This window comes from Arthrobacter psychrolactophilus (assembly GCF_003219795.1).
GTDB classification, from domain to species: domain Bacteria; phylum Actinomycetota; class Actinomycetes; order Actinomycetales; family Micrococcaceae; genus Specibacter; species Specibacter psychrolactophilus.
In genome coordinates this window covers 173,015-230,685 of the sequence record NZ_QJVC01000002.1, presented here as the reverse complement: position 1 = coordinate 230,685, position 57,671 = coordinate 173,015, and the positions used below count along the sequence as shown (strand labels likewise).

Genomic DNA, 57,671 nt, shown 5'->3' with positions numbered 1-57,671 from the left:
TTGGCTGAAGACGGCTTCAATGCCGCCATCACGCGGGGTGTTGTTCATGCTCCTAGCCTAGTTGCAGAAGGCAACACTCAATGTTGCATAATGCAACATTAGGCGTAGGGTGGAAGAATAATGACGAATCACAGCACGCACCTAGCCACCATCGATCCCGAGCCCATCATGGATTTCCCGCAGCCTGCACCCGCCCCGAGCCGTCCGGAGCGAGTGCCGGCTGTGGCGTGGCGCAAGCTTGGACTGACCATGCTCATTCCGTTCTTCCTGGTCGCCGTCATGGGTCTGGCGTATTTGGGGGCCTTCCATCAGCCGCAGCCGCACAATGTGCAAGTTGCCATCGTCGGCGATACAGCCGCCACCAAGGTATTTGCCCAGACGCTCAAGGACACCGCGGGGGAGTCTTTGGATGTTCGGACGGTTCCGGATGCGGCGAGTGCCCGCGCGCTGATCGGCCAGCGCGAGCTTGCTGCCGCTTACGCGCCCGGAGCCGAGAATGCCACCTTGTTCCTCTCGAGCGCAGCCTCGGAAACCACGGCCAGCATCACGCAGAAGATCTTTCTGCCCGTGGCGTTTGAACAGCATCTGCCGTTCCAAGTGGCGGACGTAGTTCCCGTGGGTACCCACGACAGCACGGGTCAGGGCTTGTTCTTCATGCTCGTGGCCTTGAGTATTGGCGGATACGCCAGCTCCGTGCCGCTATCGGGCTTCATGGCACGGGTGCGGTTGCGGAGCCGCTTTGCTCTGGCAGTTCTGGCCGGCGCTATTGTCTCCACGATCGCCGTTGTCATCGCCGGGCCCCTCTACGGTGTGCTGCAGGGGAATCTGTGGGGGATCTGGTCGCTGTCGTGGCTGTACGTTTCGGCCATTGTGATGATGGGCATGGGCCTGCATCCGATGCTGCGGCACTGGACCACACCTACCTTGACGCTGTTGTTCGTCGCCCTGAACTTCACGAGTTCCGGCGGTATTTTTGCTCCGTCCATGCAGCCGGGACTCTTCGGTGGGCTGAACGCCTTCTGGAACGGGGCCGCCTGGCATCACGCGGCGCAGACCCTGCTGTATTTCCCCGGACAGAGTATGGGCCTGGATGTCCTGAAGCTGGCGTTGTGGCTGATCCCGGGCGCCGTGCTCATGGTGCTCACGCACCTGTGGAGTCTCTGGAAGACTCGTCTGGCCAATGAGAACGCCCGTATTCGCGCCGTTGAGGAAGCGATCGCGGCCTAGGGAACTAGGCGGCCGAGCACTCCGGGCACAGGCCGTAGATTTCCACCGTGTGCTGGACCTGGGTGAAGCCATTGTCCGCGGCAATGCGGGCCGCCCAGCTTTCTACGGCGGGGGCCTCGATCTCGACGGTCTTGCCACAGTTGCGGCACAGTAGGTGGTGATGGTGGCTCGTGGCGTTGCAACGACGGTACACGGCCTCACCCTCACCGTTGCGCAGGCTGTCGAGCAGCCCCTCCTCGGCCATCGAGGCCAAGATGCGGTAGGTTGTGGCGAGCGAGACGGGCGTGCCTTGTTCGTGCAGCAGCCGGTGGAGCTCCTGCGTGCTGACGAAGTCGTCGAGCGTGTCCATGGCAGCACTGATCGCCACACGCTGCTTCGTGACGCGCTGCTCCTTCATGGGGAGATCAGACATGGTGCCGGCTCACTTTCTCATTGCTGGATCAGTCATCCAGCCTATCGCACCAAGCCGCTAAGAGCCGTTGCGTCCATGATGGCCAAGGTGCCGGAGCAGGCATAAGCTGGCACCATGTTGCTGACAAAATTCACCCACGCCTGCGTCCGACTCGAGCAGGACGGCCGCGTGCTCGTCATTGACCCGGGTATCTTTTCCGAATCCCAGACGGCGCTGGATGGTGCCGACGCCGTGCTGATCACTCACGAGCACGCCGACCATTACGACGCAGAGGCCCTCACCGAGGCGCTCGCCCACTCGTCCGGGTTGCGCATCCATGCCCCCGCAGGTGTGGCGCACGACCTCCGTGACAAGGCCCCCGCGCAGGCTGCCCGGATTTTCGACGCCGCCGCAGGAGAAAGTTTCACGGCCGCCGGTTTCGCGGTCCAAGGCTTTGGTGGCCAGCACGCGCTGATCCACCCCACCATGCCCATTGTGGCCAATGTTGGCTACTTGATTGACGACGACGTCTATCACCCAGGTGACTCCCTGATCGTTCCCGACGGGGTGAGCGTGGGCACGCTCCTGATCCCCGTGCATGCGCCGTGGTCGAAGGTCTCGGAGGTGGTGGACTTCGTGGTCTCGGTCCGCGCGCCACAGGCCTTCCAGATCCACGACGGCCTGCTCAACGAGCAAGGCCTGGCCTTTACGGAATCCCATATAGCCCGCATCGGCGCGGCACACGGGGTGAAGTTCCGGCACCTGAATTCGGGACAGTCGGTGGAACTCTAGCCAGGCCAGACGCCGGTGGCGAAGAACTCATCCAGGGTGGCCAAAGGCGGGGCCGGGTCCAGCCCCTTCTCAGCCAGCCACGCTGGGTTGTTGTAGCTGCCCGCATACCGTTCGCCGCCGTCGCACATTAATGTCACGATGCTGCCCTTTTCACCGGCGGCAACCATCTGCCCAACCAGCTGCCACACGCCCCACAGATTGGTGCCCGTGGACGGCCCCGCGTGCAGCCCCGAGAGCTGGGCGAAGTGCATCATGGCGGCCACGGAGGCGGCATCGGGGACCTCGATCATGGCATCGATGACACCCGGCACAAAGCTCGGCTCAACGCGGGGCCGGCCGATGCCCTCGATTCGGGAGGAATTGCCTGTGATGAGCGCCGGATCCCCGCTCTGCCACGCGGGGTAAAACGCCGAGCCCTCCGGGTCCACGACAAGCAGCCCGGTGTCGTGCCCGTGGTAGCGCAAATACCGACCCATCGTGGCCGAGGTGCCGCCGGTGCCCGCGCCCACCACGAGCCAGGTCGGTACAGGAAAGGGCTCGTGCGCCAGCTGCTGGAAAATGGACTCGGCAATATTGTTGTTGCCGCGCCAATCCGTGGCCCGCTCGGCATAGGTGAACTGGTCCATATAATGGCCGTTGCTTGCGGCGGCGATGTCCGCGGCCGCCTGATACACCTCATCGGCGTGATCGACGAAGTGGCAGCGGCCGCCAAATTGCTCGATGAGCGCGATCTTTTCCGGGCTCGTGCTGCGGGTCATAACGGCGACGAAATCCAATCCCAACAGCTGCGCAAAGTACGCCTCCGAGACGGCGGTGCTGCCCGAGCTGGCCTCGACAATCGTGGTGCCTTGCCGGATCCATCCGTTGACCAGGCCAAAGAGGAACAGCGAGCGGGCCAGCCGGTGCTTGAGGCTTCCCGTGCGGTGGCAGGACTCATCCTTGACATACAGATCCACGCCCCAGTGCTCGGGTAGCTCGATCTTGTACAGGTGGGTGTCGGCCGAACGGTTGTTCTCAGCCTGCAAGGTGGCAATGGCGCGATGGGTCCAAGCGCGGGCGGCGGTTGCGGAAGTCATAAGCTCCAGCGTAGCCGGGGTTGCCGCGCTCCTTGTCCCCGCTGGGAAGTACATTGGAAGCTTACGCACAGATCGTCCGTTAAGGAGCTGCCATGACCGTCTTGATGAGTGTTGCCCAATTGCACGAACGCCTAGCGTCCGCCCAGCGCACCGTGCTGCTGGACGTGCGCTGGAAGCTCGGCGATCCCCACGGCCACGAGCACTATGTGGCGGCGCATATCCCGGGTGCTGTCTACGCCGACATGAACACGCAACTCGCCTCCCACGGCCGCCCCGAGGACGGCCGCCATCCGCTGCCCGCCGAGGCTGATTTTGCCGCCACGGTGCGCACCTGGGGCATCAATGCCGGCGACACCGTGGTCATCTACGACGACGCCGGATCCGCCGCGGCTGCCAGGGCCTGGTGGCTTCTGGGGTATGCCGGCCTGGCGAATATTTACCTGCTCGACGGCGGACTAGCAGCCTGGCGCGCCGCCCACCTGCCGCTTGGCGAAGGTGAGGAAGAGAATGAGCCAGGTGACGCCGTCGTACATTTTGGGGCCAAGGCAACCATTGACAGTGACGGGGCTGCCTCGTGGGACGGGATTTTGCTGGACGCGCGGGCAGGGGAGCGGTTCCGGGGCGAGAGCGAGCCGATCGATCCGCGGGCCGGGCACATTCCCGGGGCTAGGAGTGCGCCGACGAGCGAGAACCTGGCCGCGGATGCGCACTTTTTGCCGGCGGAGGAGTTGCGGGCGCGATTTGCGGCGCTGGGCGTTGGACAGGGGGCCGAGGTGGCCGTGTATTGCGGCTCGGGCGTGACGGCGGCGCATCAAATTGCCGCGCTGGAGATTGCCGGGTTCACCGCAGCGCTGTACCCGGGGTCGTGGTCCGCGTGGTCGAATCAGGCGGGGCGGCCGGTCGCGACGGGGCCCGACGGGGATAGGGTTGAAGCATGACGAACGTTAAAGCATATGCAGCAGTATCGGCCACCTCCGGACTTGGTCCGAGCACCGTGGAACGCCGAGAACCCGGCGCCCACGATGTGGCCATCGACATTGAATTTTGCGGGCTGTGCCACTCCGACGTGCACACGATCCGCTCGGAATGGGGCCAGGCCAAATACCCGCTGGTCCCGGGGCACGAAATCGTGGGCGTCGTCAGCCGCGTGGGCGATTCCGTGGAGGGCTTCACCGTTGGCCAGCGCGTTGGCGTGGGCTGCATGGTGGATTCGTGCCGGGAGTGCGAGTCCTGCCTGGAGGGTCTGGAACAGTACTGCGAAGCCGGAAATGTTGGCACCTACGGCGCGGTAGACCGCCGCAACGGGGGCGTTATCACGCAGGGCGGCTACTCACAGTCCATCGTGGTGGATGAAAACTATGTGGTGCACATCCCCGAAGGCATGGACCCGGCCGCTGCCGCGCCATTGCTGTGCGCCGGCATCACCACGTACTCGCCGCTGCGCTACCTGGACGTTCAGGAAGGCGACAAGGTGGGCGTGATTGGCCTGGGCGGATTGGGCCACATGGCCGTCAAGATCGCCAAGGCACTCGGCGCGACCGTCACGGTGTTCACCACCTCGCCGAGCAAGTCCGCCGACGCCGTGGCACTTGGCGCCGATCACGTGGTGATCTCTTCTGATCCCGAGGCGATGGCCGCCGCCAAGGGTAGCTTGAATGCCATCATCGACACGGTCGCCGCCGTGCACGATATTAACGCGTACCTACGCACCCTCGAGCGCGATGGCGCCCTCATCCAGCTGGGTCTGCCCTCCGAGAAGATGCCTCCCGTGGAGCCGGGCCTGCTGATCCGCAAGCGTTTGGCCTACGGCGGATCCGTCATTGGCGGCATCGCCGAGACGCAGGAAATGCTTGATTTCTGCTCCGAGCACGGCTTGCTGTCCGATATTGAAATTGTCTCGGCCACCGAGCTGGATGCCGCCTATGAGCGCATGATCGCGGGCGATGTGAAGTACCGCTTCGTGCTCGACGTGTCCACCCTCTGAGTTTTCTTTTCCCTGTAAGGAGTAATTTCTTGAGCACCCTCTTTAGCAAGATCATCGCCGGCGAGATCCCGGGTCGCTTTGTCTGGAAGGACGAGGACTGCGTTTCTTTCCTGACCATCGGGCCCATCACCGACGGCCACGTCTTGGTGGTTCCGCGCCAGGAAGTAGACAAGTGGACCGACGCAACACCGGAACTCATGGCCAAGCTGACCGCCGTATCCCAGACCATCGGACAGGCTCAGCTGGCCGCCTTTGGTGCGCCCCGCGCTGGCGTGATCGTGGCGGGCTTCGAGGTAGAGCACCTGCACATCCACGTTTTCCCTGCCTACGGCCTGGAAAACTTCAGCTTTGCCGCCGTGGATAACAACCCCGATCCGGCGATTATGGATGCCAACGCCGAGAAACTGCGGGTTGCCCTGCGCGACGCCGGCCATGGAGAATTTGTCCCCGGGAGCTAGCCGTTCGATTTCCGCGCCCGTTGGGCATTCTCGCTATAGTCCGAACTATGGCGAGAATGCCCAACGGGCGCAGTTTTAGTTGGTGGGTGCAAAAGCGGCCCGGAAGATGGCCCGCGCCCTCGCCGCCGCACCCGCACGTTCGGCCTCCGGCGCCTTGGAGAGCATGAGCGCCATCATGGAAATCGAGAGCATGACGTCGGCCGTTTCCACGTGATGGCCAAAGCGTCCGCTGGCTTGATCACGCGCCAGCAGCTCCGCGGCGACCGCCCGCATTCGGGTATCTAAGTGTTCGGCCCGCTCATCGCGCTCGGAAATGATCAGGTCGATGAGTGCCGTGGAGTCGATGACCTGCTCGGCCACGCTGTCGAAAAGATTGGCCAGGGTGGTGTCGCTCCGCGCGGCTAACTCCTCCAGTGCCGTGATGTTCTCATCGAACACGGCAACGGCTAAGGCAATTCTGTCGGGGAAATGGCGGTAGAGGCTGCCCTGTCCCACACCTGCCCGGCGCGCCACCGAGCTCAGCGGCGCCCCTAATCCGGACCCGGCAAAGACCTCCCGGGCGGCCTTGATGAGGGCGGCGCGATTGGCGGGTCCGGCACTTGGTCCAAGGTTTACTTTTGCTTTCGTTGACACAGGGCTAGTCTATAACCGGACAGTGTTGTCCGGTATGGCTGGGGCCTGAGAATGATCCGGTCCCACCGCTGACACACAGGCCAGCTTCCCTACCTCGAAACGGAGACCGTTCTTCCATGAGTAACAACCCCAATAACATCAGCGGCGAATCAAGCATCAACGCATGGTTGGTAGATCCGGCCGCTGGCCCCGTACTGCGTGCCGTCTTGGCGCAGGGCGGCCAGACGGCAGCCGATTTGAACCCCGTCGCCAAGATGTCGCTCAACCGCTTGGTTGAGGTCAGCCAGGGTGCCTTCACCACGGACATGGTGGACGCCATGATCGCTCAGATTGAATCCGGTGACATTCCGGCCGAGGTGGCGCCCGCCGGCGTCGAGCCCGCCGAACCGTCCATAGAGCTGCCGGTGTGGGTTGAGAAGGTCACCACGGGCCGTTTCTCCGGCAAGACCATCATCATCACCGGAGCAGGTTCCGGAATTGGCCGCGCCACGGCGTCCCGTGTGGCTCGCGAGGGTGGTCACGTCATCGCCGTCGATATCTCTGAGGAACGCCTAGCCGACTTTGCCGCGTCGCTGCCTGAGGGCAACATCGTCACCGTTTCCGGCGATATCACCGACGACGCCGCCGTGGCAGCGATTGTTGAGGCCGCGGGGGAGCGTATTGACGGCCTGGCCAACATCGCCGGCATCATGGACAACATGACGCCCATCCACGAGGTTTCCGACGATGTGTGGAACCGCGTCTTCAACATCAACGTCAACGGCACCATGAAGCTCATGCGTGCCGTTGTTCCCACCATGCTCGCGCAGGCACAGGGGTCCATCGTCAACGTCGCCTCCGAGGCTGCCCTGCGTGGCTCGGCTGCCGGTGCGGCCTACACGGCGTCCAAGCACGCCGTCGCGGGTCTGACCAAGAGCAGCGCCTTCATGTACGGCCCCAGCGGTATCCGCGTGAACGCCGTGGCACCGGGTCCGGTCATCACCAACATCGAAGCCCGTTTTGATTCCGAGCTCGGTGCCGGCCGCGTGCGCCGCGCCATGGCAATCCTGCCGGATCCGGTTGAGGGTGACGCTCTTGCCGCTTCCATCACTTTCCTGCTCAGCGACGACGGCGTCAACGTCAACGGCGTCATCCTCCCCTCGGACGGTGGCTGGTCCGCAGCTTAAAGCTGTGCCCGCAATCTGAGTGGCAGTTGTTACCAAAAAATGGCCATTTTTAGCCGTTTTATGGCAACAACTGCCACACAGAATGAGGGGAGTGGGGGCGGCGTTGCGGGAGGGGCTAGGCCATGGCTTTTGCCAGGGCCACCCGGATGCGCTTCTCCGAGACCGAGTAGGCCGTCCCCAGTTCGACGGCGAACAAGCTCACCCGCAGCTCCTCGATCATCCACCGCACATGCTCGATCCCCGCCGTGGAGCGCTGTCCGGGCAGCAGCGCCGCCATGGAATCGTCGTATTCATCTTCCAGACGCTGTACGGCGGCCATCGAGAGCCCATCGCGGTTCACATTCGTCGGCAACTTCTCGAGCCGGCGTTCGATGGCCGTGAGGTAGCGCGGCAGCTGGCTGAGCTGGGCGAAACCGGTCTTGGCCACGAATCCCGGGTAGACGAGCAGCTCGAGCTGTTGCTTGATGTCGTTGAGCGCACTGATCAACGGCAGGCTCGTGGTGCCGCGCAGGGTCTTTTGGATGCGCATATTCGCCGCGAGAATCTTCTCCACCACGGCGGTCACCGAGAACACGGTGTCGATCAGCTCGGCCCGCACCATTTCATACAGCGCGTCGAAGTCCTTCTGGGACCACGGCAGCGCGGCGGGCGTGAGCTTGTCGATCGTGGCCAGGGTGCAATCGGCGATCAACTCGGTGACAGATCCGTGCGGGTTCTGGCTAAAGGTGAGTTTCTCGGTATTGCTCAGGTGATCGAGCACGTAGCGGTCCGGCGACGGCACGCGCAGCGCGAGCAGGCGAATGACGCCGCCGCGCATGGCGGTGTCGGCCGCGTCCTGGCGTTGGAACACGCGAATGCCAGCCGTGGCTCCCTCGTCCACGAGCGCCGGATAGCCGGTCACGGTGTGCCCGCCCACCAACCGCTTGACCTCGCGCGGCAGTGTGCCGAGGTCCCATTCGCGCAGTCCGGAGCGCTCCTGGATGCCACCGCCGGTATCAATGCTCGACGTCGGACCCTTCCCTTGGATGCCGGTGTTCGCCTTCCCGGCGGCGCCACCCTTGGAGTTCTTTCCAGCAGGGGCGGCTAGTGCTGGGCGTCCGGCCTGCGTGGTTTTGGGTGTTGCGCCCAATGACTCCGCGATGGCCCGACGCGTCGCCCCGGCCAGTTGCGCCTGCAGTGCGGCCAGATCCTGGCCTTCCTCGAGCACCTTGCCGTTTTTGTCGACAACGGAGAACGCCATCCGCAGATGCGAGGGCACTGCATCCCAATTCCAGGTACCGGGCGGGATGACGTGGCCCTTAATGCGGCGCAGCGCCAACTCGAGCGAGGCTTCCAAATCATCCACACCGGGATCGAAGTCGGTCGCCAGCGCGGCCGCGGCCTGCTTGGCCACGTCCGGAGCCGGGATGAAGTTCTTACGAATCGCCTTGGGCAGCGACTTGATCAGGGCCGTCACCAGCTCGGCACGCAAGCCCGGAATCTGCCAGCGGAACGGTGCCTGGGACAACTGGTTGAGGAACAACAGCGGAACCTGAGCCGTCACGCCGTCGGACGGGTTAGGCGCAGAACCTGGAGCCGTGGGATGGAACTCATAGGACAGGGGCAGCCGGAACTCGCCCTGGGCCCATTCCTTGGGGAACGCGGCCTCATCGAGCTCCGGCTCCTCGGCCATGACCACCTGGGTGTCAAAGTCGAGCAGGGCGGCGTCCTTGTGGCGGGCGTCCTTCCACCACTTGTCGAAGTGCCTTTCGGAGACCACCTCGGCGCCCACACGCTCGTCGTAAAACTCAAAGAGTGTCTCGTCGTCCACGCGCAGATCGCGCCGGCGCATACGGGTTTCCAGTTCCTCGACCTCGGCCAACAACGCCTGGTTGCGGTGGAAGAACTTATGGTTCGTGTGCCAATCACCCTCCACGAGGGCATGGCGGATGAACAGCTCACGGCTGAGATCTGGATCGATCCGGCCGTAATGGATGCGCCGGTCCGGCACGATCGGCACACCGTACAGCGTGACCTTCTCGTGCGCCATGACGGAGCCCATTTTCTTGGACCAGTGCGGCTCGCTGTACGTGCGCTTGACCAGCTCCGGCGCCACCTGCTCCACCCACAGCGGGTCAAACTTGGCGGCGACGCGGGCCCACAGTCGCGAGGTCTCCACGAGCTCCGCGGACATGACCCAATCGGGCGACTTCTTAAACAGCGCCGAGCCCGGGAACACCATGAACTTGGTGCCACGCGCGCCGGCGTACTCGCGTTTGCGCTGATCGTAGAGCCCAATGTGGCTCAGCAGACCCGTCAGCAGGCTCATGTGGATGGCGTCGTGATTGCCCACGGGGTCAATGTCATTCCCGGAGACCTTGATATCCAGTGACTTCGCCATTTGCTTGAGCTGCGTGAACAGATCCTGCCATTCCCGCACGCGCAGATAGTTGATGAATTCGGCCTTGCACAGGCGCCGGAACGCGCTCGAGGACAGCTCACTTTGCTTGTCCTTGATGTAGCGCCACAGATTCAGGAAGCCGGTGAAGTCCGAGTTCTCGTCCTGGAAACGCTTGTGCTTTTCCGTGGCGAGCTGCTGCTTGTCGGTAGGGCGTTCGCGCGGATCCTGGATGGTGAGCGCGGCGGCGAGCACCATGACCTCCGAGGCCACGCCGCGTTTGGCCGCCTCCACGATCATGCGGCCCAGTCGCGGGTCCACGGGCAGTTGGGAGAGTTGACGTCCGACGCCGGTAATCCCACCTTGGGCGGTCACGGCGCCCAACTCGCGCAGCAGGGTCACACCGTCGGTGATGGCACGCGAATCCGGGGCCTGGACGAACGGGAACTTCGCCACATCTTTGGGCCCCTTGGCCACACCCATGGCCGTCATCTGGAGGATCACGGCGGCCAGGTTGGTGCGCAGGATTTCCGGATCCGTGAATTCGCTGCGAGCGTTGAAGTCCTCCTCCGAGTAGAGGCGGATGCAGATACCGTCGGACACGCGGCCACAACGGCCCGAGCGCTGATTCGCCGAGGCCTGCGAGACCCGCTCAATGGGCAGACGCTGGACCTTGGTGCGGTGCGAATAGCGCGAGATACGCGCGGTGCCGGTGTCAATGACGTACTTGATGCCGGGCACCGTCAGTGAGGTCTCGGCGACGTTCGTGGCCAGCACAATACGCTTGTTGCTGCCCGGGGTGAACACGGCGTGCTGCTCCGCCAACGACAAGCGGGCAAAGAGCGGCAGGATCTGCACACCACGCAGGCGCGGGTTTGTTTTAACCCGGCCGGCCAGGGCATCGGCGGCGTCCCGGATCTCTCGCTCACCGGAGAAGAAGATCAAGATATCCCCGGGAGCCTCCTTGGAGAGTTCATCCACGGCGTCGCACACGGCGTCCAGGGGGTCGCGGTCCTCCTCACTGTTGCCCCCGTCAAGGTGACGGTCCGTGCGGGCGTCGAGTTCGTCGTCGTCCGCGTCCTCACCAGTGGCGGGACCGCTCAGGGGCCGGTACCGGATGTCCACGGGGAAGGTACGCCCGGAGACCTCGATGATGGGCGCCGGGTTCTCGGGGGTGCCGAAGTGCGTGGCAAAACGCTCGGGGTCGATCGTGGCCGAGGTGATGACGATCTTTAGATCCGGGCGCTTGGGCAGAATTTGGCGCAGGTAGCCGAGGATGAAGTCGATGTTGAGGGAGCGCTCGTGGGCCTCGTCGATGATGATGACAGAGTATTTGCGCAGGAGCCGGTCGCGCTGGATTTCCGCGAGCAAGATGCCGTCGGTCATGAGTTTGATCTTGGTTTGCGGGCCCACATGACCGGTGAAACGGACCTGGAAGCCCACCTCTTCGCCGATCTCAACGCCCATTTCGCTGGCGATGCGCTCGGCGACGGTGCGTGCGGCGAGGCGGCGTGGCTGCGTGTGGCCGATCAGGCCCTTCTCGGCGAGCCCCAATTCCACGCACATCTTCGGGATCTGGGTGGTCTTACCCGAGCCCGTTTCGCCGGCGATGATGGTGACCTGGTTGGCGGCGATGGCAGCCATGATGTCCTCGCGGCGCTCCGAGACGGGCAGCGCGGCGGGGTAGGAGATAGTGAAAGTCATGGTGCCATCCAGTTTATGCGGTTATTGGAGCGGACTTGCTTGCGGCGCGAATGGTCAGCGCACCCTTGGCCGCGAGAGCCAACAGTACGACGCCGGCCAGGCCCAGCAGGATACCCACCGTCAAGGCGGCGAGGCCCCAGGTGGGAGACGAACCCAGCAGGCTCTGGCCTGTGAAGGCCGCCGTCGCGCCAAGGTAGGTCAAGAGGGCGCCGCTCGTGAAGGTCACGAGGTGGGCGGCGGAGAGTTCCCGCCAGCGTCGGTCGATGCTTGTCATGCGCGGATCGGGCAGGGACGCCGTTGTGCTGAGGCGACGCAGGGCGAGCAAGGCGGTACCCGTGAGCATCACGACGGCGAGCGCTAGGGGAGCGACGCCCGCCCAGTCGCCGGTTGCCGTGCCGGTGGGCGCCAGCGTGCTGACCACAAGGAATGCCAGGTACGCCAGCAAGATCGCACCCGGCAGGAGGAACTGGCGTTTCTTCACAAGGGGCGGGTCGACGGGGAGCTTTGCCGCGGGCAGTGCCGAGAATAGGAGGAGGCCTCCGCTCCCCGCGAGACCGGCCATGAGTGCCAGGGGGAGCGCAGCCTGGCCCGCGAGCCCAATCGAGACCCGGAGCAGGGCTATAAAGATCACGAGGCTAAAGACCACCCCGGCAATCGTGTGGAGCTGCGCTCGCAGCATGGCCCTGTTGAGATCACTGTCGGTCAGCGGCGCCGGGCCTTTCGATGCCTGCGAGCGCCCCACGGGCAGGGCCAGTGTCGACTTCTTGTTCTCGATCCACGATGCCGTCGCCGTAACCGCCCACGCGAGGGCGGCAAGAATGGCAAGAACGGCAATCAATTTGGTCATAGAAGGAAGTCTGCCACGAATCTCCATGGGTCACGGAGCGTCGCAATGGGTAGGCTCGTGATGGTGGCTTTCACCTTGGCCGCATCGTTTTGAAGGAGAACCCATGACTTTGGCAACGTTCGCGCTCGCAGACCAGCGCTTCCACCTGCGCAAGGCGGGTGAGTCCGACGTCGAACCCATCATTGAGCTGATTGCTCGCGACCAGCTCCGGGCCGCCGTTGAGTCCTCCGCGCCCGAACGACGAGCGCCGTACCTGGCGGCTTTTCACGCTATCGACGCCGATCCAGCCCATCTGCTCAGTGTCGTGGAGAATTCCGAGGGTGCCGTCGTGGCCACGATGCAGCTGACGTTCCTGCCTGGCATGGCGCGAGGTGGGGCCACTCGGTTGCAGATTGAGGCTGTCCGGGTGGCGCAGGAGTTGCGCGGCTTGGGGCTTGGCGGTGCCATGATCACCTGGGCCGTTGATGAAGCTCGACGGCGCGGGGCAGCTTTGGTGCAGCTGACCAGTGACGCTTCTCGTCTGGACGCTCACAGATTCTACGAACGGCTGGGATTCACCCAGTCTCATGCGGGGTTCAAGCTGCAGCTTCCCTGAGTCGGGGTGGGTTCACCTCTGGTGACGCGGCCTGCCGTCCCTGCGCGTTGGTTGATTCCTCCACAGCTAGATCATTCCCCTGAACTGTCCACAGATTTGCCCAGGCGGCTACTTTCCTCTTCTCACGACACAGTTCGAGGTATAGAATTGATGTAGCAGGGAATTATAGAGCATTCGGATGAATATACTAATTATGACGAAGTGCTCCTGGTTCCGCAGGATAGCTTTAGCTCCAAGCGCTAAAGCTGGATATGCAGGCAGGTGATGGGCATGGCGGCACCCGAGTGGTACGGCAGCACTCCTGACACTGCGGCTGCGTCCCGTCTCGCACGGCACAACGACATCGCTGACTCCAGGTTCAGTGGGTTTAGCCATTCCGCCGTTCCGGAGGAGCTATTGCAGCTGAGCTCGGAGATTCTGAGCCTCTGTGGCTCGTACTTTAATCCGATCGTCTTGGCGCATCTTGATGCCGCTCTGGCTCACGAACTCGCGCAACAAGCCCAACAGCAGGTGCAGAAGGCCGACGTGCTTGCCACGGAGGCCATCCAAGAGGGACGTCCAACAGAAGCACTGGAGCATTTGGCTCATCGTCTCGCCACGGCGAAATCGTTTGCCGCGAAGGCAACGTCGCAGGCAGCTCAAGCCAGCGCCGTGATTGAAGCGCTCGGCGGGGCCATCGGCGGCGGTGGCGCGCCGAGCCATGGCTTCGACCCTGCAGTGTTGGACCAAGTGCATGGAGCCGAGTTGATCGACACCATCGCAGCTCTTGAAGAATCAAAGAACGCCATCTGCGCGGTTCAGGCCCAGGCGCAAGCCTTGTTCGTCGCGCAACAGCGGCTAGAGCAAGCACGGGCTGGCGTTGAGAAGGAGAAAATCGGGAAGGGCATTGCCCAACAACTTGCCCTCGCCAGACACGAGTCTCCCTACCGTGGTCGGCAGCTGTGCCAGCTCTCCGAGGTCATAGTGCGGGAAATGCCATGCACTATGAAGGCTTTTACCTTGGGGCAGATCAATGAGTATCGAGCCAGTCAGCTCGTCTCGGAAACTGCCTTCTTGTCATATGAAGATCGTGCAACGGTGGACCAACGCATCTGTGGTGACCCATCCGCCGCCGCACTTCTGGGAACACGCGAGATGTGCGCCAAAGCCAAGAAATTAGCTTATGAGCTGGATCCACAAGCCTTTGTGAAGCGCCACAGCAAAGCCCTGAGTGACCGCTATGTCTCCTTGCGACCAGCGGCCGATGGCATGACGTTCCTGACGGCACTGATTCCACTGAAACAAGGCGTTCGTATCCTTGCGACACTCACCAGAGTGGCCGAGAGTGCCAAGGCAGCCGGCGATGAGCGTGGCAAGGGTCAGATCATGGCCGATTCGCTCATGCATCGGCTCATCAAACACGCACCCTGTGACGAAGGTGCTGGCGAGGTGGGGGACCATCGCGGGCCAGGAACCACCCCAACGCCCGGCTCGGAGTCATCATGGGGCCAGCATCCGCCAGAAGGGAAGCTGTGCACCTCGGTTGATCAGCCGGAGGTTGCCGTGGAGTTGGTCATGACAGATCGAGCACTCTTTGGAGGCGCTCAAGATCCAGCCATCCTCGTAGGCTATGAACCCATCACGGCACCGACAGCACGCTCCATGATTCTCGGCGACCCAGACTCTGGTGATTTCTCGCCCAGGGTATGGCTCAAACGACTTTTCACTCATCCAGAGAACAAGTCTCTGCTATCGATGGACTCCCGGGCACGATTGTTCCCAGATGGCATAAAAGAGTTCCTTCGATTGCAAGACCAACGTTGCCAGACACCATATTGCGATGCACCCATTCGCGAGTATGACCACATCAAGGCCTACGCGGCCGGTGGCGAAACCACGATCGAGAACGGGCAGGGGCTGTGCTCCGATTGCAATAAGGCCAAGGAAGCCCAAGGCTGGATGTCCCAGCGGGTAGATCCAGATACGTTCGGTCCTCCCAGCGTCGTCGTTCGAACACCAACAGGACACAGATACATTTCTACGGCCCCTCCGCTACCCGGGTGAGTTATCGGCTCTTGGCTGATTGAATCAGTCGTTGATACCAGTAGAAGGATTCCTTGGGAGTTCGCTTCTGGCTTGCATAGTCGATGTGGACCAAGCCAAAGCGCTGAGAATATCCAGCAGCCCACTCAAAGTTGTCCATGAGGGACCAGTGGAAGTAGCCGCGGACATCGACACCCGCAGCCATCGCAGCAGCTAAGGCCCGCAGATGAGAATCGGTGTAGGTGACCCGATCAGTATCCGGAACGTGTCCGGCGTCGTTGGGGCCCGTGTTGTAAGCCGCACCGTTCTCAGTGATGACGATAGGCGGCAGCTGATCGCCATAACGGGACTTGATGTTCAGCAGCAACTCGGTCAAGGCCTCCGGAACCACCGGCCAATCAAAGTCGGTCCGAGGATAGCCCTCGATTTCCCGCAACGAGAAAGGCAACGACGCATCTAAGGCATGACCATCCACCAACGCAGCGCCTTCATTCAAGGGAGCGCCCACCAAAGTGGGGTTGTAAGAGTTGATGCCGTACCAGTCGATGGGGGAGGCGATGGTAGCCAGATCAGCGTCGGGCAGAGGCAGCAAGAAGGGAGCCAACGCCTCCGGGTACGCGCCGGTGAGGATGGGGTCGGCGAAGAGCCAGTTCGTCAGATTGTCATAGATCCCGGCAGCTTGCTCATCGTCGGGGGCATCGCTAACAGGCCAGATGACCGAGTGATTATTAGCGATCCCGATGTTGCCCGCACCCGAGGCCCGCAAAGCCTGCACCCCCAGCCCATGCCCGAGCAACAGATGATGTGCCGCCGGCAAAGCCTCAAAACCCAGGGCTAAACCGGGCGCATGAATGCCGGCTCCATAGCCCATGAGGGTGAGCGCGGACGGTTCATTGATCGTGATCCAGCGGGGGATGCGATCGGCAAAATGCTCGCCCAGAAGTGCCGCATAATCGGCAAAGCGTTCGGCCGTATCTCGATTGAGCCAGCCACCGGACTGCTCAAGCTCCAGCGGAGTGTCCCAGTGGAACAGTGTGGGGCTCGGTGCGATGCCAGCCTCGAGGAGCCCGTCCACAAGTTTGTCGTAAAAACCAAGCCCGACGGCGTTCACGGCACCTTGCCCACTGGGCTGCACCCGTGACCAGGAGAAGCTAAAACGATAGGCGTCGACGCCCAGCTCCTTCATGAGCGCGATGTCTTCGTGGTAGCGGTGGAAGTGGTCGCAGGCTACCTCGCCCGTATCCCCATTGCTGATCCGTCCGGGCTCCACCACAAAGGCGTCCCAGCTGGAGGGGCCTCTGCCACCCTCGTTCACGGCACCCTCAATTTGATACGAGGCAGTGGCGACTCCCCACACGAAATCGGCGGGAAAATGCGGGAAATCTGGCGTGTCCATGGCGCCCTTTCGGCCGGTGAGCTGCAGCGAGCTACTTGGCCCTGAGCCTCACGGATGCAGGAAAGGATGTCAAGGGTTCGAGAGCTCAAAGGTGGCCGGAAACAAAAATGGTGTCCGGCTCCGCGAAATAAATCGCAAAGCCGGACACCATCAAAATGTGCCCTCGGAGGGATTCGAACCCCCGACCTACGGTACCGGAAACCGACGCTCTATCCCCTGAGCTACGAAGGCGTGGCAACCGTGGCTGCCATAGTGAACGAGAAAGAGCTTAGCAGGAACTTGGCGCAGGATGTAAAACCGTGACCTTATCTAGGACAGGAACGGTCATTTTCCTTGGCATCCATGTCGCGGTGACGTTTTGCCCTCGGAACGGCAGGTAGCGTTGGGACAATGGTGAATTCATGGGGATAAAAATGCGGCACATGACATGGCTTTTCGCGGCGGCGATCATCCTAACAGCCCTGACGCTTCGTACTGCCGTGACGGTGGTCCCGCCCCTGATCTCCACCATCAACGACGACCTCCCGCTCAGCGCCACCACCATCGGTGTCTTGGGTATGCTCCCCACCGCCTCCTTTGCCCTTTTCGGCTTCCTGACCCCCTATGTCATCCGCTGGGCGTCACTGGAACGGCTCATCGTGCTCTCGATTGTGGTCGGCGTCGTGGGGCAAATCGCCCGCGTCATGGCACCCACTACGCCGCTGTTTCTCATCTTCTCCGTCGTGGCCTTCGGCGGTCTCGGCGCCGGAAATGTACTGCTGCCGCCGCTGGTCAAGAAGCATTTCCCCAGCAAAATCGGTCTCATGACGGCGCTTTACGTCACGGCGATTTCGGTTGGCACCGCCCTGCCCGCCCAGTTTGCGGTCCCCGTCGCCGACGCCACGAGTTGGCAATTCTCCCTCGCCTCTTGGGCCGGCATCAGCACCATCGCCCTGCTTCCCTGGCTTGTTGCGCTCTTTTCGCAACGCACGACGTCGGACCCCGCCTCAGCGCCAACCCCGCCCGACACTGTGGCTGGGAAGGTGGCTCCCGCTGCTCCCAAGATGAATCTCTGGCGGTCGCCCACTGCATGGGGTTTGACCTTCATGTTCGGATGCACCTCGCTCAACACCTATTCACTCTTTGCCTGGTTGCCAGAAATCCTCACTCAAGCCGGGCTTGATCGCGCCCACGCCGGTTCCATGCTGGCCCTCTTCGGTGCTCTTGGGCTGCCGCTGAGCCTGGGAATTCCGATCATCGCCTCCAAGATGCGCAACCCTTTCCCTGCCGTTGTGGTGATGCTGGGATGTTTTGTCGTGGGCTATCTGGGACTGCTTTTGTCGCCCGCTCAGGGAACGTGGATCTGGGTTGCCTTTGCGGGCCTCGGACCGGGCACCTTCCCCCTCGCGCTGTTGTTGATCAACCACCGCACCCGAACGCAACAGGGAGCCGGGGCGTTGTCGGGCTTTGGGCAGGGCATGGGCTACACAATTGCCTGCCTCGGGCCCCTGCTCTTTGGTCTTCTGCATCAGTGGACGGGCTCGTGGACGGCTCCGTTCATCTTCCTCTTCATCTCCTTGCTGCTTCTGGGCGCGGGGGCTTGGATCATTTGCCGGCCCAAGATGCTAGAAGACGACTTCGCCCCGGCCCCGTAATTCCCTTCTGCGCACGGATCAGCGTCCCGCACGGATCTGTGTGGCAGTTGTTACCGCCGATAACGCTTTCTCGGGTGGAATTCGCGCAATAACTGCCACACAGATTTTCAGGATGGGACATATTGAGCTTGCGGTGGCTCCGGATTGGGGGAGGGAACGGCTAGAACCGTACACTTAGAAGCGTGACTCCTGAAGAACTTTCTGCCGCCATTACCACCTGCCTAAAAGATGCCGTCGACGCCGGTGAACTTTCTGTTCCCGCCGAGGCCCTGCCCACGGAAGTCAAGGTGGACCGGCCAAAGAGCCGCGAGCACGGCGACTGGGCAACCAACATTGCCCTCCAGCTGGCCAAACCAGCTGGTGTTCCGCCGCGCAAGATCGCCGAGATCTTGCAGACTCGTTTGAGTGAAATTCCCGGTGTTTCCAAGGTCGACATTGCCGGCCCTGGCTTCCTGAACATCACCGTTGACGCTGCCGCCGCGGGTGAATTGGCCAAGGTGATCGTCGAATCAGGCGAGGCCTTCGGTACCAACACCGCCATGGCCGGCACCAAGATCAACCTGGAATTCGTCTCCGCCAACCCCACCGGCCCCATCCACCTCGGTGGCACGCGTTGGGCCGCCGTGGGTGACTCGCTGGCCCGTATTTTCCAGTCCCAGGGCGCCGACGTCACGCGTGAGTACTACTTCAACGACCACGGCAACCAGATCGATAAGTTTGCCCGCTCCCTTCTGGCCAGCGCCAAGGGCGAGCCCGCTCCGGAAGATGGCTACGGTGGAGCGTACATCGAGGACATCGCCAATGAAGTGATGGCGAACAACCCCGGCATCCTCGAATCAGAGGACCCGCAGGAAGAATTCCGCGCCCAGGGCGTGGAGCTCATGTTCGCCGCTATTCGCGCCTCCCTGCACGAGTTCGGCGTCGACTTCGATGTGTACTTCCACGAGAACTCGCTCTTCGAAGACGGTGCCGTCGAGAAGCTCCTTGACCAGCTCAAGGGCTCCGGCAATATGTATCTCAAGGACGGCGCCTGGTGGTTGAACTCCACCGATTACGGCGACGACAAGGACCGCGTAGTCATCAAGAGTGACGGTAACGCGGCCTACATCGCTGGCGATATCGCTTACTTCAAGAACAAGCGCGACCGCGGCTTCGACCTGTGCATTTACATGCTCGGTGCCGATCACCACGGCTACGTGGCTCGCCTCAAGGCAGCCGCGGCTGCCATGGGCGACGACGCGAATCGCGTTGAGGTGCTCATCGGCCAGATGGTGAATCTGGTCAAGGATGGGACGCCGGTTCGCATGTCGAAGCGTGCAGGCACGGTCGTCACCATGGAAGACCTCGTCGAGGTTGTGGGCACGGACGCCGCCCGCTACTCGCTGGCCCGGTTCTCCAGCGACTCCAACATCGACGTCGACCTAGACGTTCTGACGAAGAAGTCCAACGAGAACCCCGTGTTCTACGTTCAGTACGCTCACGCCCGCACCCGCGCAGTGGGCCGCAACGCCGAGGCAGCTGGTGTCGAGCGCACCACCTTCGACGCCGCAGCCCTGAGCCACGCCACCGAATCCGAGCTGCTGGCCGTTTTGGGCCAGTACCCGGGCGTGCTCAGCCAGGCCGCCGGCTTCCGTGAACCGCACCGCGTGGCCCGCCACCTGGAAGTTATCGCTGGCGCCTACCACCGCTGGTACGACGCCTGCCGCGTGACCCCCATGGGCGAGGAAGCCATCACCGATGTCAACCGCACGCGACTGTGGCTCAATGACGCTGTGGGCCAGGTCTTGGCAAACGGCTTGTCCCTGTTGGGTGTCTCCGCTCCGGATCGGATGTAATCAATGAACCACGTACACGTTGCCGGCGCCGAGCTGGCCCCCGAGTGGTTGCCTGCCGCGGGAGACGTCAATGAGGTGGTGCCCGCCATGTGGGCGCACGACGTCGAACGCGGACACAGCGGTGAACTCACCATCAGCGGGGTGAGCGTGAGCGAGCTGAAGGCTCAGTTTGGCACGCCGCTGTTCGTCATGAGTGAAGACGACTTCCGGCTCCGGGCCCGCACCTTTAAGGATGCATTTGATGCAGCCTTTGCGGATATTTGCGGCGGCGTGGACGTGTACTACGCAGGCAAGGCGTTTTTGTCGACCGAGGTGGCCCGTTGGGTTGACTCGGAAGGTTTGCGCCTCGATACCTGCTCCGGCGGCGAATTGGCCGTGGCTAAGCGGGCCGGATTGAAGGGTGAAAACCTGGGTCTGCACGGCAATAACAAGTCGGCCGCGGAGATCAACCAGGCCATTGACATGGGTCTGGGCCGCATTGTGGTGGACAGCCTGCACGAACTCCGACGCGTCGGAGACCTTGCGGCAGCACGAGGGGAGCAGGCCAATGTCATGTTGCGCCTGACCCCCGGCGTGCACGCCCACACGCATGAATCAATCGCCACGGCCCACGAGGACCAGAAGTTTGGCCTGTCCTTCATTGCCGAGGATCCTGAGGCGCCCGGCATGAGCGCGGCCGAAGCTGCCGCGAAGCTGGCTGTGGAAACGGCGAGCATTAACTTCCTGGGCTTCCACGCGCATATTGGCTCGCAGATCTTTGAAGCCGAGGGCTTTGAGATCGCGGCCCGCAAACTGTTGGCCTTCACCCACAAGATCCAGGAAAGCTACGGCATCACCTTGCCGGAACTGGACCTGGGTGGTGGCTACGGAATTGCCTACACGTCTGTCGACGCGCCGCGCCCAGCTGCCGAGGTCGCGGCGGCGATGGCCGCCGTCGTGCGCGAAACGTGCGCAGAATTAGGCATGAGCGCCCCGCGCATCTCGATCGAGCCGGGACGGGCGATCGTTGGCAGCACCACGTTCACGCTGTACGAGACCGGCACCTTGAAAACCGTGCAGGTTGAGGTCGACGGTCAGGAGGGTGTGACGGCTCCGCGTCGTTATGTGTCGGTCGATGGCGGCATGAGCGATAACGCCCGCCCTGTGCTATATGAGGCTGATTATTCGGCAATTGTGGCCAATCGCAGCTCCGCAGAGGCTCCCGCTTTGTCCCGAGTAGTGGGCAAACATTGCGAGAGTGGGGACATTGTTGTTAGAGATGTATATCTGCCCAATGACGTGGCGGCCGGGGATTTGCTTGCAGTTCCCGGAACAGGCGCGTACTGCTGGGCACTTGCCAGCAACTACAACTACGTGCCTCGTCCGCCCGTCGTCGCCGTATCAAACGGCACCGCACGCTTGATTGTGCGGGGCGAAACAGAAGACGATTTGCTGGCACGCGATTTAGGGGCCTAGAGACCTTTGACAGAGCGCAACACCGTGGACACTGATGTGTCCGCCAATATCAAGACCCTGAAAGTAGCGCTCCTTGGCGCCGGAAATGTGGGCTCGCAAGTTGCCCGGATTCTGCTTGAAGACAGCGATGTCCTGGCGGCCCGCACAGGTGCCCGCCTGGAGCTCGTGGGCATTGCGGTCCGCAACGTCGACGCGCCCCGCGAGTATGCAGCGCCGCAGGCCCTGTACACCACGGACGCCTCGGCGTTGGTGCGCGGAGCCGACATTGTCATCGAGCTCATGGGTGGTCTGGAGCCGGCGCGCACGCTGATTCTGGAAGCCATTGAGCACGGGGCAACCGTTGTCACCGGTAACAAGGCGCTGCTGGCCGTTGACGGTCCCGCCTTGTACGAGAAGGCTGATGCCGCGGGTGTGCAGCTCTCCTACGAGGCTGCTGTCGCCGGAGCCATCCCGATCCTGCGTCCCATCACCGACTCCCTGGCCGGGGACAAGATCACCCGCGTCATGGGCATCGTCAATGGCACCACGAACTTCATCCTCGACGCCATGGATTCCACGGGCGCCGAGTTCTCCGACGCCCTGGCCGAGGCCACGCGCCTGGGCTATGCCGAAGCGGATCCCACGGCCGACATCGAAGGTCATGACGCCGCTGCCAAGGGCGCCATCTTGGCCTCGCTCGCCTTTCACACCCGCTACGCGCTGGAGGATGTGCACTGCGAGGGCATCACGGGCGTCACGGCCACGGATATTGCCGCGGCCAAGGATGCCGGCTATGTCATCAAGCTTTTGGCTATTGCCGAGAAGCTCGACGGCGGCGTCAGCGTCCGCGTGCACCCCACCTTATTGCCTCGTGAGCACCCCTTGGGCGCCGTGCGCGGCGCCTTCAATGCTGTGTTTGTTGAGGCCGAGTCCGCCGGAGAGCTCATGTTCTACGGTCGTGGCGCGGGTGGCTCGCCCACAGCGTCGGCCGTCATGGGCGATGTGGTCTCCGCTGCTCGTCGTTTGGTTCTGGGCGGCCCCGGCCGCACGGATTCCACGATTGAGGTCCTGCCGGTGCTGCCCATCGATGCGGTGTCCACGCAGTACTACATCCACCTGGATGCGGCGGATCAGCCCGGCGTTCTTTCAAAGATTTCAGCCCTTTTCGCGGAGAACGGCGTCTCGATCGAATCGATGCGTCAGACCGTGCACCGTGAGCACACCGAAAATGAGGGGCCCGGTTCCGCCGAGCTGCGCATTGTCACCCACCGTGCCGGTGAGGCTGCCTTGGCAGCAACCGTCGAGGCCATCAAGGGCCTGGACGTCATAAATTCAGTAACGAGTGTCTTGAGGGTGGAGGGAGTCTAATGGCTCATCAGTGGCGCGGGGTAGTCCGCGAATATGCAGAACGTTTGCCCGTAACGGCAGAAACCAAGATCATCACCTTGGGTGAGGGTGGCACACCGTTGGTGTACGCCCAGCAGCTCTCCGCGTTGACCGGATCCAAGGTTTACTTGAAGGTCGAGGGCATGAACCCTACCGGCTCCTTCAAGGACCGTGGCATGACCATGGCTATGACGGCCGCTGTTGCCGCCGGTGCTAAGGCTGTTGTCTGCGCCTCGACCGGTAACACCTCGGCGTCGGCTGCTGCCTACGCTAAGGCTGCCGGCCTGACGTGTGCTGTTCTGGTGCCCGAGGGCAAAATCTCCATGGGCAAGCTCAGCCAGGCCGTGGCGCATGGCGCCACGATCTTGCAGGTTGACGGTAACTTCGACAACTGCTTGGACGTAGCCCGTAAGCTCGCCGATTCCTACCCGGTGTTCCTTGTGAACTCGGTCAACCCGGCCCGTATTGAGGGTCAGAAGACCGGCGCCTTCGAGGTTGTCGACGCTTTGGGCGATGCCCCTGATTACCACGTGCTGCCCGTTGGCAACGCAGGTAACATCAGCGCTTACTGGCGTGGCTACCGCGAATACGCGGCTCCGTACGAGTCGGCAACGGCTGGCACCTTGCCGGCAGTTTCCACCCACACCCCCATCATGTGGGGCTTCCAGGCTGCCGGCGCGGCTCCCTTCGTGGCCGGTCACCCCATCACCGAACCCGACACGATCGCTACGGCCATCCGCATCGGTAACCCGGCATCGTGGGATATGGCCATTGCGGCACGCGACGAGTCGGGTGGCCTCATCGAGGCCGTTACGGATGAAGAAATTCTTGCCGCACACCGCTGGCTCTCCGCCAAGGAAGGCGTCTTCGTCGAGCCCGGCTCGGCAGCAGGCGTTGCCGGTTTGATCAAGAAGCACGCAGCAGGTCAGGTGCCCTCGGGCAAGACCTTCGTCATCACCGTCACGGGCCACGGCCTGAAGGACCCGGATTGGGCCCTGAAGAACGCCGATGGCAGCGCCGCGGAACCCAAGTCGGTTCCTTACGACGTCGTTACCGTTGCCGACGCTCTTGGTCTGACGGACTAGCAGCACCTCATCATGACAGGGTCCACCATGACTTCCCCGCTTTTGAAAACTCCCGTCTCCGGGGCCACCGCCACGGTGCGTGTTCCCGGAACCAGCGCCAACTTGGGCCCCGGCTTTGATTCGCTGGGTCTGGCGGTTTCGCTGTACGACACCTTGAGCATCACGGTTTTAGATGCTCCCGGTTTGGAGTTTGAACTGAGCGGGGAAGGCGTGGCGGATCTACCCCGCGACGCCAGCCACCTCGTGGTTAAGACCATGGACACCGCCTGGGCCCGTCTGGGCTACACCCGCGTGGGCCTGCGCGTCACGGCGGAAAATGTCTTGCCGCACGGCCGCGGACTGGGTTCCTCGGCCTCGGCGATCGTGGCAGCCATCATGGCAGCCAACGCCCTGGTTGCCGTAGCGGACCGGCAGGACAAAGCCTGGGTCCTCCAGCTCGCCTCTGAGCTCGAGGGCCACCCCGATAACGTTGCCCCGGCCATCTTTGGTGCCGTGGCCGTCTCCTGGGATGAGAGCGAAACGGGCGACGGCGCGAGGTACGCAAGTGCCAAGGTCACGCCGTCGAGCCTGGTTGTTCCGGTAGTGGCCATTCCCGATGTGGAACTTAAAACCGAACGGGCCCGTGGCATGCTGCCCGCCACCGTGCCGCACGCCGATGCAGCGGCCAACTCCGGACGTTCGGCGTTGCTCATGCACGCTCTGATCAACGACCCCTCACTGTTGCTCGCGGGAACCCGCGACTACCTGCACCAGGATTACCGCGCCGAGGCCATGCCCGGCAGCGCAGGACTCGTCTCTGCGCTACGCGCGGAGGGCTTTGCCGCCTTCATTTCCGGTGCCGGCCCCACCGTCATGGTGCTCGCCAACGGTGACGCGCAAGCCGATGAGATCCTCTCGCGCATCCCGGAACTGGGAGAAACCGCCGAACACGGCGTGTCTTGGCGGGTTTTGCGGCTTCAGGTTGACCTTGAAGGTGCTAAAGTGGAAATGCAAACTGGTTCATAAACACTTTCCCGCGTTGCTGGCTGATCTTAACCGGCTAGGGATATGAACAATGTTTATTTGAGCCTCGACGCCGCTCTTAACGGCCCGCACTATCGTGTGCGGTGACCGCTGGATCAATGTCTGGCAGCCGCCAAATTGATCCTAGGATCACGCCCATTTGAGACCTGATTTCAAGAGCGAACCACACCATCTCCTGCACCCGCCAATTCTGTGGCAAGGGAAATGGAACCTCAGAATCCTCCATGCCCAGCCAGTGCGGCAGCACATGGAACTCTGACACTAATTCATCGCGGCCCCAAGAATTGGGCCCGCCATCGAGGGGGAAGGATCCTTCGTGACCGAAACCGTAACTTCAGCTGCCCCCCAGGCCGCTGATTTGAACACTGCCGCAACGAGCGCACCCGCAAAATCTGCAGGACTGGCCGGCTTGAAGTTGGCTCAGCTGCAGATTCTGGCTGGTCAGCTGGGAATCACCGGTGGCTCACGGATGCGCAAGGGTGATCTTGTTGATGCAATTTCCGCCCACCAGCGTGGTTCCTCAGTCGCCGATCGTCCCGCCCGCGGCGCCAAGGCGTCCGAGGACAAGGCGGTAGATACCAAGGCTGCAGAGACCAAGGCTCCCGCCAAGCGTGGCGCCGTGGCCAAGAAGGACGCCGAGCCGGCTGTTGCCGCTGACAGCGAAACTCCTGCCGCTACCGAACGCCCGGCACGTGGCCGTGGCCGTAGCCGACGCGCCGCCAGCAGCGATGGCATCATCACCACCGGTGCTCCCGCCGTGGCCCAGGAAGCGCCCGCGCAGGCCGCCGAGCCGGCCGCCGTCGAGCCTTCCGCTGCTGATAACGCAACGCAGAACTCCTCCGAGAACGACGGCGAAAACCGCCGCTCGCGCACTCGTAACAACCGTCGCGCTCAGGGTGGTGGACGCCAGCAGGAAGCTGCCGCCGACTCTGCAGCAGCCGTCGAGTCGGCCCCGGCCGAGAACGCTGACGCGAGCCAGGCTCCGCAGGGCGAAAATGCCGCTGAGGGCGAGAACGCTGAACGCGGAAACCGCAGCCAGCGCAACAACCGCAACCAGCGCAACTCCGGTGAGCGCAATGCTGGTGAACGCAATGCCAATGAACGCAATGACCGCGGGCAGAATAACGGCAACGCCAACGCTGGCAACAACGACGACGAAGACGGCTCGCGCAACAACCGCAACCGCCGCAACCGTCGTGACCGCAACGGCAACGAATCATCCGAGCGCAACGACCGCAATGATCGCAGCGGCAACAACAACCGCAACGATCGTAACGACCGTTTCCGTGACCGCAACGAGCGTCGCCGCGGCCGCACCCAGGGCCCGGACTTCGACGACACCGAGGTCACCGAGGACGACGTCCTGCTGCCCGTAGCCGGTATCTTGGACATCCTGGAGAACTACGCCTTCGTGCGCACCTCCGGTTACCTCCCCGGCTCGAACGACGTTTACGTCTCCCTTTCCCAGGTCAAGAAGTACAACCTGCGTAAGGGTGACGCCGTCGTCGGTGCCATCCGTGCACCGCGCGAAGGCGAAGACCGCAGCAACGCCCAGAGCGCCCGCCAGAAGTTCAACGCCCTGGTGCGCGTCACGAGCGTCAACGGCAAGAACCCGGATGAACTCAAGGACCGTGTTGAGTTCTCCAAGCTGGTTCCGCTGTACCCCTCCGAGCGTCTGCGCCTGGAAACCGACCCCAAGAAGGTCGGACCCCGTGTTATCGACCTCGTGGCCCCGATCGGTAAGGGCCAGCGTGGCCTGATCGTGTCCCCGCCCAAGGCCGGTAAGACCCTGATCCTGCAGTCCATCGCCAACGCCATCACGATCAACAACCCTGAGGTTCACCTCATGATGGTCCTGGTTGACGAACGCCCCGAAGAAGTCACCGACATGCAGCGCACCGTCAAGGGTGAGGTTATTGCCTCCACCTTCGACCGCCCCGCCGATGACCACACTCAGGTTGCCGAGCTCTCGATCGAACGCGCCAAGCGCCTCGTAGAGATGGGCATGGACGTGGTGGTCCTCTTGGACTCCATGACCCGTCTGGGCCGTGCCTACAACAACTCCGCACCGTCCTCGGGACGTATCCTCTCCGGTGGTGTTGACTCGGCAGCGCTCTACCCGCCGAAGCGCTTCTTCGGTGCCGCTCGCAACATTGAAAACGGCGGCTCGCTGACCATCTTGGCCACGGCTCTGGTGGAAACCGGTTCCAAGGCTGACGAGGTCATCTTCGAGGAGTTCAAGGGTACCGGTAACATGGAGCTGCGTCTCTCACGCCAGTTGGCTGACAAGCGCATCTTCCCGGCCGTTGACGTCAACGCCTCGGGTACCCGTCGTGAAGAAAACTTGCTTTCACCGGAGGAAGTAAAGATCATGTGGCGCCTGCGCCGCGTGCTCTCGGGCCTGGAAATGCAGCAGTCGCTGGAACTGCTGACCTCCAAGATCCGTGAAACAGGATCCAACGTCGAGTTCCTCATGCAGATCCAGAAGACCACCCTGGGTTCCAAGGCCGAACAAGACAAGTAGCTACCCTCACGAAACCGCCTCTGTTGTGTTGGGGCCCGCCCGCTTGGCGGACGCCTTCACAACGACGGCGGTTTTGTGCGTTAACTACCATCGTGTTCCCGCGCTTGTTGAAGTAATTAGACTTGACGTACGTCGAGAGAGGTTTTTGAAATGTTTGAATCCATCCACGGGCTCCTTGATGAGCATGCTGAGCTGCAGATGCGTCTCAGCGAGCCCGAAGTGCATGCGGATCAGTCGTTGGCACGCAAGCTTGGGCGCCGTTATGCGGAACTCAGCAACGTCGTCGAGGGCTACCACCAGGTTGAGAGCATCGGCGATGACCTCGAAGCTGCCCGCGAAATGGCCGCCGAAGATGCTGAATTTGCTGCCGAAGTTCCCGTCTTGGAGGAGCAGCTTGCTGCCGCCCAGGAGAAGCTGCGCCGCCTGTTGATCCCGCGCGATCCTGACGATGCCCGTGATGTCATCTTGGAGGTCAAGGCCGGTGAAGGTGGAGACGAGGCTGCCTTGTTCGCCGCCGACCTGGTGCGCATGTACACCCGTTACGCGGATAACCGCGGCTGGAAGACGGAAATCATCTCCGCCACGGAATCTGATCTGGGTGGCTACAAGGATATTTCCATCGCCGTCAAGGGTCGCTCTAACGATCCCGCCGAGGGTGTCTTTGCGCGCCTGAAGTTTGAAGGTGGCGTGCACCGCGTGCAGCGCGTACCGGCGACGGAATCTCAGGGACGTATCCACACCTCTGCCGCCGGTGTTCTGGTGCTGCCGGAAGTTGATGAGCCGGAAGAAGTGGACATCAACCAGAACGATCTGAAGATCGATGTTTACCGTTCCTCGGGCCCCGGTGGCCAGTCGGTGAACACCACTGACTCCGCTGTCCGTATTACCCACCTTCCGACAGGAATCGTGGTGGCCATGCAGAATGAGAAGTCGCAGCTGCAGAACCGTGAAGCCGGTATGCGTGTTCTGCGTGCCCGCATCCTGGCTCACCAGCAGGCCATCGTGGACGCCGAAAACTCGGCCGTGCGTAAATCCCAGATTCGTACCATGGACCGCTCCGAGCGCATCCGTACGTACAACTACCCGGAAAACCGGATCGCCGATCACCGCACGGGCTACAAGGCCTACAACCTTGACACCGTCATGAACGGTGAACTCGAGCCGGTCGTGCAGTCGGCCATCCAGATGGATGAGCAGGCCCGCTTGGACGCTTTGGGTGACTGAGATTCTGCTGGCTGATGCGGTTAAAAGTGCGACGGCGGCCCTCGCGGCCGCCGGCGTACCCTCACCGGCGGTGGATGCTCAGCTTTTGGCCGCGCACCTCCTCGGCGTGAGCAGGGGAGAAGTGGCCGCCATGTTATTTGGCACAGCTGTAGCACCTGCCGGGTACGACGCCTTGATTGCGCGTCGTGCCGCCCGGGAACCGCTCCAGCACATCACCGGCGTGGCCCACTTCAGATATCTGGAACTGGCCGTCGGCAAGGGCGTTTTTGTGCCGCGACCGGAAACGGAATCCGTGGTGCAGCTAGGCATAGACGTATTAGCACGGTTGCGCCAGGAACGCGGTGATGATGCTGACCTCATTGCCGTTGACCTGGGAACCGGCTCCGGTGCGATTGCCGCCTCCATGGCCACCGAGGTTCCCGGTAGCAAGGTCTTTGCCGTGGAGTTGAGTGACGACGCGTTCCCCTGGGCACAGCGCAATCTCGCGCCGACGGGCGCAACACTCATCCATGGGGATATGCGTGATGCCTTGATGGAACTCAACGGCACCGTTGATGTTGTGGTCTCCAACCCGCCGTATATTCCGGCCGCCGCCATCCCGCGCGATCTCGAGGTCAGGCTGCACGATCCGCAGATGGCGCTGTATGGCGGGGGAGCCGATGGCATGGAGATGCCCACGGCTGCCGCGGCAACGGCGGCACGGCTCCTACGCCAAGGTGGCTTCTTTGTCATGGAGCATGCCGAGGTACAGGCCGAACAAATGGCGGCGCTGCTCTCTGACAGCGGAAACTGGGACAACGTTCGCACCCACGTTGATCTGACGGGGCGCGATCGGGCCACGAGCGGCCTCCGACGCTAGTAACATTTTGGTTTTGACGGTCGCGTTCAACGCTTTGAGCGCCGTGATGAAAGAATGTCTTTGTGAGTACCACTTCTTATAACTGCACGAATGACGCCCAGCGTGCGGAGGGCCTTGCCCACGCGCAGAAGGCCATTGCCGCCAAACAGGTTATCGTCATGCCCACCGACACCGTCTACGGCATCGCCGCGGATGCCTTCTCAGCCCAGGCTGTGGCAACGCTGTTGGCAGCCAAGGGCCGGGGACGCAATATGCCCCCGCCCGTGTTGATCCCTCGGATTGGCACCATGGAGGGTCTCGCCGTCGACATTTCCGATGACGCGCGCAAACTGGCCGAAAAGTACTGGCCCGGCCCGCTGACCTTGATCTTCCATGCCCAGCCCACCTTGACGTGGGATCTGGGGGAGACTCACGGCACGGTGGCGCTGCGTGTTCCGGACGATCAGTTGGCCTTGGATCTGTTGACCATCACCGGCCCTCTGGCCGTCTCTAGCGCTAATCGCAGCGGTCAGCCGGCGGCGCAGTCGGCGTCTGAGGCCCGCAGCCAGCTGGCTGAATCTGTTGAGGTGTATCTGGAAGGCGGGATGCGTCCGATTGAGGGCAGCGAACCCGTGCCATCCACGATCGTTGATGCCACGGGCTTGCGCCTGCGGGTGGTCCGCGAGGGTGCGATCTCACTGGAGGAGATCAAGAAGATGATTCCCAGCGTCCTGGGTGCGGATGTTGAGCCTGAAGTTTGGGAACCGGTCAACCTGACAAAGTCCGATGAACCGGCTGAGTCTGCAGAATCGGTAGAAGATGCGGCACCGGCACTTAGGCTCGAGAAGAGTGACGAGGCTGAGGAAGCCTCGGAGGAAGTCGTTGAAGCAGCCGACGCTAGCGAAACGGCGTCCGAAGAAGTTCCCGAACCCACGGAAGACTCCTCCGCAAAGTAATTCGTGGAGCGGCGGCCGGCATCATGCTGGCCGCCGCTCACGCTTTTAAAGCGCGCTGTGGCGCGTGAGGTTTAGTGCGACAGTCGCGCGTTCTCGAGCAGCTTGGCCGCCGCGGACGGGGGAACGAGCCCGGCAGATTCTGCCCAGCCCGGGGTCTGCTCCTGCCCAAACCACATGAGCTCCACGCGGCGGATGGGGCCGTGGAATCGTTCGCCCAACAGCTTTGAGGTGACATATCCCGTAGCCAAGACGAATCGGCAAAGCCACTGGGGAAGTCTGCGGGGTGCGTGACCGCCGGCAGCCGTCAAGACGTCGCTGACGGACAAGCCTTCCCACGGTTGCAGCACCAGTCCCGGAACCTCACCGGCAAACTGTCCGGTCTCCACAACAAACCATGCCAGGGCATCGATGGAGCTCACCGGGGTCGGCGCCGTGCCGGGGGCGGCAACAGAGGCAATGGGGGATCCCGCCACCTTGACCAGTGAGCGAGTCGTGGGCCGGCTGCTGCCTTGCACGGAGGTGGCACGGATGGTCACAAGCGATGTCGGAGAAGTCTCGGCACGCACCAAGGACAGGGCCTGCTCGCCCAAGGCCTTTGAACGCGAATAGGCCGAGAAGGGAGCGCAGTTGCTACTTTCATCGATCACGCGGCGATGGCCTTGGACCGAGGCACTGCTGAGGTGCACAAAGCGGTGCACACCGGCAGAGTGAGCGGCGAGAGCTAGGAACGCCGGCAGGAGCGCATTAGCACCCGTCAGGGCCGGAGATTCTCCATCGCCTGGCGTGGCCAGACCCGCGGCATTAATGACAATGTCCGCCTGCTCAAGAGCGGGGCGCAGGTCCTCGCTGAGGGCTCGAGCCTCGGCAGCAAGCGCCGCTGCCGTCGTGGCAGAGCTGCTGAGCCGTGGGGCCGCGAGAGTTGTCACCAGGGCGCCGCGCTGACGCAGCTCGGCGACGATGGCACTGCCAACAAAACCCGAGGCGCCCAGTACCAGCCAGCGATGCTTCTTGGAATCCTGCGTCATCTTAGTTTGTGCTTTCCAGGGGAGGCATGGGCTTAAAGTCGGTGGCAGCCAGGATGGTCCGGGACTCCCGCCAGCCAGCCCAGAGACGGCTGCTGCCGCGCAGGGTCTTCTCAACGCCGACGAGACGCAGAAGCTCCTTGGCCGCCGTCAAGGCCGTTCCCAGGGCGAAGCCCACGCGATTGAAGCGACCGTGGGCGCGCAGGTACTGAGCCACGAGGCCGCGGTTGCGCATGACATAGAAGCGGCTCAGATCGGAGGAGTCGTTGAGGTGCCTGATGCCCAGATCGATGCTGCGTTGCGAGCGGGCCTTGTGCAGCACAAACTCGTTGACGTAGACCACGGGCCGCTGGAGGGAGAGCTGCCAGCCATAGATCGTGTCGTCCCAGTTGAGGAAGAATCGCGGATCCGGCAGGCCCACGGCGCGGGCCGCGTCGGCGTGCAGCAGCATGCCCTCGAAACAGCCAACATTGGTGGCAAATTCGTTTGAGGTGGCAAAAACATCACCGCGGACGGGCATCGGGAAGCCGAGGAAGGTATTGAAATTGTTCTGCCAGAAGAACGGTTCACCTTCTGCGTCATAACGACGGCCAACAATGGCGTCGTATTTTTCCATCCACGGGCCCAAGGCGCCGATGGCGTCGGGGACTGCCGTGACGTCGTCGTCCATGAGCCACATCCACTGCGCACCCTCGTCCAAGGCGCGCTGCACGCCAGCCGAGAAGCCGCCGGAGCCGCCGGAATTCTCGGCCAACTCATGGTGGATCACCGGGATGGGGGTTGACAGTGCCGCAAGCTGGGTGCGGGCGGCGTCAATGACGGAAACCGTGGTGTCGGTGCTGGCGTTGTTGACAACAATGACCCCGTCCGGAGCGGGATTCAAGGCCGCGACGGAGTCCAAGAGATCGGCAAGATACGCCGCCCTATTGAAGGTCGTGATGACGACGAAGAACCGTTCGCGGCGGCCCAAACTCAAAATTTCTGGTCCTTCATGGGGCCAAACTTGGCGCCCCGCAGTCCCGCAGAATAGGTGCTGAGCCACTTGGCCAGGCCCTTGACGTCGCCCCTTTTCAGGAAGAACAAGGGGTATCCGACGGCGTCGGCGACGAAGGAGCGCACGCGGCGGTGCTTGCGGGTCAGGAAGCCACGGTTGCGGTAGTAGTAGAAACGCTTGAAGGGGCTTTCCGGAACGAGCACGTGGAGACGATCGCCCAGGACCTCCTGCACTTCGCCCCAACCGGCCGGATGGGTCAGGGCTACGGAGGTGACGGTGCCAAATTTCACCTTGGCTTGGCGCAGTCGCAGCATGAAGTCGGTTTCGTCGCCACGGATGAACAAGCGCAGATCCGGCAGGCCAACCTTGAAGAACACGTCGGTGCGGATCAAGGCGCCATTGAAGAACTGGCCTACGTTGTCAATGAAGCCGAGCGGCTCAACGACGGAACGCTCGTGCGTGAGGTGGCCGTCAATGCGGAAGGGGAAGGAGAGTTTGGTGGGCTCGCCGGGTGCCACGATGAGGGGCACGACGACGTCCAGGTTGCGGGACTTAGCAGCCGCCAAGAGCGTTGCCAGGCACGCTGGGTCTTCCGGGTGGGCGTCGTCGTCCATGATCCACACCCACTGCGCACCCGAGGCAATCGCCGTCAGGATGGCGAGGGAGAAACCACCGGCACCGCCGAGATTGGCCAGGGACCGCACATACGTGACATCGGCGGGGGCGGCCGCGGCGATCTCGGCCACATCCTGGGTACCGGAATCGATCAGCGCAATGGCGTGCGGCGTGTGAGTTTGCTGTGCCAGGGCACCCAGCAGGGTTCGCACGTCCTCGGGCCGGTCAAAGGTGACGGCAGCGACGGCTACGGTATCTGTCAAGGGGAATCCTCTCGGGTGGAGCACGCGGCGTTGCGCGGCATCCGGCACGGCTAAACAGTGAGTAATCATCGGAAGGGATTACTATTCTTGTGTACCTTCCACTTTAGTACAGCCAGCTACCCGCAACTTGTTACACCGTGGAGACCAGTGCCCCGCCGCAGACAACTTGGCAGAAAACGGAAATACGAATCACGTTGAATACCCCCAATATAACTGTAGACGGACGCCCCACAGCTGCGCGCAGGGACCACGATCGAAAGCCACTTCTATGGCTCTGGTCACAGGCGATCTTGGATTCCTTGGCCTGGATTGTGGCCTTGTTCCTGGCGGTGTTGCTGCGGTACGAACTCGACATTGGGCTCATAAACTTTGCCGGCCTGGGTGTTTTAATCGCTATCGCCGTGGCAACCCAGCTGATTGCCGGCTGGTACATGGCGCTGTATCGCGGCCGGTATACCTTTGGCAGCATTCACGAGGCCCGTGTTCTGATCGCGGTGACGTTGATTGTGTGTGTTGTCACCAGCATTGTGCTCTCGATCTTCATCGGTGAACTGCATGTGGCCAGGTCTGTGGCCGTCATTGCCTTCCCCTTTGCCGCGTTGACCATGGCCGCCGTGCGGTATGCCAAGCGACTGTACGTTGAAGGTAAGCCGACCTTTGGTGATGAAGCCCAGCGCACCTTGATCTATGGTGCCGGATTCCTGGGTAACTCCCTGGTCCACCGCATGGTGCAAGACCCGGAATCCCCGTACGTTCCCATGGGACTCATCGATGACGATCCCACCAAGAAGCATTTACGCCTGAGTTCGGTGGGTGTTTTGGGCGGCGGATCTAACCTGCCCGAGATCATCAAGCGCACCAAGTCGACTGTGATTGTTTTGGCCATGGCGCATCTAAGCACGAAGCGGATCCGGGAAATCTCCGAGAGTGTCTCCGGCCTGGGCGTGAAGGTGCTGCTGCTGCCGCCGTTGCAGGACATGCTCAGCCCCGACGTCAACGACAGCAAGGGTGGGCTGAAAGACTTCCGCGAGATGGATGTTGCCGACCTCATTGGTCGCGCACCCGTGGAAACCGAAGTGGATGAGATTGCCGGCTACGTCAGGGGCAAGCGCGTCCTCGTGACGGGTGCCGGTGGCTCTATCGGCTCCGAACTGTGCCGACAACTGCATGGCTTTGGCCCCTCCGCACTCATCATGCTGGACCGTGACGAATCCGGTCTGCAGCAAACACAGCTCTCCATCATTGGCAACGGCCTGCTGGAGGACCATAACGTGGTGTTGGCAGACATCCGCGACGCCGAATCCCTCAACACCATCTTTGCCGAGCGCCGCCCGGAGGTTGTCTTCCACGCTGCCGCGCTCAAGCACGCACCCTTATTGCAGATGTACCCGCAAGAAGGCTGGAAGACCAACGTTCTAGGCTCCCTCAATGTTTTGCAGGCGGCCCGCAGCGTGGGCGTGGAAACGTATGTCAACGTCTCTACCGATAAAGCCGCAAGCCCCACGACCGCCCTCGGCCACTCCAAGCGTGCCGCCGAGAAGCTGACCTCCTGGATGGCGGGGGAGACCGGCAACCGATATGTCTCCGTCCGTTTCGGCAACGTTCTGGGCAGCCGCGGTTCCATGCTCCCGTTGTTCACGGAGCAGATCAACCGCGGTGGCCCCGTCACGGTGACGCACCCGGATATCACCCGCTTCTTCATGACGATCCCTGAGGCCTGCCAGCTGGTGATCCAGGCCGGAGCTATTGGCCACGGAGGCGACGTGCTGATCCTTGACATGGGCGAGCCGGTGCGCATTATGGACGTTGCCAAGCGCATGATCGAGATGTCGGGCCGCAAGATTGAAATTCAGATCTCCGGTCTGCGCCCCTCCGAGAAGCTCCACGAGCAATTGACAGGCGACGACGAGGTTCAGGCCTCGGATAGCCACCCCAAGATCTCTCACACCCACGCGGAGCCCCTGAACCCTCGCGATCTTGACCTGGCGCTCTGGCTCCAGCGCTGTAAGGATGAGGCCGGTCCTGAGGCGCCCAGCATTGATGAGTCCGACGGCGACGTTGCGGCAGGTGCCTGATGGAACTCTGGGCCTACATCACCGTTGGCGCCATCGCCCTTGTGCTCGCGCTCGTCCTGCCGGCGTTCGTGCGCCCGCTTCTGGCACGCGCGGGCGTTCTTGACGTCCCCAACGCCCGCTCCTCCCACACCCAGCCCACGATTCGCGGCATGGGAATTACGACGGCGGTGGCCTTGCCTGCCGCTATTGCCGTCGCCATCTTTTTGCCCCAGACGGGGGACGCTCATCAGGCGAGCTGGACGCTGACGGTGATTCTCGGCGTCGTGCTTGCCGCCTCGGCCATTGGCTGGATTGAAGACATCAAGGGCCTGCCGATCAAGATGCGGGCCGGAGCGCAGCTGCTGGTCGGCGGCGTGGCAACTGCCATCGTGGCGATTCTCGATCCGGGACAGCAGCAATTGTGGCTCATTCCGGTCGGTGCCATCGCGGTGGCCGCCTACATCAACGTGGCCAACTTCATGGATGGGATCAATGGGATCTCAGGCTCACATGGCTTAGTGGTGGGTGGCTTCTATGCTTACGCCGGCTACATCAGCGGACACAGCTGGATGCTGTACGTGGGCATCGCCATCGCCCTAGCGTTTGCCGGCTTCCTCCCCTGGAATCTGAGCCGAAACAAGGTCTTCCTCGGGGACGTAGGCAGTTACCTGCTGGGCGCCTCGATTGCGGTGACGGCCATGTGCGCCTTCCTGGCCGGAGTGCCGGTGGAATACATCTTCTCGCCCGTCCTGATCTATCTGACGGACACCTTTGTGACGTTTCTGCGCCGCCTGCTCGCCGGAGAGCGCTGGTACGTGGCGCATCGCCAACATGTCTACCAGCGCCTGGTGATTGTAGGCCTGAGTCATGTCCAGGCCACCGTTGTGGTGAGCGTGGCAACCATTGTGGTGAGCGTTTTGGGCATTGTTGCGGCCGAGGGCGGCAATGTGACGCGGGTGATCGCGACCGCGGCAGGATTCGCCGTGGTGCTGGGTTACTTGCGCACGCCGACGCTCTTCCAACGCTACCTGCGATCGCGTGCGGGGCGAGGGGTCACCTTGGGGGAGTAGCTTGCGCGTCACATTGTAAGTTCTATCTCGTGTAGAATTGTCGGTGGTGACAATCACTGCCCTCTTTTCATGTCTTCTTTCATGTAGCCGCTGTGCGGAGCCTCGAAGGGTGGACATGAGGCGAGGACCCTCCCCGATGATGGAGTTCCCCATGAAGGACAAAGGCGCCAGCAATAGCGCTGTGCGAGGCTCGTTAACGGTCTCCGGTCCCACGGTGAGCCCCAGCCTGAGCATCCTGAAAAAATGTCTCTTCTTCGGCGGGATTGGCATCCTTGCCATGGTTGTCCTGGCCTTCATTTTTACTGATGTTGCAGGCGTCCTGAGTGTTTTGTTCGGCTCCTTGCTGGTGGTGACCTTCTTCGGGCTTAGCCTCGTGGTGGTTCATCTGGTTGGCAGGAAAATGCCGTCGGCAGTCATGGGCGTCTTTGTCTTGACCTTCTTAGTCAAAGCCGTTGGCTTTGCGGCAATTCTCTTCGCCTTAGGTAGCCCCGACTGGCTCAACAAGCCCTGGTTTGCCGGGGCTGCTGTTGTGTCTGTCTTGTTGTGGCAGGCCGGCGAAATTGCCGGTTTCCTCAAGCAGCGCTTCTTGTTCTTTGACGAGGACGCTTCCAACGGTTCGGCAGATCACACATCCACCAGTGCGCCTTCGCCCGGCGAAAGCACCACGAAGGAGTCATCTCATGACGTCTAAGAAGCCTGATGGCAATGAACCCGAACATGTGGTGGTTCCGCCGAAGTCTCAGGGCGACAAGCTGGACTACACCTACATTATTGGCGGAATCCTGCTCTGGGGTTTGATAGGGTGGGGACTGGACAATTTGTTGGATACTGGCTGGATTTTGTTCGCTGCCTTACCTGTTGGTGCGGTGTGTGGATACTTTCTGGCCCGGCATCATCAAAGGCATGGCCGCCTAGATGGAGGCAAACAACAATGATTGCCACCATCAGAACTTCTCAGAGTGCTGACCATCTTGTGATGGATCACCACACTTGCCCTATGACCGAAACTGCAGAGAGGACAGCGCGTTGACCGCGTTTGCGCTTCCGATGGCCTCGAATGACGGTGGCTTCGTTCCACCGACGATTAGCGACACCCACCTCCCCGACGTCCTTCCCTGGATGACCGAATATGGCACCGGGCTTGGCAAGCAGATGATCATGGTCATCTTGTCGGTGGTTTTGATCGCTTGGTTCTTTAAGGCTGCGATCCGAAACCCGAAACTGGTTCCGGGCCGGGTCCAGTTCTTTGCTGAAGGCTTCTACAGCTTCGCCCGCAACACTGTTGGCCGCGACATCATGGGTGAGAAGAATTTCCGCCCCTGGGTTCCGCTGCTTTTCTCAGTGTTCCTATTTGTGCTGCTGAATAACATTTTTGGCGCGATTCCGTTCTTGCAGATGCCTTCGTTCTCACACGCAGGTAGCGCTTATGCAATTGCCCTCATCATCTACTTCACGTGGATCGGTGTTGGTGTGCAGAAGCACGGTATCCGCTACTTCAAGCTGGCAGTCGTTCCCACCGGTGTTCCCGGTTGGATCTTGCCGCTGCTTGTGCCGTTGGAAATCATTTCCAACTTCATCGTTCGCCCGCTGACGCACTCCTTGCGTTTGATGGCAACAATGCTGGCAGGTCACATGATTGTGGTCCTGGCAGGAAGCGGCGCGCAGTACTTGATCATGGAACAGGACAGCATCTTGCTCAACGCCACCGGCGTTGGCGTAATCGCTGGCTCAGTCGCCATGTACTTCCTGGAATTGCTGATCATGGTCCTGCAGGCGTTTGTCTTTACGCTGCTGACCGCGATCTACATCCAGGGCAGCCTTGAAGCTGACGCACACTAAACGTTTTCCCCCGCATTACCACTAGCTTCCCCCTCAAAGAAACACCTCACAACCTGCCGGCACTAAGACCGGTATCTTGAAAGGAACCAAATGGAACTCCACGGCTCGCTCAACATGATTGGCTACGGCCTGGCCGCAATTGGCTCGGCAATCGGTGTTGGTATGATCTTCGCTGCTTACATCAACGGTGTAGCTCGCCAGCCTGAAGCTCAGCGCATCCTGCAGCCCATCGCTTTGCTTGGCTTCGCCCTTGCAGAAGCACTGGCTATCCTTGGCCTCGTCTTCGCCTTCGTCGTTGGCGTCTAGTCCAAAGACTTCTTGTCCCCGTTTTTGCGGGGCTGAATTGTTCATGGACGAATATCAGATTAAGGATAAGTGAGAAATGGTTACCGCAGCAGTAATTCTCGCTAGCGAGGGTGCAAACCCGCTCCTGCCTAACTGGTGGGAAGTTCTAGTCACCGCTGTAGCTTTCGCTGTCCTGCTCTTTGTGGTGAAGAAATTCATCGCACCAACCTTCGAGAAGACCTACACGGATCGTGTAGAGGCTATCGAAGGCGGGATTGAGAAGGCAGAAGAGGCGCAGGCTGAAGCCAATGCTCTCTTGGAGCAGTACAAGGCTCAGCTGATGGACGCGCGCACGGAAGCTAACAGCATCCGCGAAACCGCTCGTTCAGAAGGCGCCCAGATCCTTGCCGACCTGAAGGCGAAGGCTGCAGAGGAATCTGCTCGCATCACCGCTCAGGCTCAGGTACAGATCGAAGCCGAGCGTGTTGCCGCAGTGAACTCCCTCCGTAGCGAGGTTGGCACTTTGGCAACATCACTGGCAAGCAAGATCGTCGGCGAAGCCCTCAACGATGATGCGCGTTCAAACCGCGTCGTCGAGCGCTTCCTGGCTGACCTGGAAAACCAGTCGAACGCGGGTGTATCGAAGTAATGGCAGGTGTATCGAGCAAGTCATTGGCAGCGGCTTTGGAGTCGTTGGAACCTAAGCTTGGCACTGCGTCGATCGCACTGGCTCAGGATCTCTTTGCAATTCTGGAGCTTCTGGACAGCAACGCTGGCCTGCGCCGTGCACTGACAGATCCCACCCGTGAGGGTGCGGAAAAGGCAGCCCTGGCAAACAACCTGTTGACAGGCAAGGTCAGTGCTCCGGCACAGACCGTGTTCTTGGAACTGGTTGCTTCACGCTGGAGCTCTGCCCGTGACCTGGGCGATGCACTGGAAGTCTTGGCAGCAACATCGGCGATCGCGATTGCTGAAGGTCAAGGTGACGGCTCTGCCAACCTGGACAAGCTTGAAGAAGAACTCTTCACGTTCATCCGAGTTGTTGGGTCCAGTCATGAACTGCAGCGCGCATTGGACGATACCCAGGCCTCGGTCGCAGCTAAGAGCGCTCTTGCGCTCAAGGTTGTTCCTGCGGTCGGCGACGTCGCTGCGCTGTTGATCCGCCAGGCCGTAGCAGCCCCTCGTGGGCTCAAGCCCACGGCTCTGGTGCAACGTTTCGTGGAATTGGTTGCCAAGCGCCAGCAGCGTTGGATCGCTTACGTCAGTGTCACTCGTGACCTGAGCGTTGAGCAGATCAAGCGCCTGCAGGCCGGCTTGAACAATCTCTATGGTCGCGATTTGAAGATCAATGTCAACATCGACCCGACATTAGTCGGCGGGATCAAGGTCGTCGTAGGGGATGAGGTTGTTGACGCAACCGCAGCCACGCGACTGTCAGATCTTCGTCGCCGGTTGGCAGTGTAGGGAACATTTAGTTTCCTCGACAGCCAGTCCACAACAGACTGAATCAAACACTTAGGCTGCCACCACCCAAAAATATTTTTGGTGGCAGCCACAACTTAGGAGAGCAGGGACTGCAGATGGCCGACTTGACCATCAATGCCGACGACGTCCGGAATGCCTTGAATGAGTTCGCAGCGTCCTATGAACCGGGCAACGCAGAGCGCGTCGAGGTTGGCCGCGTCACCACGGCTAGTGACGGCATTGCCAAGGTAGAGGGACTTCCCTCTGTCATGGCCAACGAGCTTCTTCGTTTCGAAGACGGCACACTGGGCCTGGCCCAGAACTTGGACACACGCGAGATCGGCGTGGTCGTCCTTGGCGACTTCACCGGCATCGCCGAAGGCCAGCAAGTCCACCGCACCGGAGAGATCCTCTCCGTGCCGGTTGGCGATAACTTCCTTGGCCGCGTCGTTGACCCCTTGGGTCAGCCGATTGACGACCTGGGCGAGATCGTAGCCGATACCCGCCGTGCCCTGGAACTTCAGGCTCCGGGCGTTACCGAGCGCAAGTCGGTTCACGAACCGCTGCAGACCGGTATGAAGGCAATTGACGCCATGATCCCGATCGGCCGTGGCCAGCGTCAGCTGATCATTGGTGACCGCCAGACAGGTAAGACGGCTCTTGCCGTTGACGCCATCATCAACCAGAAGGCCAACTGGGCTTCGGGAGATGTCAAGAAGCAGGTTCGCTGCGTTTACGTAGCAATCGGCCAGAAGGCTTCGACGATCGCTGCTGTTCGTCAGACCTTGGCTGATCACGGTGCACTGGAATACACCACTATCGTGGCTTCCCCCGCATCTGACCCGGCCGGTTTCAAGTACTTGGCTCCTTACGCCGGTTCGGCCATTGGCCAGCACTGGATGTACGGTGGCAAGCACGTTCTGATCGTGTTTGATGACCTGTCCAAGCAGGCTGAAGCTTACCGTGCAGTGTCACTGTTGCTCCGCCGCCCGCCGGGACGCGAAGCATACCCCGGTGACGTGTTCTACTTGCACTCCCGTTTGCTGGAACGTTGTGCCAAGCTCTCTGACGAGCTCGGCGCAGGTTCAATGACCGGCTTGCCGATCATTGAAACCAAGGCTAACGATGTCTCGGCTTACATTCCGACCAACGTTATCTCCATCACCGATGGTCAGATCTTCCTCCAGTCGGACCTCTTCAACGCCAACCAGCGTCCCGCTGTTGACGTGGGTGTCTCTGTCTCCCGCGTTGGTGGTGCAGCACAGGTCAAGGCCATGAAGAAGGTTGCCGGTACTTTGAAGCTGGACTTGGCTCAGTACCGCGACATGCAGGCATTCGCCATGTTCGCCTCGGACCTGGATGCTGCTACCAAGCAGCAGCTGACCCGTGGTGCGCGTCTGATGGAACTGCTCAAGCAGGGTCAGTACGCACCGTTCCCGGTTGAAAACCAGGTTGTTTCCATCTGGGCCGGTACTAACGGTTACCTGGACGATGTTCCGGTCGAGGATGTTCTCCGCTTTGAGAGCGAATTCCTCGAGCACTTGCGCCACAAGACCTCGGTCCTGACCACGTTGGCTGAAACCAACCTGCTGGAACCTTCGACTGTTGACGCGCTCAAGTCCAATATCGCCTCCTTCAAGAAGGGCTTCTTCGCAGCAGGTGACGATCAGTTGGTCGGCGCCGGCCACGAGGAGTTCGATGCGCTTGCCGCTGAAGCAGTCGACCAGGAAAAGATCGTCAAGCAGAAACGCTGACACCATTTCTTACTTAGCTTGTCGGCCCGTGAAGGGCCGACAAGCTAAGTAAAGGATAAGGAAAGGACAAACATGGGAGCCCAGATACGGGTTTACCGCCAGAAGATCGCTTCGACCACGTCGATGCAAAAGATCTTCAAGGCGATGGAACTTATCGCAGCGTCCCGCATTGGTAAGGCACGTGTACGTGTCACGGCTTCATTGCCGTATGCCAATGCGATCACCCGTGCCGTTTCTGCCGTTGCGTCCCAGTCCGAGGTTGATCATCCGCTGACCACCGAGCCCGCGCAGATCCGCCGGGCTGCGGTATTGGTAATGACCTCAGACCGTGGTCTTGCCGGTTCCTACTCCGCCAGCGTTTTGAAGCAGGCAGAGCACCTTATTGAATTGCTGCACGAAGAAGGCAAGGACGTCTCGACCTATTTGGTCGGCCGCAAGGCTCAGGCGTACTTCGACTTCCGAGACCGCGATTACGTCAAGGTGTGGACCGGTGGAACCGACGCCCCGGAATTTGAAACTGCACGTGAACTGCGCGAGGTCCTGTTGCAGGACTTCGCTACCGACTTCGAAGAGGGTGGCGTGGATGAAATCCATGTCGTTTACACCCAGTTCAAGTCAATGGTTGTTCAGGAGCCGACTGTAATTCGTCTGTTGCCGCTGGAAGTTGTTGAGGAAGAAGTTGAGTCCTCGGCCGATCTGTTGCCGCTGTACGAGTTCGAACCGCAGGCTGAAGACGTCCTTGACGCCTTGTTGCCGCGGTACATCGAGTCTCGCATCTTCTCAGCATTGTTGCAGGCCGCAGCTTCCGAGCTCGCGGCACGTCAGCGGGCTATGAAGTCTGCCGGCGATAACGCCAGCGATCTGATCAAGAAGTACACGCGTCTTCGTAACAACGCCCGCCAGGCTGAGATTACGCAGGAGCTCTCCGAGATTGTTGCGGGCGCAGATGCGCTCAACGCGTCTTAGCAGCCCAATTCATACTTATTCAATGCCATCTACACAAGTGAAGTGAGAGAGATGACTGCCCAACTTAACGAGCAGGGAACCGCTGCGAAGGCCGGTGCCACAGGCCGCATTGCGCGCGTCATCGGCCCGGTTGTCGACGTCGAATTCCCGGCCGACGGCATTCCCGCCATTTACAACGCACTCGCCGCAGAGATCACTCTCAACGGTGAGACCAAAACTATTACGTTCGAGACCAGCCAGCACCTTGGCGACGGCCTCATTCGCGCCATCTCCTTGCAGGCTACCGACGGACTCGTCCGCGGTGCCAGCGTGCGGGACTCCGGCGCCCCGATCTCCGTGCCTGTTGGCGACGGCGTCAAGGGTCACATCTTCAACGTCTTGGGCGAACCCCTCGATGTGAAGGAATCGGAGCTGAACATCTCCGAGCGCTGGCCCATCCACCGCAAGCCTCCGGCATTTGCTAGCCTTGAGGGCTCCACGGAGATGCTCGAGACCGGTATCAAGTCCATTGACTTGCTCACCCCGTACATCAAGGGTGGAAAGATTGGTTTGTTCGGTGGTGCCGGTGTCGGTAAGACCGTTCTGATCCAGGAAATGATCACCCGTGTTGCTCGTAACTTCGGTGGTACCTCGGTATTCGCCGGTGTTGGTGAGCGTACCCGAGAAGGTAACGACCTTTGGGTTGAAATGGAAGAAGCCGGTGTTCTTAAGGACACCGCGCTGGTCTTCGGTCAGATGGATGAGCCGCCGGGAACGCGTCTTCGCGTTGCTCTGTCGGCTCTGACCATGGCCGAGTACTTCCGCGACGTGCAGAACCAGGACGTGTTGCTCTTCATTGACAACATCTTCCGTTTCACGCAGGCCGGTTCGGAAGTTTCCACCCTGTTGGGCCGTATGCCTTCAGCTGTGGGTTACCAGCCTAACCTCGCCGATGAGATGGGTCTCCTCCAGGAGCGCATCACCTCGACCAAGGGTCACTCCATCACGTCCATGCAGGCCGTTTACGTGCCTGCTGATGACTACACGGACCCGGCCCCGGCCGCGACCTTCGCCCACTTGGATGCGACTACGGAACTTTCCCGTGAAATCGCTTCTCGTGGTCTGTACCCGGCCATCGATCCGTTGACGTCCACGTCACGAATCCTTGACCCGCAGTACGTTGGCCAGGCTCACTACGACACGGCTGTCCGTGTTAAGCAGATCCTGCAGAAGAACAAGGAACTTCAGGACATCATCGCGATCCTCGGTATCGACGAACTCGGTGAAGAGGACAAGATCGTTGTATCGCGTGCTCGCCGTATCCAGCAGTTCCTGTCACAGAACACCTACACGGCTAAGCAGTTCACGGGTGAAGAAGGCTCGACGGTTTCCATCGCGGACACCATCGAAGGCTTCAACGCTATCTGCAACGGCGACGTCGACCACATTGCCGAGCAGGCGTTCTTCAACATCGGTGGTATGGATGATGTTGAGCGTCAGTGGGCTAAAATCCAGGAATCGACCAAGTAATCATGGCTAACCTCGAAGTTGAAATCGTCGCGGCGGACCACGCTGTGTGGTCCGGTGCAGCGACCCTCGTCAAGGGTTTCACCAGCGAAGGCGAGATCGGTATTTTGGCCGGTCACGCTCCATTGCTCGCCGTTTTGGCGCCGGGCTTGCTGGAGATTGCACCTGTCGACGGAGCCCGCTTCTTTGTTGAAGTGGACGGTGGCTTCTTCTCGGTTGATGAAAACCGAGTCGTGATCGTTGCAGACAACGCGCAGTTGAAAGACGGCGCAACGTCTGGCTCAGGGATTCGCTAGCAATCAATTGATGAACGAAGCCGTATTCGCGTTCATCGCACTGGCGGGAATTTTCCTGCTAGTTGTTATTACACTGTGCCTGTTCGGGGTGCGCCGCATGATGTTGCGGCGCGCCCTGGGCACGGTGGACGCCTCCATTTGCTCAGCGAATCATCGTTGGGCAATGGGGGTTTGTCGTTATCGGGAGTCGGGCCTTGAGTGGCTTCGGCTCTTTTCGTTAAGCCCGTTGCCGTCCAAAACCATGGCACGGAGCAAAATCTCCTTGCTTGGCCGCCGCGAACCCACCGAACAAGAGCTCACCCGTGTCCCTCCGGGAACAGTTATTGTGGCCTTGTCATACAACGGTGAAGAGGTTCTCCTGGCGATGAAATTTGATGCTTACGCTGGCTTGTCGTCCTGGCTTGAGGCCGGACCGCACACAGGCGTTGGCACCTGGCGCTAAGCGCCCAATCCGTGTGACCCACGTCGTATGCCGCAACCGGCGCGCACTCAGCTAGCTCTCGGTTAACACCCAGCCCTGAGGACTAATCTCACAATGCTTCCACATCACTGCGTGGAACACCTTGAGAGAATATGGTGGTCCCGTGGACTGGTTGAATGAGCTGAGCCTGATCAGCGGAGCGGTCCCGATAGTCTCGGCCATGCTGGGCGCCCTCGCGGTGCTTTTCCTGCTGCTGCGCCGATCGCTGCGCTGGTGGATCTTCGCCGTGATCACGGCAATGGCCGCCCTGGCCCTGAGCGCCCTGAGCTGCTGGGCCGTCATCCATGTCTTCTTCTGGTGGGCCGAAGACCTGCCCTTCTCCATGGTGTTGTATCTGGCCCTCCTGATGTGGGTTCTCACCTTGGGAAGTACGACGGCGTTAGGCGGTTTGCGTCGTCGGCGCAGCGCACGTGGGCGCACCTCCGCCGTGCGGCGCTCCTTAGCGTGTGTGGCGACCGTGGTGCTCATCCTGTTCGTGGGTATCCAGGTCAATGCCTCCTTTGGCCAATACCCCACGGTGGGGTCGTTGCTCAATCCGCCGATCGCGATAGCCGAGGCGGCGCCACCGCGCATGCAGCTGGCCGTTGGCTCCCACTTCATGGCCACGCCCGTCTCCGCGCGCTGGCATGGCGCCGCGGATCTGCCAACTGCTGGCACCGTGTTTGCCACGAAGATCCCGGGTCTGGTCTCGGGATTCCAGGCTCGAGACGCCATGGTGTACCTGCCTCCGGCCTACGCCGCCAGTCAGCGCCCCGTCTTGCCTGTTCTGGTGCTCGTGAGTGGTCAACCAGGCGCCCCGGAGGCGTGGCTGCACTCCTCGGACCTGGTCAAGACCCTTGATAGCTATGCCAGCAGGCATGAGGGAGTGGCGCCCATTGTGGTGATTCCCGATCCCAATGGCAGTTCCTCGGCCAACACCATGTGCTTGAATTCTTCGCTGGCGCAGGCGGATAGTTACATGGCACAGGACGTGCCGAACTGGATCAAGACCCATCTTGATGCCGATACCAACCACGCCCACTGGGCCATCGGTGGCTTCTCTTATGGGGGCACCTGCGCGGTGCAGCAGGTCACGCGGCATCCTGACGTCTATTCCTCGTTCCTGGCGGTTTCCCCGGAAAAGGAGCCAGCCCTGACGGTTGACCGGAAGCTCACGATCGATCGGGCCTTCAAGGGAGATGCCGCAGCCTTCGACGCTCAGGTGCCACTGACCTTGTTAGCTAAGAATAGATATCCGCTGGTGCGGGGCTGGTTTGCGGCGGGAGCCCAGGATGCACAGTATTCTGCCAATGTGAAGATACTTGAAAAGGCAGCGCGGCAGGCCGGGATGACCATCGAGTCGGCCAGTTACCCCGGCGGGCATTCCTGGTCCGTGGTCAACGCTGCGCTCCCCAAGGGCCTGGCCTTTACCTTTGTCGGGATCGGTCTCCTGTGAGGGATGCGGGCGCTGCCGTGTGGGGGACCGTGGTGCGCTCGATTGCTCAGGCGCCGTTGACGGCGACACTGATCGTCGCCGTCGTCGTGGTGCATGTGGTCTCGGGAAGTTTCCTGGGCCGCCTGGCGGATCTGCCCACTCGAGTGTGGGGTTTTCAGAGTATCGATCTGCTCGAGGGGCGCTGGTGGAATGTTCTCACCACGGTGCTCTTGAGCTCTAGCACCGCGTCCATGGTGCTGGGCGTGGCCGTGGTGGGCCTGGTGCTGGGACTTGCCGAGGTGATGGTGGGGACCTGGCGCGCGACTGTCTTGTTCATCGCAAGCCAGGTGACCGCCGTCGTGCTTTATGGTGCCTTGGTGGCGGTCAGTAGCAGGGTGGGGCTGGATATGCCTGACGGTTTTGAGCGGGCGACACTCCTGGGCCCGTTCGCGGCCTCGGCCGGCGCCTTGATGGCCGCCAGTCAGGGGATTGCCTTGCTGTGGCGCCGGCGTGTGCGCGTGCTCATGCTCGCCATCGCCGTGATGCTCAGCGTCTATGTTGGCCATGCACAGCACGTGTTGATCTTGCTGGCTGTGGTGGTGGGGCTCGTGATCGGCAAGCTCGCCCTTCCGGCACTCGGAACAGGCAGCATCGCCCGGTCGACCTCGCGGGAAGTCCGCACGAATCTGGCCTTGATTGTCTCCGTCTTTGCCGTGGGGCCGCTTGTGGCGGCCATGGCGCATGTGCCGCAGGGGCCCCTGGCCGTGCTGCGGACGTGGATCACGACTCAGGATCCGGTCAGCGGTGGTTGTTTGCCCGGTGGATGCCATGTGGCAGGTGAGCATCTGGGGCTGCTGGGATCAAGCGGTCATCTCCTGGCGCTCATGCCCATGGTGTTGCTGCTGGCCTGCGCGGAGGGGCTGCGTCGTGGAAACCGTTTGGCGCTGTGGATTGCCGTGTATGCGCACCTGCTGATCGGCGTCATCTCGGCGTTTTACTTCCAAGTCTTTGCCGGACTCGGAATGCCGATTCGGCACGGGCACCGCACCATCGACATCAACGAGTCGGTGTGGGAGCTCTTGCCCGTGGTGCTGGTTCCTGTGGTCATCGCGGGGCTGCTGGTGGCAGGGCGACACCATTTCCGGGTGGATCCCGATCCCGCGTGCCGTCGCCGCATCGCGGTGTTCCTTCCCCTAGTGGTCCTGGTGCTCGTGGGGCTGTATGCGCTCGTGTGGCTGCTCGAGGACAACGACCACGGCCGTCTCGGGATGAAGGGCTTGTTCGCCAGCATTCCCCGGTTGATCTTGCCGTATCCCTTCCCGTTCAGCTATGCGGAAAGTGTTTATCCGCGGGGCTTCTTTTCCGAACTGATCTTTAGCTATGGTGGCGTGCTGCTGTGGCTCGTGAGCGGTGTGAGCATCTTGACCGTCTTCCTGAGCAGGGCTCGGCGCAGCGAGGAGGGCCAGCATGAGAAGGCCCAGGCGCTCGTGCGCCGAGGCGGCGGATCGTTGTCGTGGATGACGCTCTGGAGCGGCAATCAGTACTGGTTTAACGCCACGGAGTCAGTTGCGGTTGCCTATCAGGAACACAACGGTGTTGCCGTCACGGTGGGCGGACCCATCGGGGAGGCCTCGGAGATGTCGGCGGCCCTGGATGAGTTCATCCACTATTGCGCGCAAGAGTCCTTGACCCCGGCCTCTTATTCTGTGGCGCAGGAGACGGTTGAGGCTCTGTGTGAGCGGGGCTTTAAAAAGGTCCCGGTGGCCGCCGAGACCATCTTGGATGTGCGCACCATGGAGTTCAAAGGCAAGGACTGGCAGAACATTCGCACGGCCGTCAACAAGGCCGGCAAGTTGGGCGTGAGTGCGCAGTGGAGCAGCTACGGCCAGCTCAGCAGCGGGCAACGCACCCAGGTTCATGAGATTTCCGAGGACTGGGTCTCGGGCCAGGCCCTGCCCGAATTGGGCTTCACCTTAGGCGGCCTGGAGGAACTCAAGGATGAGAACGTCCAGCTCTGCCTGGCCATCGATGACACGGGACGAATCCACGCCGTGACAAGCTGGCTCCCCGTGTATTCACACGGCCAGGTGGTGAGCTGGACGCTGGACTTCATGCGGCGCAATTCAGGAGCCTACAACGGCGTCATGGAGTTCTTGATTGCCGAGGCCGTGAATCACTTCAAGGAAAGCGTGGAATATATTTCCCTCTCGGGATCCCCGCTAGCCAATAGTCAGGAGCAAGACAACAGCCTGGGCCGGGTCCTTGGCCTGTTGGCCCGAACCCTGGAACCCGTCTATGGCTTTGCCTCCCTGGCGAACTTCAAGCAGCGCTTCAAGCCCCGGCACGAGTCCTGGTATTTGATGTACCAGGACCCGTTGTCGCTGCCGGCCATGGGTGGTGCCGTGGCGCAGGCTTATATGCCGACGCTTTCGGTGCGCTCCGTGGCCAAGATGCTGCGCTCAAAGCCCTGAACTAGCTAAGCCAATGTCCGGCACGCATGACGCGCTGGAGGGTTAGTTCTTCGTCAACAATGATGACGTCGGCGCGCAGGCCGCGGCGCAGCGAGCCCAGCTCGTCCGTGAGCCCCAGAATGGCGGCCGGAACGCTCGTGGCGGAGGTGAGAGCGTCGGTGAACTCCACACCGGCGGCCGTGGTGCGACGCACCACATCGAGCAGGGTAGCCGTGCCGCCGGCGATCGAGCCGGTGGCATCCAAGGTGGCCACGCCGTCCGTCACGGTCACGGGGGAGGGGCCCAGCATGTACTGGCCGTCAGCCAAGCCGGCCGCGGCCATGGAATCGGTCACGAGGACCACGTTTGCCGCCCCCACGAGCGCAAAGACCGTCTTGACGGTCTCGGGATCTAGATGCGTATTGTCGGCGACAAGTTCGACGGCGGCGTTCCCGGCTCCAGCAGCACGCAGACACGCGGCGACGGGGCCCGGCGCACGGTGATGCATGGGCGGCATGCCGTTGAAAAGGTGAGTGACGGTGGGACGTCCGGAGACGCCGTCGAACCCGGCAGAGTCCATGCCCTCGCGAGCCAATTCCAAGGACTCGGCGGCCGTGACGGTGTCGCAATTCGTGTGGCCGAGTGAGGGGGTGATGCCGTGGCTCGTGAGGAGCTCAACGAGATCATCGGCGCCGGGCAACTCGGGGGCGTAGGTCATGGTGATGATGGCGCCGCGTCCGGCCTCGATGAGCCGCGCGGTCAGCTCCAGATCGGGATCCAGCAGGAAGGCCGGATTCTGAGCGCCGCAGCGGGCGTGGGAGAGGAACGGGCCCTCGAGGTGGATACCTGCCAACAGGCCTTCCTCCGTGAGCTTGGCGTAGACGCCGATGCCCTTGAGGAGATCCTCGGGGGAGGCGGTGACCATGCTGGCCAGGAGGGTTGTGGTGCCGGCCCGGTGCAGGAAGTCCACGGCCACGCGGGCCGAGGCCTCGTCGCCGCTGGGGAAGTCGCCGCCGTTGCCGCCGTGGTTGTGAATATCGACCAGGCCCGGCAGCATGCGCTGTCCCGCAGGAAGGGCGATGACATTGGCCGCGGGAACATCGCTGCTAGCAAAGCCGGGCTCGTCAAAGTGGTCGGCACGTCCGGCATACACGATCCGGTCCCCGTCAATCACGAGGAGACCGGCCTTGACAATTCCTCGATCGGTGACGAGATCGCCGTGGATGAGGAATTTTTCGGATGCGGGCGCGGAAGTCAGATCAGTCATGCCTCAAGTCTAGTCAAGGCACACGCCAACGGCGTTAGAAAAGGCGTGAGGCGCTGTCATCTACGCCGCGCATGGCGTCGTAATCCAGCGTCTTGCACTCAATCCCACGATCATTGGCCAGGGTCTTGGCTTGTGGCTTGATCTGCTGTGCGGCAAAGATGCCCCGCACAGGAGCGAGCAACGGGTCGCGGTTGAGCAGTTCCAGATAACGCGTCAGCTGTTCCACGCCGTCAATATCGCCGCGGCGCTTGAGTTCGATGGCGACCGTAGCGCCGGCCGAATCCCTGGCGAGAATATCCACGGGGCCAATGGCGGTGAAGTATTCGCGGCGGATCAAGGTGAAACCGACTCCCAGGAGCTCGATCTGTTCGGCCAAAAGCCGCTGCAGATCGGCCTCGACACCGTCCTTGATCAAGCCGGGGTCCACCCCAAGGTCATGGCTGGACTCGTGCAGCTCTTCATAGATGTTAATGATGAGCTGTTCATCGGCCTTGGTGGACTTCACGATCCACTGGGAGATGACTCCGTCCTCAAGCTCGACGTCGTCCGGGCTCACGATGCGCAGGGTGGCTGGGGGGCTCATCCAGTTCAGCGGCTTATAGGAACCGCCGTCGGAATGCACCAAAACGGAGCCGTCGGCCTTGACCAACAGCAATCGAACAGCGAGGGGAAGATGGGCTTTGAGGCGTCCGACGTAATCGACGGAGCACTTGGCAATCACTAAACGCACGTCCTCCACTCTAGCGGCTCGGCTTCGCGACTGAGGCACCCGTGCGGCACAATGGAGGAATGCCCCGCTCCAACCAGCCCCGCCGCCGTCGAACATCTTCGAGACGGCCGGCAGACGCAAACGACGCGGGCGAACTGAACCTCAACCGGGCCAGAATGGGCATTCCCGCGAGCGAATCGGCGCCCGACGGCGTCTGGGCCGTGCGTGCCATCAGCGCCGGCAACGCCCAAAAGGTCTACAGCTGCCCCGGATGCCACCACCAGATCAACCCGGGGGTCTCACACCTGGTGGTCTGGCAAGAAGACGCCATGTTCGGCGATGAGGCCGGGCTGCGGGACCGTCGGCACTGGCACAGCAACTGCTGGCGTGGGCGTAGCTACCGCTACAGGTAGTCTTGAGGGCATGGTATTTGACCCCGCCTCCCTCAATTTCTCAGAATCCAGCGGCCCCATTCGGGCCTCAAGTATCCTGCCGGCCGTGCGTGAAAACATCGAGCTCACGACAGCCGATGGGCTGACCCTGGTGGGCGAGCTGGCACTGCCCGCTGACGGCGTTGTCAACGCCACCTTGATCATGCTGCATCCGCTGCCCACACACGGCGGCTTCATGGACTCCCATGTATATAAGAAGGCCTCCTACCGTCTGCCCGCCTTGGCCGGCATTGCGGTTCTGCGCTTCAATACCCGCGGCACGAGTTCACCCCGAGGCACGAGCGATGGCAGCTTCGACGAGGGCATCGGGGAGCGTTTGGACGCTGCCGCGGCCGTGGAGTTTGCCGTGGCCCGGGGCTTGCCGAACCGCTGGCTCGTGGGTTGGTCCTTTGGCACCGAACTGGTGCTGAAATACGGTGCCGCGGCGCCGATCGCCGACTCCATCGAGGGAGCCGTGTTGCTCTCGCCTCCGCTGCACCGCGCGCAGGACGCCGACCTGCAACAGTGGGCCGGATTTGGAAAGCCGTTGACGGTGCTGGTGCCGGAATTTGATGACTATCTGCGCCCCGACGAGGCAGCGCAGCGATTCGCGCTGGTCCCGCAGGCCATCTTGGTGCCCGTAGATGGCGCCAAGCATCTGTGGGTGGGCGAGAAGTACGCGGCCCGGGCCTTGAATGAGCTGGTCTCGACCGTGCTGGGTCAGGACGTCACGCTGCCACTGGACTGGGAAGGCCCCGTAGCCGCCCTGCCAGCGATCTAGCCTGACTCCCTGCTAGACCTTGTCCTGGCGGGCAATGAAGACTTCCTTGACGAGCAACATGACCGCGGCGGCGGTGGGAATGGCGATCAAGGCGCCCAGAACACCGAGCAAACTGCCGCCGGCAATGACAGAGATCACGGCCACGGCACCGGGGACCGCAACGGCCTTTTGCATGATGCGAGGTGAGATGAAGTACGCCTCAAATTGCAGGTAGGCCAGATAGCAAATGGCGTAGATGAGCGCCGTCTGCCAGCCCACTGTCAGGCTCACAGCAATGACCACAACGGCCGCAATGGTGCCACCCACAAGGGGGATGAACGCCAGAAGGGCCACGAGGAACGCCAGCAACACCGTGAAGGGCACGTTCAGGATCGTCATGACAATGAACGCGAACGCGGCATTGAGGACGGCGACACACACCTGACCAATCACGTAGTTGCCGACTCCGCGCGTGATTTCCTCGCTGAGCTCCTCAACCCGCTGCCGGCGAGAGCGCGGGGCCAAACGATAGCCCCACCGTTTAATAGCCGGCAAGGACGCCAGGAAGTACAGGCTCAGCACCAGCACAATCAAGGTGCCGAAGAGGCCATTGGCGATCGTGGTGCCCACGCCCACGACGCCGCCAAAGATGCCACCGACGGCTTGGGCATCCTGGAAGAACTTGGCCACCTGCTCATTGACGGTGTCGAGCACGTGGTACTGGACATCGAGCTGCTTGAAGAACTCCGAGTTTAAGAAGTCCCCAATCCAGATCGGTGCCTTATTGACCAGCTGGGTTGTTTGTTCCGTGATGGTGGGGATGAGCGTGGCAAAGAAAATCGCCACGACGCTCAGCAGGGCCACCAAGACCACGACAATGCCGAGGCCGCGCGGAACCTTACGCCGTTCCAACCAGCGGACCACCGGATCCAGGCCCAGAGCAATAAAGAGGGCCGTGACAATCCACAACAACAGGGATTCGGTGTTCGCCAAAATGTAGTTCAGGAACAAGGCGATCCCCACGCCCACCGTGCCCATGAAGCCAAAGTAAATCGGGTGCCGCAGCATGCTGGAGCTTTGGATCGGCTCCTCGGCGGGAACCTCGTGCTGGCCCCCGGGTTCCACAGGCAGATCAAAACGCACGCGGGGTTGCGCCCCAGGAATCGGCTGGCTCACGGTTTTGAGAACCCAGGCGCGCCAGCCCTTGGGGGCATCTTGACGCTTGTCTCGCCGGACCGCGGTGTTGGCCGAGACCGGGGCCGCCACGCGCTCGTCGTCTGAGTCAGGCGTGGCAGGGAACTCGCCGCTGGCGGCGCGAACGGGGGTGCCGCCGTCGTCCGTGGTGGGGGAGGCCTTGCCCAGGGCGGGAATGTCCTCGGGAGCGTTTGAACTGGGTGGAGTGGACGAGGTCACGGGATTGCCTTTGGATCGGGAGGGGGGCGTTGCGGTTGCGATTCTCATTCGTGCCTCGAGAGTACCAGCGCGGACCGGCCCGACCGGAGAGCCACGAGGGATAAAACGTGAGAATAGTCAAAGAGACATGACCACGAGATAACGGTTCGGTTACCCTTGAACTAACGATCACAGCAGTGTTCCGCCGATGTTAGGTAAGTTCTTGCGTTCAAAAATAGCAATCGTCCTGGCCATTTTAGGCCTCTTGATTTTGGGTTCTGGCATTGGCCAGCGCACCATCTGGCTTCCGCCTGCCACGCTGACGGCCAGCGTTCCGGCGGTTTCCAGCCCCGCGCCGCTGACTGTCATTGGCTCCGAGCTGCTTGATACCAGCGACGGCAAGTTCACCATGACCATTAAAAATGATGGCCCCATCCAGCTCGCCGTCGCCCGTGTTGACGACATCATGGGCTGGATCGGCGATGCCGCCTACACCAAGGTTGGTGCCGCCAACGCTGATTTCACGGCCCTGACCACGCAGAGCACGGCCGGTGCCGCCACCGTGCCTAACCCCACCGGCTCCGATATGTGGGTCAGCGAGGAAAAGGGTACCGGCGAGATGAGCTACACCTGGCAGGCTCCCGGTCACGGCGAGTGGGCGCTGCTGTTGTCCTCGGATGGCACGGCTGCTGCCCCCACCGACATCTCCGTCACGGTCGACAATCAGGCAGGAACCCCGTGGGCCATTCCGCTCATGGTCATTGGTTCGGCGCTGCTGGCCCTGGCCGCACTGTTCTTCCTGATTGCCCCGCGCAAGAGCAAGCCGGCTGAGGCCGGACGACGTTCCGCCGTTCGCCCCGCCGATCCGGCCACGGGCGCCCTTGAGGTAGCGAAGATCCTGGCCGCTCGCGAGGGCGCCAAGTCCGAGCCTTCCGCCCCGGCCCACGAGACGATCGCCGATATCCGTCGGGCCGCGTCGAAGGACACGGTCGACGGCGCTGCTGCCGCGACTGCCGCTGTTCCCACGGCGCCCGTCAACGATGCCACCTCGGCGCTGCCGATTGCCTTGCCGGGTGAGATCATCGTGCCTGGGAAAAAGGACTCCGAAACGCCCGCCGAGGCTCAGGATGCAGCACCTACGAAGGATAAGGACAAGGACTCCGATCACGACGCCAATTCCGGCTCCGGCTCAGGAAAGGGCAAGGGTGGCACGTCAGGCAAGCCGTCCCGCTGGAGTGCGGCAGCACGCAAGAAGGCCGCCGCCGACAAGGAAGCAGGCAGCAAGAATGACAGCAGCGAATTCCGCGCCACTGCCGTTGCGCGTCCGGTGCACACCATGAAGAGCAAGGCTCGCTGGGGTGCGGCCCTAGCCGCCGTGCTCTTGGCTGGAAGCGTCAGCCCGGCCATGGCCGATGACGTCGTCACGCCGTCGGCCAGCCCTGACGCCTCGGCCACGCCTGCTGCCTCCGCTACGGCGTCCGCGGCGAGTGAAACCGCCGGCTTCCCGAACCTGCTCGACAGCCAGGTGCAGCGCATCGCCGACTCCGTGGCCCAGGCCGTGGCCAGCGGTGACAACTCGAAGAACGCCAAGGAACTGGAATCACGCGTTTCCGGCACGGCCTTGGAGGTTCGCACCGCTAACTACAAGATCCGCTCCGCCGTTGACACTCAGCCGGCCGTAGAACCTGTCAACGCCACGCCGCTGTTGGCCAAGATTGTCACCACGACGCAGACCTGGCCACGCTCGGCCATGTTCGTGACCAAGGGTGAGAACAACGAGCTCCCGCAGCTGCTGACGCTCACGCAGGCCAGTGCCCGCGAGAACTACAAGCTCACCAAGGCAACGCCCTTGCTGCCGGGCCAGACGCTTCCCGCCGTCGATAAGGAGGGGACACAGGAGGTCGCCAAGGACGATGCAACAGACCTCTTGATGAGCCCCAATGCCGCCGTCTCCGCGCTCAGCGACCGCCTGACGAAGGAAGATAGCTCCTTCAAGGACTCCTTCAAGGACAGCATCTACATCACGAGTGTCTTTGACCTGCAGAAGAAGGTCGTTGCCGACGCCAAGGACGCCAGCTACGTGTTCAGCCACACGGCCAGCACCGAATCGATCGTGTCCCTGCGCACCTCCGATGGTGGTGCCATGGTGGTAGTTCGCTACACCTTTGGCATCGACGCCACGAGCAAGGCCGAGGCTAAGTTGACCGTTGGACCCGACGCCGCCGTCTTCACCGGTGGCACCGAGACCACCACGGGCTTCACGCTGAACTATGCCGAGCCCGTGGTCATGTACATCCCGCCGGCCGGCGCTGACACGGCGATCACGCTCTTGTCCGCACAGCGTGACCTGGTTGGTGGCACATTCAAGTAGGCCCATGGCCTGGTGCGCCTCGCGCACTGACGCAAGCCACAGTCCTGAAGTTTCACCCGCGGCGAGAACTTTTTCTCGCCGCGGCTCGGCACAGTTAGAGTGAATCCATGAGTCAAAACACCCCCATGCCTCCCAACGCGACGCCCGGACTTAACCTGCGTGGCGCCGTCGACCTTTCAGCCTTGAAGAACCGGGCCACGGCACCGACCGCCCCGTCCACGGCTTCCCCCTACGCGGTGGACGTGAACGAGGCGAGCTTCCAGGAATTCGTCCAACTCTCCCAGAAGGTTCCCGTGGTGGTGGCCCTGGGCTCGGGGCGCTCGCACCAGTCGGCGCAGCTCACCGTGGTGCTGGAAAAGCTGATGAACGATTACAACGGCAAGATCGCCTTGGGTCGTGTGGATGTCGACACCAGCCCACAGATTGCTCAGGCCTTCGGCATCACCGCCGTGCCCACCGTGGTGGCCCTGCTCAACGGCCAGCCGGTCCCCATGTTTGAAGGGGAACTGCCGGAGCCGCAGATCAAGGAATTCTTCGACGAGCTCCTCAAGGTCGCCGCGAGCAATGGTGTGACCGGAAACCTCGGAGGCGCACCGGATCCGGAGACGGCGCCCGAGCCGCCGCTGCCGCCCCTGCACCAGGCCGCTCGTGATGCTATCGACGCCGGCGATTTGCCCGGCGCCGTGGCGAGCTACGAGAAGGCCCTGGCGGAAAAGCCGAACGACGCCGTCGCCAAGGTGGGTCTGGCCCAGGTGCACCTCATGATGCGCGCGGCCGAGCTCAACGTGGTTCAGGCCGAGGCCTTGCGAACGCGGGCAGCCGGGGACCCGGACGATCTCGAGGCCACCTTGGCCGTGGCGGATCTAGATGTCACGGGCGGTCACGTCGAAGACGCCTTTGCCCGTCTGGTGAAGTTCATCGGCACCCATTTTGGTCCCGAGCGCGACACCGTGCGCGTGCGGCTGTTGGAGCTGTTCGATGTGGTGGGCGTCAGCGATCCTCGCGTCTCGGCAGCACGTCAGGCTCTGGCCCGGGCCTTGTTCTAAAGAATTTAGCTACTACCGTAGTGTCCTGTGGCGGGCGATGTTTCTTCACACATCGCCCGCCACAGGCGTATGCGCAGTGATTTTCTGCGGGCCCGCGCAATGTCATCCTTTCGGATAGCTCACGGCGCAGCGGATGGTTGTTAGGGTACAAAGTATGACTACCTCGATTGCGCCATCAGCCGACGGAGCCCGGCCACCAGCCCTGTCAATCCGCGGATTAGTTAAACGGTTTGGCGAGAAAATCGCCGTCGATAACATCCACCTCGATGTTCCGGCCGGCTCGTTTTATGGCCTGGTAGGGCCCAACGGGGCAGGCAAGACCACCTCGCTCTCCATGGCGACGGGTCTCTTGCGCCCGGACCATGGGCAGGTCACGGTCCACGGGGTGGATGTATGGCAGCATCCCCTCGAAGCCAAAAAACTCATGGGACTACTGCCCGACGGCGTGCGCCTCTTCGACCGGCTCAGCGGCGAACAACTCGTCAGTTACGCCGGATTGCTGCGCGGCATGGACAAGGACACCGTGGCCGAGCGCGTCAAGGATCTACTGGCTGCCCTGGACCTGACCAAGGACGCCGGAACGCTCGTGGTGGACTACTCGGCCGGTATGACAAA

51 protein-coding genes and 1 tRNA gene (2 of these 52 running past the window's edge) are annotated in these 57,671 nt (G+C 61.9%); 38 read left to right on the top strand and 14 right to left on the bottom strand.

Annotated features, from left to right (window positions below):
• A protein-coding gene (locus CVS30_RS03415) for a MarR family winged helix-turn-helix transcriptional regulator (protein ID WP_110483903.1) crosses the window boundary here: on the bottom strand, window positions 1–48 show its 5' portion. Its footprint begins 408 nt before the window's first position; the window shows 48 of its 456 coding nt (coding positions 1–48); its start codon is at window positions 46–48; the stop codon falls past the left edge of the window.
• A gap of 72 nt (window positions 49–120) precedes the next feature.
• Between CVS30_RS03415 and CVS30_RS03410 the strand changes: the two genes are divergently transcribed.
• Window positions 121–1,227, top strand: a complete 1,107-nt coding sequence (locus CVS30_RS03410; RefSeq protein WP_110483902.1) for a hypothetical protein — start codon at window positions 121–123, stop codon at window positions 1,225–1,227.
• A gap of 4 nt (window positions 1,228–1,231) precedes the next feature.
• On the opposite strand, the gene CVS30_RS03405 is transcribed toward CVS30_RS03410, so the two are convergent.
• On the bottom strand, window positions 1,232–1,639 hold the full coding sequence (locus CVS30_RS03405) for a Fur family transcriptional regulator (RefSeq protein ID WP_110483901.1): 408 nt from the start codon (window positions 1,637–1,639) through the stop codon (window positions 1,232–1,234).
• Window positions 1,640–1,753: 114 nt separating this feature from the next.
• Here CVS30_RS03405 and CVS30_RS03400 point away from each other — a divergent pair, with 114 nt between their 5' ends.
• Window positions 1,754–2,410, top strand: coding sequence for an MBL fold metallo-hydrolase (locus CVS30_RS03400; protein WP_110483900.1), 657 nt, complete (start codon window positions 1,754–1,756; stop codon window positions 2,408–2,410).
• On the opposite strand, the gene CVS30_RS03395 is transcribed toward CVS30_RS03400, so the two are convergent.
• The gene (locus tag CVS30_RS03395) at window positions 2,407–3,486 is read right to left on the bottom strand and encodes a PLP-dependent cysteine synthase family protein (RefSeq protein ID WP_110483899.1); all 1,080 of its coding nucleotides are present in this window, start codon (window positions 3,484–3,486) and stop codon (window positions 2,407–2,409) included. The two genes, CVS30_RS03400 and CVS30_RS03395, sit on opposite strands and share 4 nt — an antisense overlap.
• Before the next feature lie 92 nt (window positions 3,487–3,578).
• Here CVS30_RS03395 and CVS30_RS03390 point away from each other — a divergent pair, with 92 nt between their 5' ends.
• The 3 genes from CVS30_RS03390 to CVS30_RS03380 are packed head-to-tail and all read left to right on the top strand — an operon-like array spanning window position 3,579 to window position 5,928.
• Entirely contained in the window at window positions 3,579–4,424 is an 846-nt protein-coding gene (locus CVS30_RS03390) for a sulfurtransferase (protein ID WP_110483898.1), read from the top strand.
• Window positions 4,421–5,470, top strand: a complete 1,050-nt coding sequence (locus tag CVS30_RS03385; protein WP_110483897.1) for an NAD(P)-dependent alcohol dehydrogenase — start codon at window positions 4,421–4,423, stop codon at window positions 5,468–5,470. The genes CVS30_RS03390 and CVS30_RS03385 overlap by 4 nt, the downstream gene beginning before the upstream one ends.
• Before the next feature lie 29 nt (window positions 5,471–5,499).
• Window positions 5,500–5,928: an HIT family protein gene (locus CVS30_RS03380; protein WP_110483896.1), complete on the top strand. Its 429-nt coding sequence runs from the start codon at window positions 5,500–5,502 to the stop codon at window positions 5,926–5,928.
• 75 nt (window positions 5,929–6,003) lie between these two features.
• On the opposite strand, the gene CVS30_RS03375 is transcribed toward CVS30_RS03380, so the two are convergent.
• On the bottom strand, window positions 6,004–6,561 hold the full coding sequence (locus tag CVS30_RS03375; protein ID WP_110483895.1) for a TetR/AcrR family transcriptional regulator: 558 nt from the start codon (window positions 6,559–6,561) through the stop codon (window positions 6,004–6,006).
• Between the two features lie 116 nt (window positions 6,562–6,677).
• Here CVS30_RS03375 and CVS30_RS03370 point away from each other — a divergent pair, with 116 nt between their 5' ends.
• Window positions 6,678–7,727 carry an SDR family NAD(P)-dependent oxidoreductase gene (locus CVS30_RS03370; RefSeq protein WP_110483894.1) on the top strand — a complete coding sequence of 350 codons (1,050 nt, stop codon included), beginning with the start codon at window positions 6,678–6,680 and terminating at the stop codon, window positions 7,725–7,727.
• Window positions 7,728–7,842: 115 nt separating this feature from the next.
• On the opposite strand, the gene hrpA is transcribed toward CVS30_RS03370, so the two are convergent.
• Together hrpA and CVS30_RS03360 are read right to left on the bottom strand one after the other, a co-directional pair.
• On the bottom strand, window positions 7,843–11,808 hold the full coding sequence (gene hrpA / locus CVS30_RS03365) for an ATP-dependent RNA helicase HrpA (protein WP_110483893.1): 3,966 nt from the start codon (window positions 11,806–11,808) through the stop codon (window positions 7,843–7,845).
• Window positions 11,809–11,821: 13 nt separating this feature from the next.
• Window positions 11,822–12,655 carry a hypothetical protein gene (locus tag CVS30_RS03360; RefSeq protein WP_110483892.1) on the bottom strand — a complete coding sequence of 278 codons (834 nt, stop codon included), beginning with the start codon at window positions 12,653–12,655 and terminating at the stop codon, window positions 11,822–11,824.
• 103 nt (window positions 12,656–12,758) lie between these two features.
• Between CVS30_RS03360 and CVS30_RS03355 the strand changes: the two genes are divergently transcribed.
• On the top strand, window positions 12,759–13,250 hold the full coding sequence (locus tag CVS30_RS03355) for a GNAT family N-acetyltransferase (protein WP_110483891.1): 492 nt from the start codon (window positions 12,759–12,761) through the stop codon (window positions 13,248–13,250).
• A gap of 270 nt (window positions 13,251–13,520) precedes the next feature.
• Window positions 13,521–15,293: an HNH endonuclease gene (locus CVS30_RS03350; RefSeq protein WP_181419677.1), complete on the top strand. Its 1,773-nt coding sequence runs from the start codon at window positions 13,521–13,523 to the stop codon at window positions 15,291–15,293.
• A gap of 1 nt (window position 15,294) precedes the next feature.
• Here CVS30_RS03350 and CVS30_RS03345 read toward each other — a convergent pair whose 3' ends face one another.
• Both CVS30_RS03345 and CVS30_RS03340 read right to left on the bottom strand, forming a co-directional pair.
• Window positions 15,295–16,668: a GH1 family beta-glucosidase gene (locus tag CVS30_RS03345; RefSeq protein WP_110483889.1), complete on the bottom strand. Its 1,374-nt coding sequence runs from the start codon at window positions 16,666–16,668 to the stop codon at window positions 15,295–15,297.
• A gap of 158 nt (window positions 16,669–16,826) precedes the next feature.
• A tRNA-Arg gene (locus CVS30_RS03340) sits at window positions 16,827–16,899 on the bottom strand.
• 191 nt (window positions 16,900–17,090) lie between these two features.
• Between CVS30_RS03340 and CVS30_RS03335 the strand changes: the two genes are divergently transcribed.
• The 10 genes from CVS30_RS03335 to CVS30_RS03285 all read left to right on the top strand — a co-directional run bounded on the left by CVS30_RS03335 (window position 17,091) and on the right by CVS30_RS03285 (window position 30,607).
• A complete protein-coding gene (locus CVS30_RS03335; RefSeq protein ID WP_181419676.1) occupies window positions 17,091–18,302 on the top strand; it encodes an MFS transporter in 1,212 nt (403 codons plus the stop codon).
• Between the two features lie 182 nt (window positions 18,303–18,484).
• Window positions 18,485–20,137, top strand: a complete 1,653-nt coding sequence (gene argS, locus CVS30_RS03330) for an arginine--tRNA ligase (RefSeq protein WP_110483887.1) — start codon at window positions 18,485–18,487, stop codon at window positions 20,135–20,137.
• A gap of 3 nt (window positions 20,138–20,140) precedes the next feature.
• Window positions 20,141–21,592: a diaminopimelate decarboxylase gene (gene lysA, locus CVS30_RS03325; protein ID WP_110483886.1), complete on the top strand. Its 1,452-nt coding sequence runs from the start codon at window positions 20,141–20,143 to the stop codon at window positions 21,590–21,592.
• A gap of 48 nt (window positions 21,593–21,640) precedes the next feature.
• A complete protein-coding gene (locus CVS30_RS03320) occupies window positions 21,641–22,939 on the top strand; it encodes a homoserine dehydrogenase (RefSeq protein ID WP_110484117.1) in 1,299 nt (432 codons plus the stop codon).
• A complete protein-coding gene (gene thrC, locus CVS30_RS03315; protein ID WP_110483885.1) occupies window positions 22,939–24,042 on the top strand; it encodes a threonine synthase in 1,104 nt (367 codons plus the stop codon). The genes CVS30_RS03320 and thrC overlap by 1 nt, the downstream gene beginning before the upstream one ends.
• Before the next feature lie 27 nt (window positions 24,043–24,069).
• Window positions 24,070–25,047 (top strand): homoserine kinase, encoded by a 978-nt coding sequence (gene thrB, locus CVS30_RS03310; protein ID WP_245934410.1) that lies wholly within the window; start codon window positions 24,070–24,072, stop codon window positions 25,045–25,047.
• Window positions 25,048–25,381: 334 nt separating this feature from the next.
• Window positions 25,382–27,589: a transcription termination factor Rho gene (gene rho, locus CVS30_RS03300; RefSeq protein ID WP_110483882.1), complete on the top strand. Its 2,208-nt coding sequence runs from the start codon at window positions 25,382–25,384 to the stop codon at window positions 27,587–27,589.
• Between the two features lie 150 nt (window positions 27,590–27,739).
• A complete protein-coding gene (gene prfA, locus CVS30_RS03295) occupies window positions 27,740–28,813 on the top strand; it encodes a peptide chain release factor 1 (protein ID WP_110483881.1) in 1,074 nt (357 codons plus the stop codon).
• Window positions 28,779–29,672: a peptide chain release factor N(5)-glutamine methyltransferase gene (gene prmC, locus CVS30_RS03290; protein ID WP_110483880.1), complete on the top strand. Its 894-nt coding sequence runs from the start codon at window positions 28,779–28,781 to the stop codon at window positions 29,670–29,672. The genes prfA and prmC overlap by 35 nt, the downstream gene beginning before the upstream one ends.
• Before the next feature lie 62 nt (window positions 29,673–29,734).
• The gene (locus tag CVS30_RS03285; protein ID WP_110483879.1) at window positions 29,735–30,607 is read left to right on the top strand and encodes an L-threonylcarbamoyladenylate synthase; all 873 of its coding nucleotides are present in this window, start codon (window positions 29,735–29,737) and stop codon (window positions 30,605–30,607) included.
• Window positions 30,608–30,678: 71 nt separating this feature from the next.
• Here the strand turns inward: CVS30_RS03285 and CVS30_RS03280 are convergent, their stop codons facing one another.
• Genes CVS30_RS03280 through CVS30_RS03270 form a run of 3 tightly spaced genes read right to left on the bottom strand, consistent with a single transcriptional unit; the run spans window position 30,679 to window position 33,501 of the window.
• Window positions 30,679–31,632, bottom strand: a complete 954-nt coding sequence (locus CVS30_RS03280) for an NAD-dependent epimerase/dehydratase family protein (RefSeq protein WP_110483878.1) — start codon at window positions 31,630–31,632, stop codon at window positions 30,679–30,681.
• A 1-nt stretch (window position 31,633) separates the two neighbouring features.
• Window positions 31,634–32,605: a glycosyltransferase gene (locus tag CVS30_RS03275; RefSeq protein WP_181419675.1), complete on the bottom strand. Its 972-nt coding sequence runs from the start codon at window positions 32,603–32,605 to the stop codon at window positions 31,634–31,636.
• Window positions 32,602–33,501 carry a glycosyltransferase family 2 protein gene (locus CVS30_RS03270; protein WP_110483876.1) on the bottom strand — a complete coding sequence of 300 codons (900 nt, stop codon included), beginning with the start codon at window positions 33,499–33,501 and terminating at the stop codon, window positions 32,602–32,604. Before CVS30_RS03270 ends, CVS30_RS03275 begins: the two co-directional genes overlap by 4 nt.
• A gap of 290 nt (window positions 33,502–33,791) precedes the next feature.
• Between CVS30_RS03270 and CVS30_RS03265 the strand changes: the two genes are divergently transcribed.
• The 15 genes from CVS30_RS03265 to CVS30_RS03195 all read left to right on the top strand — a co-directional run bounded on the left by CVS30_RS03265 (window position 33,792) and on the right by CVS30_RS03195 (window position 49,101).
• The gene (locus tag CVS30_RS03265; protein WP_245934408.1) at window positions 33,792–35,576 is read left to right on the top strand and encodes a polysaccharide biosynthesis protein; all 1,785 of its coding nucleotides are present in this window, start codon (window positions 33,792–33,794) and stop codon (window positions 35,574–35,576) included.
• Entirely contained in the window at window positions 35,576–36,625 is a 1,050-nt protein-coding gene (locus tag CVS30_RS03260; protein WP_110483874.1) for an MraY family glycosyltransferase, read from the top strand. Before CVS30_RS03265 ends, CVS30_RS03260 begins: the two co-directional genes overlap by 1 nt.
• Window positions 36,626–36,776: 151 nt before the next feature.
• On the top strand, window positions 36,777–37,316 hold the full coding sequence (locus CVS30_RS03255) for a Cg1360 family ATP-synthase-associated protein (RefSeq protein WP_110483873.1): 540 nt from the start codon (window positions 36,777–36,779) through the stop codon (window positions 37,314–37,316).
• Window positions 37,306–37,560, top strand: a complete 255-nt coding sequence (locus tag CVS30_RS03250) for a hypothetical protein (protein ID WP_110483872.1) — start codon at window positions 37,306–37,308, stop codon at window positions 37,558–37,560. The genes CVS30_RS03255 and CVS30_RS03250 overlap by 11 nt, the downstream gene beginning before the upstream one ends.
• A 91-nt stretch (window positions 37,561–37,651) precedes the next feature.
• Window positions 37,652–38,464 carry a F0F1 ATP synthase subunit A gene (atpB, locus tag CVS30_RS03245; RefSeq protein ID WP_245934407.1) on the top strand — a complete coding sequence of 271 codons (813 nt, stop codon included), beginning with the start codon at window positions 37,652–37,654 and terminating at the stop codon, window positions 38,462–38,464.
• Between the two features lie 90 nt (window positions 38,465–38,554).
• Window positions 38,555–38,770 carry an ATP synthase F0 subunit C gene (locus CVS30_RS03240; protein ID WP_038463392.1) on the top strand — a complete coding sequence of 72 codons (216 nt, stop codon included), beginning with the start codon at window positions 38,555–38,557 and terminating at the stop codon, window positions 38,768–38,770.
• 76 nt (window positions 38,771–38,846) lie between these two features.
• Entirely contained in the window at window positions 38,847–39,398 is a 552-nt protein-coding gene (locus CVS30_RS03235) for a F0F1 ATP synthase subunit B (RefSeq protein ID WP_110483871.1), read from the top strand.
• Entirely contained in the window at window positions 39,398–40,213 is an 816-nt protein-coding gene (locus CVS30_RS03230; RefSeq protein WP_110483870.1) for a F0F1 ATP synthase subunit delta, read from the top strand. The genes CVS30_RS03235 and CVS30_RS03230 overlap by 1 nt, the downstream gene beginning before the upstream one ends.
• 116 nt (window positions 40,214–40,329) lie before the next feature.
• Window positions 40,330–41,967 carry a F0F1 ATP synthase subunit alpha gene (gene atpA, locus CVS30_RS03225; protein WP_110483869.1) on the top strand — a complete coding sequence of 546 codons (1,638 nt, stop codon included), beginning with the start codon at window positions 40,330–40,332 and terminating at the stop codon, window positions 41,965–41,967.
• 72 nt (window positions 41,968–42,039) lie between these two features.
• The gene (locus CVS30_RS03220; RefSeq protein ID WP_110483868.1) at window positions 42,040–42,933 is read left to right on the top strand and encodes a F0F1 ATP synthase subunit gamma; all 894 of its coding nucleotides are present in this window, start codon (window positions 42,040–42,042) and stop codon (window positions 42,931–42,933) included.
• A gap of 51 nt (window positions 42,934–42,984) precedes the next feature.
• Window positions 42,985–44,442, top strand: coding sequence for a F0F1 ATP synthase subunit beta (atpD, locus tag CVS30_RS03215; RefSeq protein WP_110483867.1), 1,458 nt, complete (start codon window positions 42,985–42,987; stop codon window positions 44,440–44,442).
• Window positions 44,443–44,444: 2 nt separating this feature from the next.
• Complete coding sequence (locus CVS30_RS03210; protein WP_110483866.1) at window positions 44,445–44,735, top strand: F0F1 ATP synthase subunit epsilon; 291 nt, start codon at window positions 44,445–44,447, stop codon at window positions 44,733–44,735.
• Between the two features lie 10 nt (window positions 44,736–44,745).
• Window positions 44,746–45,177 carry a DUF2550 domain-containing protein gene (locus CVS30_RS03205; protein WP_110483865.1) on the top strand — a complete coding sequence of 144 codons (432 nt, stop codon included), beginning with the start codon at window positions 44,746–44,748 and terminating at the stop codon, window positions 45,175–45,177.
• A gap of 142 nt (window positions 45,178–45,319) precedes the next feature.
• Window positions 45,320–46,651 (top strand): alpha/beta hydrolase, encoded by a 1,332-nt coding sequence (locus CVS30_RS03200; RefSeq protein ID WP_110483864.1) that lies wholly within the window; start codon window positions 45,320–45,322, stop codon window positions 46,649–46,651.
• Window positions 46,648–49,101, top strand: coding sequence for a bifunctional lysylphosphatidylglycerol flippase/synthetase MprF (locus CVS30_RS03195; protein ID WP_146233319.1), 2,454 nt, complete (start codon window positions 46,648–46,650; stop codon window positions 49,099–49,101). Before CVS30_RS03200 ends, CVS30_RS03195 begins: the two co-directional genes overlap by 4 nt.
• Window position 49,102: 1 nt before the next feature.
• On the opposite strand, the gene CVS30_RS03190 is transcribed toward CVS30_RS03195, so the two are convergent.
• Window positions 49,103–50,347 carry an N-acetylglucosamine-6-phosphate deacetylase gene (locus tag CVS30_RS03190; protein ID WP_110483862.1) on the bottom strand — a complete coding sequence of 415 codons (1,245 nt, stop codon included), beginning with the start codon at window positions 50,345–50,347 and terminating at the stop codon, window positions 49,103–49,105.
• 34 nt (window positions 50,348–50,381) lie between these two features.
• On the bottom strand, window positions 50,382–51,077 hold the full coding sequence (nucS, locus tag CVS30_RS03185; RefSeq protein WP_110483861.1) for an endonuclease NucS: 696 nt from the start codon (window positions 51,075–51,077) through the stop codon (window positions 50,382–50,384).
• 59 nt (window positions 51,078–51,136) lie between these two features.
• Between nucS and CVS30_RS03180 the strand changes: the two genes are divergently transcribed.
• Both CVS30_RS03180 and CVS30_RS03175 read left to right on the top strand, forming a co-directional pair.
• Window positions 51,137–51,469, top strand: a complete 333-nt coding sequence (locus CVS30_RS03180) for an Rv1322 family protein (protein WP_110483860.1) — start codon at window positions 51,137–51,139, stop codon at window positions 51,467–51,469.
• A gap of 10 nt (window positions 51,470–51,479) precedes the next feature.
• Window positions 51,480–52,268 (top strand): alpha/beta hydrolase, encoded by a 789-nt coding sequence (locus CVS30_RS03175; protein WP_110483859.1) that lies wholly within the window; start codon window positions 51,480–51,482, stop codon window positions 52,266–52,268.
• A gap of 12 nt (window positions 52,269–52,280) precedes the next feature.
• Here CVS30_RS03175 and CVS30_RS03170 read toward each other — a convergent pair whose 3' ends face one another.
• Window positions 52,281–53,660 carry an AI-2E family transporter gene (locus tag CVS30_RS03170; protein WP_370800315.1) on the bottom strand — a complete coding sequence of 460 codons (1,380 nt, stop codon included), beginning with the start codon at window positions 53,658–53,660 and terminating at the stop codon, window positions 52,281–52,283.
• A gap of 202 nt (window positions 53,661–53,862) precedes the next feature.
• On the opposite strand from CVS30_RS03170, the gene CVS30_RS03165 reads away from it, so the two are divergent.
• From CVS30_RS03165 to CVS30_RS03155, 3 genes are all read left to right on the top strand, one after another.
• On the top strand, window positions 53,863–56,010 hold the full coding sequence (locus CVS30_RS03165; RefSeq protein WP_146233316.1) for a hypothetical protein: 2,148 nt from the start codon (window positions 53,863–53,865) through the stop codon (window positions 56,008–56,010).
• A gap of 107 nt (window positions 56,011–56,117) precedes the next feature.
• Entirely contained in the window at window positions 56,118–57,056 is a 939-nt protein-coding gene (locus CVS30_RS03160; RefSeq protein WP_110483856.1) for a tetratricopeptide repeat protein, read from the top strand.
• A 154-nt stretch (window positions 57,057–57,210) separates the two neighbouring features.
• A protein-coding gene (locus CVS30_RS03155) for an ABC transporter ATP-binding protein (RefSeq protein WP_110483855.1) crosses the window boundary here: on the top strand, window positions 57,211–57,671 show its 5' portion. Its footprint extends 331 nt past the window's final position; 461 of the gene's 792 nt are visible here — the first part of the coding sequence; its start codon is at window positions 57,211–57,213; the stop codon falls past the right edge of the window.

Excerpts from the sequence above, each read along its gene's own strand:
- CVS30_RS03235 (WP_110483871.1), top strand. The coding sequence starts at position 38,847 with ATGGTTACCGCAGCAGTAATTCTCGCTAGCGAGGGTGCAAACCCGCTC.
- CVS30_RS03410 (WP_110483902.1), top strand. The coding sequence starts at position 121 with ATGACGAATCACAGCACGCACCTAGCCACCATCGATCCCGAGCCCATC.
- CVS30_RS03385 (WP_110483897.1), top strand. The coding sequence starts at position 4,421 with ATGACGAACGTTAAAGCATATGCAGCAGTATCGGCCACCTCCGGACTT.
- CVS30_RS03255 (WP_110483873.1), top strand. The coding sequence starts at position 36,777 with ATGAAGGACAAAGGCGCCAGCAATAGCGCTGTGCGAGGCTCGTTAACG.
- CVS30_RS03175 (WP_110483859.1), top strand. The coding sequence starts at position 51,480 with ATGGTATTTGACCCCGCCTCCCTCAATTTCTCAGAATCCAGCGGCCCC.
- CVS30_RS03345 (WP_110483889.1), bottom strand. The coding sequence starts at position 16,668 with ATGGACACGCCAGATTTCCCGCATTTTCCCGCCGATTTCGTGTGGGGA.
- CVS30_RS03160 (WP_110483856.1), top strand. The coding sequence starts at position 56,118 with ATGAGTCAAAACACCCCCATGCCTCCCAACGCGACGCCCGGACTTAAC.
- lysA (WP_110483886.1), top strand. The coding sequence starts at position 20,141 with ATGAACCACGTACACGTTGCCGGCGCCGAGCTGGCCCCCGAGTGGTTG.
- CVS30_RS03190 (WP_110483862.1), bottom strand. The coding sequence starts at position 50,347 with ATGACTGATCTGACTTCCGCGCCCGCATCCGAAAAATTCCTCATCCAC.
- CVS30_RS03250 (WP_110483872.1), top strand. The coding sequence starts at position 37,306 with ATGACGTCTAAGAAGCCTGATGGCAATGAACCCGAACATGTGGTGGTT.
- thrB (WP_245934410.1), top strand. The coding sequence starts at position 24,070 with ATGACTTCCCCGCTTTTGAAAACTCCCGTCTCCGGGGCCACCGCCACG.
- CVS30_RS03280 (WP_110483878.1), bottom strand. The coding sequence starts at position 31,632 with ATGACGCAGGATTCCAAGAAGCATCGCTGGCTGGTACTGGGCGCCTCG.
- CVS30_RS03350 (WP_181419677.1), top strand. The coding sequence starts at position 13,521 with ATGGCGGCACCCGAGTGGTACGGCAGCACTCCTGACACTGCGGCTGCG.
- CVS30_RS03335 (WP_181419676.1), top strand. The coding sequence starts at position 17,091 with ATGACATGGCTTTTCGCGGCGGCGATCATCCTAACAGCCCTGACGCTT.
- CVS30_RS03210 (WP_110483866.1), top strand. The coding sequence starts at position 44,445 with ATGGCTAACCTCGAAGTTGAAATCGTCGCGGCGGACCACGCTGTGTGG.
- CVS30_RS03395 (WP_110483899.1), bottom strand. The coding sequence starts at position 3,486 with ATGACTTCCGCAACCGCCGCCCGCGCTTGGACCCATCGCGCCATTGCC.
- CVS30_RS03390 (WP_110483898.1), top strand. The coding sequence starts at position 3,579 with ATGACCGTCTTGATGAGTGTTGCCCAATTGCACGAACGCCTAGCGTCC.
- prmC (WP_110483880.1), top strand. The coding sequence starts at position 28,779 with ATGAGCAGGCCCGCTTGGACGCTTTGGGTGACTGAGATTCTGCTGGCT.
- atpD (WP_110483867.1), top strand. The coding sequence starts at position 42,985 with ATGACTGCCCAACTTAACGAGCAGGGAACCGCTGCGAAGGCCGGTGCC.
- hrpA (WP_110483893.1), bottom strand. The coding sequence starts at position 11,808 with ATGACTTTCACTATCTCCTACCCCGCCGCGCTGCCCGTCTCGGAGCGC.
- CVS30_RS03360 (WP_110483892.1), bottom strand. The coding sequence starts at position 12,655 with ATGACCAAATTGATTGCCGTTCTTGCCATTCTTGCCGCCCTCGCGTGG.
- CVS30_RS03220 (WP_110483868.1), top strand. The coding sequence starts at position 42,040 with ATGGGAGCCCAGATACGGGTTTACCGCCAGAAGATCGCTTCGACCACG.
- CVS30_RS03260 (WP_110483874.1), top strand. The coding sequence starts at position 35,576 with ATGGAACTCTGGGCCTACATCACCGTTGGCGCCATCGCCCTTGTGCTC.
- CVS30_RS03370 (WP_110483894.1), top strand. The coding sequence starts at position 6,678 with ATGAGTAACAACCCCAATAACATCAGCGGCGAATCAAGCATCAACGCA.
- CVS30_RS03230 (WP_110483870.1), top strand. The coding sequence starts at position 39,398 with ATGGCAGGTGTATCGAGCAAGTCATTGGCAGCGGCTTTGGAGTCGTTG.
- CVS30_RS03400 (WP_110483900.1), top strand. The coding sequence starts at position 1,754 with ATGTTGCTGACAAAATTCACCCACGCCTGCGTCCGACTCGAGCAGGAC.
- CVS30_RS03180 (WP_110483860.1), top strand. The coding sequence starts at position 51,137 with ATGCCCCGCTCCAACCAGCCCCGCCGCCGTCGAACATCTTCGAGACGG.
- CVS30_RS03205 (WP_110483865.1), top strand. The coding sequence starts at position 44,746 with ATGAACGAAGCCGTATTCGCGTTCATCGCACTGGCGGGAATTTTCCTG.
- CVS30_RS03355 (WP_110483891.1), top strand. The coding sequence starts at position 12,759 with ATGACTTTGGCAACGTTCGCGCTCGCAGACCAGCGCTTCCACCTGCGC.
- CVS30_RS03405 (WP_110483901.1), bottom strand. The coding sequence starts at position 1,639 with ATGTCTGATCTCCCCATGAAGGAGCAGCGCGTCACGAAGCAGCGTGTG.
- atpA (WP_110483869.1), top strand. The coding sequence starts at position 40,330 with ATGGCCGACTTGACCATCAATGCCGACGACGTCCGGAATGCCTTGAAT.
- CVS30_RS03240 (WP_038463392.1), top strand. The coding sequence starts at position 38,555 with ATGGAACTCCACGGCTCGCTCAACATGATTGGCTACGGCCTGGCCGCA.
- prfA (WP_110483881.1), top strand. The coding sequence starts at position 27,740 with ATGTTTGAATCCATCCACGGGCTCCTTGATGAGCATGCTGAGCTGCAG.
- thrC (WP_110483885.1), top strand. The coding sequence starts at position 22,939 with ATGGCTCATCAGTGGCGCGGGGTAGTCCGCGAATATGCAGAACGTTTG.